General features: G+C 38.9%; 49 protein-coding genes (2 of these 49 cut by a window edge). 42 read left to right on the forward strand and 7 right to left on the reverse strand.

Translation table 11 applies throughout. The features are described from left to right. A protein-coding gene (gene rne / locus PSH54_RS07635; RefSeq protein ID WP_273605845.1) for a ribonuclease E crosses the window boundary here: on the reverse strand, nucleotides 1–1,613 show its 5' portion. Its footprint begins 1,672 nt before the window's first position; the window shows 1,613 of its 3,285 coding nt (coding positions 1–1,613); the start codon lies at nucleotides 1,611–1,613; its stop codon lies off the left edge, out of view. A gap of 756 nt (nucleotides 1,614–2,369) precedes the next feature. On the opposite strand from rne, the gene rluC reads away from it, so the two are divergent. Further along, the gene (rluC, locus tag PSH54_RS07640) at nucleotides 2,370–3,329 is read left to right on the forward strand and encodes a 23S rRNA pseudouridine(955/2504/2580) synthase RluC (protein ID WP_004587682.1); all 960 of its coding nucleotides are present in this window, start codon (nucleotides 2,370–2,372) and stop codon (nucleotides 3,327–3,329) included. Then, nucleotides 3,329–3,988 (forward strand): HAD-IA family hydrolase, encoded by a 660-nt coding sequence (locus PSH54_RS07645; RefSeq protein WP_273605846.1) that lies wholly within the window; start codon nucleotides 3,329–3,331, stop codon nucleotides 3,986–3,988. Before rluC ends, PSH54_RS07645 begins: the two co-directional genes overlap by 1 nt. Here the strand turns inward: PSH54_RS07645 and PSH54_RS07650 are convergent. Continuing rightward, complete coding sequence (locus PSH54_RS07650) at nucleotides 3,985–4,578, reverse strand: Maf family protein (protein WP_273605847.1); 594 nt, start codon at nucleotides 4,576–4,578, stop codon at nucleotides 3,985–3,987. The two genes, PSH54_RS07645 and PSH54_RS07650, sit on opposite strands and share 4 nt — an antisense overlap. Nucleotides 4,579–4,709: 131 nt before the next feature. Here PSH54_RS07650 and yceD point away from each other — a divergent pair, with 131 nt between their 5' ends. The 14 genes from yceD to PSH54_RS07720 all read left to right on the forward strand — a co-directional run bounded on the left by yceD (nucleotide 4,710) and on the right by PSH54_RS07720 (nucleotide 16,957). Further along, nucleotides 4,710–5,234, forward strand: coding sequence for a 23S rRNA accumulation protein YceD (gene yceD / locus PSH54_RS07655; RefSeq protein WP_004587685.1), 525 nt, complete (start codon nucleotides 4,710–4,712; stop codon nucleotides 5,232–5,234). Nucleotides 5,235–5,244: 10 nt separating this feature from the next. Then, nucleotides 5,245–5,415: a 50S ribosomal protein L32 gene (gene rpmF, locus PSH54_RS07660; protein WP_004587686.1), complete on the forward strand. Its 171-nt coding sequence runs from the start codon at nucleotides 5,245–5,247 to the stop codon at nucleotides 5,413–5,415. A gap of 11 nt (nucleotides 5,416–5,426) precedes the next feature. Further along, entirely contained in the window at nucleotides 5,427–6,464 is a 1,038-nt protein-coding gene (gene plsX / locus PSH54_RS07665) for a phosphate acyltransferase PlsX (RefSeq protein WP_004587687.1), read from the forward strand. 53 nt (nucleotides 6,465–6,517) lie between these two features. Further along, nucleotides 6,518–7,444: an ACP S-malonyltransferase gene (gene fabD / locus PSH54_RS07670; protein ID WP_054982359.1), complete on the forward strand. Its 927-nt coding sequence runs from the start codon at nucleotides 6,518–6,520 to the stop codon at nucleotides 7,442–7,444. Nucleotides 7,445–7,455: 11 nt separating this feature from the next. Next, nucleotides 7,456–8,202, forward strand: a complete 747-nt coding sequence (gene fabG, locus PSH54_RS07675; protein WP_004587689.1) for a 3-oxoacyl-ACP reductase FabG — start codon at nucleotides 7,456–7,458, stop codon at nucleotides 8,200–8,202. A 250-nt stretch (nucleotides 8,203–8,452) separates the two neighbouring features. Then, nucleotides 8,453–8,689 carry an acyl carrier protein gene (gene acpP / locus PSH54_RS07680; protein ID WP_004587690.1) on the forward strand — a complete coding sequence of 79 codons (237 nt, stop codon included), beginning with the start codon at nucleotides 8,453–8,455 and terminating at the stop codon, nucleotides 8,687–8,689. Between the two features lie 272 nt (nucleotides 8,690–8,961). Further along, nucleotides 8,962–10,200: a beta-ketoacyl-ACP synthase II gene (gene fabF / locus PSH54_RS07685; protein WP_004587691.1), complete on the forward strand. Its 1,239-nt coding sequence runs from the start codon at nucleotides 8,962–8,964 to the stop codon at nucleotides 10,198–10,200. A gap of 73 nt (nucleotides 10,201–10,273) precedes the next feature. Further along, nucleotides 10,274–11,077 carry an aminodeoxychorismate lyase gene (gene pabC / locus PSH54_RS07690; protein WP_273605848.1) on the forward strand — a complete coding sequence of 268 codons (804 nt, stop codon included), beginning with the start codon at nucleotides 10,274–10,276 and terminating at the stop codon, nucleotides 11,075–11,077. Then, nucleotides 11,071–12,057, forward strand: coding sequence for an endolytic transglycosylase MltG (mltG, locus tag PSH54_RS07695; protein ID WP_273605849.1), 987 nt, complete (start codon nucleotides 11,071–11,073; stop codon nucleotides 12,055–12,057). Before pabC ends, mltG begins: the two co-directional genes overlap by 7 nt. 7 nt (nucleotides 12,058–12,064) lie before the next feature. Beyond that, the gene (gene tmk / locus PSH54_RS07700; protein WP_264389675.1) at nucleotides 12,065–12,691 is read left to right on the forward strand and encodes a dTMP kinase; all 627 of its coding nucleotides are present in this window, start codon (nucleotides 12,065–12,067) and stop codon (nucleotides 12,689–12,691) included. A gap of 1 nt (nucleotide 12,692) precedes the next feature. Further along, nucleotides 12,693–13,607 carry a DNA polymerase III subunit gene (locus tag PSH54_RS07705; protein ID WP_273605850.1) on the forward strand — a complete coding sequence of 305 codons (915 nt, stop codon included), beginning with the start codon at nucleotides 12,693–12,695 and terminating at the stop codon, nucleotides 13,605–13,607. Nucleotides 13,608–13,618: 11 nt separating this feature from the next. Continuing rightward, nucleotides 13,619–13,945: a PilZ domain-containing protein gene (locus PSH54_RS07710; protein WP_004587696.1), complete on the forward strand. Its 327-nt coding sequence runs from the start codon at nucleotides 13,619–13,621 to the stop codon at nucleotides 13,943–13,945. Between the two features lie 369 nt (nucleotides 13,946–14,314). After that, nucleotides 14,315–15,094: a TatD family hydrolase gene (locus tag PSH54_RS07715; RefSeq protein WP_029773701.1), complete on the forward strand. Its 780-nt coding sequence runs from the start codon at nucleotides 14,315–14,317 to the stop codon at nucleotides 15,092–15,094. A gap of 3 nt (nucleotides 15,095–15,097) precedes the next feature. Further along, nucleotides 15,098–16,957, forward strand: a complete 1,860-nt coding sequence (locus tag PSH54_RS07720; RefSeq protein ID WP_273605851.1) for an alkaline phosphatase D family protein — start codon at nucleotides 15,098–15,100, stop codon at nucleotides 16,955–16,957. A 281-nt stretch (nucleotides 16,958–17,238) separates the two neighbouring features. Here PSH54_RS07720 and PSH54_RS07725 read toward each other — a convergent pair whose 3' ends face one another. From PSH54_RS07725 to PSH54_RS07740, 4 genes are all read right to left on the reverse strand, one after another. Next, nucleotides 17,239–18,546, reverse strand: a complete 1,308-nt coding sequence (locus PSH54_RS07725; RefSeq protein WP_273605852.1) for an O-antigen ligase family protein — start codon at nucleotides 18,544–18,546, stop codon at nucleotides 17,239–17,241. 97 nt (nucleotides 18,547–18,643) lie between these two features. Further along, nucleotides 18,644–19,153 (reverse strand): hypothetical protein, encoded by a 510-nt coding sequence (locus tag PSH54_RS07730; protein ID WP_273605853.1) that lies wholly within the window; start codon nucleotides 19,151–19,153, stop codon nucleotides 18,644–18,646. 22 nt (nucleotides 19,154–19,175) lie between these two features. Then, nucleotides 19,176–21,176, reverse strand: coding sequence for a bifunctional diguanylate cyclase/phosphodiesterase (locus PSH54_RS07735; protein ID WP_273605854.1), 2,001 nt, complete (start codon nucleotides 21,174–21,176; stop codon nucleotides 19,176–19,178). Nucleotides 21,177–21,201: 25 nt separating this feature from the next. Then, a complete protein-coding gene (locus tag PSH54_RS07740) occupies nucleotides 21,202–21,858 on the reverse strand; it encodes a transglutaminase-like cysteine peptidase (RefSeq protein ID WP_273605855.1) in 657 nt (218 codons plus the stop codon). A 296-nt stretch (nucleotides 21,859–22,154) separates the two neighbouring features. On the opposite strand from PSH54_RS07740, the gene galU reads away from it, so the two are divergent. The 18 genes from galU (at nucleotide 22,155) to PSH54_RS07830 (ending at nucleotide 42,523) form a co-directional block, all read left to right on the forward strand. Continuing rightward, entirely contained in the window at nucleotides 22,155–23,054 is a 900-nt protein-coding gene (galU, locus tag PSH54_RS07745; protein WP_273605856.1) for a UTP--glucose-1-phosphate uridylyltransferase GalU, read from the forward strand. Between the two features lie 43 nt (nucleotides 23,055–23,097). Further along, nucleotides 23,098–24,009 (forward strand): glycosyltransferase, encoded by a 912-nt coding sequence (locus tag PSH54_RS07750; protein WP_273605857.1) that lies wholly within the window; start codon nucleotides 23,098–23,100, stop codon nucleotides 24,007–24,009. Further along, nucleotides 23,990–25,222 carry an O-antigen ligase family protein gene (locus tag PSH54_RS07755; protein ID WP_273605858.1) on the forward strand — a complete coding sequence of 411 codons (1,233 nt, stop codon included), beginning with the start codon at nucleotides 23,990–23,992 and terminating at the stop codon, nucleotides 25,220–25,222. Before PSH54_RS07750 ends, PSH54_RS07755 begins: the two co-directional genes overlap by 20 nt. Next, nucleotides 25,215–26,273 carry an acyltransferase family protein gene (locus PSH54_RS07760; RefSeq protein WP_273605859.1) on the forward strand — a complete coding sequence of 353 codons (1,059 nt, stop codon included), beginning with the start codon at nucleotides 25,215–25,217 and terminating at the stop codon, nucleotides 26,271–26,273. Before PSH54_RS07755 ends, PSH54_RS07760 begins: the two co-directional genes overlap by 8 nt. Beyond that, nucleotides 26,270–27,382, forward strand: a complete 1,113-nt coding sequence (locus tag PSH54_RS07765; RefSeq protein ID WP_273605860.1) for a glycosyltransferase family 4 protein — start codon at nucleotides 26,270–26,272, stop codon at nucleotides 27,380–27,382. The genes PSH54_RS07760 and PSH54_RS07765 overlap by 4 nt, the downstream gene beginning before the upstream one ends. Next, on the forward strand, nucleotides 27,382–28,545 hold the full coding sequence (locus tag PSH54_RS07770; protein ID WP_273605861.1) for a glycosyltransferase: 1,164 nt from the start codon (nucleotides 27,382–27,384) through the stop codon (nucleotides 28,543–28,545). The genes PSH54_RS07765 and PSH54_RS07770 overlap by 1 nt, the downstream gene beginning before the upstream one ends. Beyond that, on the forward strand, nucleotides 28,542–29,591 hold the full coding sequence (locus PSH54_RS07775) for an acyltransferase family protein (protein ID WP_273605862.1): 1,050 nt from the start codon (nucleotides 28,542–28,544) through the stop codon (nucleotides 29,589–29,591). The genes PSH54_RS07770 and PSH54_RS07775 overlap by 4 nt, the downstream gene beginning before the upstream one ends. 215 nt (nucleotides 29,592–29,806) lie before the next feature. Further along, a complete protein-coding gene (locus PSH54_RS07780; protein WP_273605863.1) occupies nucleotides 29,807–30,802 on the forward strand; it encodes a glycosyltransferase in 996 nt (331 codons plus the stop codon). Nucleotides 30,803–30,805: 3 nt separating this feature from the next. Continuing rightward, nucleotides 30,806–32,263, forward strand: a complete 1,458-nt coding sequence (locus tag PSH54_RS07785; RefSeq protein WP_273605864.1) for an oligosaccharide flippase family protein — start codon at nucleotides 30,806–30,808, stop codon at nucleotides 32,261–32,263. A 1-nt stretch (nucleotide 32,264) separates the two neighbouring features. After that, complete coding sequence (locus PSH54_RS07790; protein ID WP_273605865.1) at nucleotides 32,265–33,668, forward strand: mannose-1-phosphate guanylyltransferase/mannose-6-phosphate isomerase; 1,404 nt, start codon at nucleotides 32,265–32,267, stop codon at nucleotides 33,666–33,668. A 35-nt stretch (nucleotides 33,669–33,703) separates the two neighbouring features. Beyond that, nucleotides 33,704–35,116: a phosphomannomutase gene (locus PSH54_RS07795; protein ID WP_337946981.1), complete on the forward strand. Its 1,413-nt coding sequence runs from the start codon at nucleotides 33,704–33,706 to the stop codon at nucleotides 35,114–35,116. A gap of 26 nt (nucleotides 35,117–35,142) precedes the next feature. Continuing rightward, on the forward strand, nucleotides 35,143–35,541 hold the full coding sequence (locus PSH54_RS07800; RefSeq protein WP_273605866.1) for a 3-phosphoshikimate 1-carboxyvinyltransferase: 399 nt from the start codon (nucleotides 35,143–35,145) through the stop codon (nucleotides 35,539–35,541). A gap of 202 nt (nucleotides 35,542–35,743) precedes the next feature. After that, nucleotides 35,744–37,147: an undecaprenyl-phosphate glucose phosphotransferase gene (locus PSH54_RS07805; RefSeq protein WP_273605867.1), complete on the forward strand. Its 1,404-nt coding sequence runs from the start codon at nucleotides 35,744–35,746 to the stop codon at nucleotides 37,145–37,147. Then, entirely contained in the window at nucleotides 37,131–38,345 is a 1,215-nt protein-coding gene (locus PSH54_RS07810; protein WP_273589702.1) for an outer membrane beta-barrel protein, read from the forward strand. The genes PSH54_RS07805 and PSH54_RS07810 overlap by 17 nt, the downstream gene beginning before the upstream one ends. Continuing rightward, nucleotides 38,345–38,863, forward strand: a complete 519-nt coding sequence (locus tag PSH54_RS07815; RefSeq protein WP_138685184.1) for a polysaccharide biosynthesis/export family protein — start codon at nucleotides 38,345–38,347, stop codon at nucleotides 38,861–38,863. Before PSH54_RS07810 ends, PSH54_RS07815 begins: the two co-directional genes overlap by 1 nt. A gap of 22 nt (nucleotides 38,864–38,885) precedes the next feature. Continuing rightward, nucleotides 38,886–41,093, forward strand: coding sequence for a GumC family protein (locus tag PSH54_RS07820; RefSeq protein WP_273605868.1), 2,208 nt, complete (start codon nucleotides 38,886–38,888; stop codon nucleotides 41,091–41,093). A 13-nt stretch (nucleotides 41,094–41,106) separates the two neighbouring features. Next, complete coding sequence (locus PSH54_RS07825; RefSeq protein WP_273605869.1) at nucleotides 41,107–41,835, forward strand: tyrosine-protein phosphatase; 729 nt, start codon at nucleotides 41,107–41,109, stop codon at nucleotides 41,833–41,835. Next, nucleotides 41,828–42,523 carry a VpsP family polysaccharide biosynthesis protein gene (locus PSH54_RS07830; RefSeq protein WP_273605870.1) on the forward strand — a complete coding sequence of 232 codons (696 nt, stop codon included), beginning with the start codon at nucleotides 41,828–41,830 and terminating at the stop codon, nucleotides 42,521–42,523. Before PSH54_RS07825 ends, PSH54_RS07830 begins: the two co-directional genes overlap by 8 nt. Before the next feature lie 695 nt (nucleotides 42,524–43,218). Here the strand turns inward: PSH54_RS07830 and rsmF are convergent. Beyond that, complete coding sequence (rsmF, locus tag PSH54_RS07835; RefSeq protein ID WP_273605871.1) at nucleotides 43,219–44,670, reverse strand: 16S rRNA (cytosine(1407)-C(5))-methyltransferase RsmF; 1,452 nt, start codon at nucleotides 44,668–44,670, stop codon at nucleotides 43,219–43,221. Nucleotides 44,671–44,935: 265 nt separating this feature from the next. On the opposite strand from rsmF, the gene PSH54_RS07840 reads away from it, so the two are divergent. The 8 genes from PSH54_RS07840 to PSH54_RS07875 form a co-directional block, all read left to right on the forward strand. Further along, the gene (locus PSH54_RS07840) at nucleotides 44,936–45,622 is read left to right on the forward strand and encodes a GntR family transcriptional regulator (protein WP_024032638.1); all 687 of its coding nucleotides are present in this window, start codon (nucleotides 44,936–44,938) and stop codon (nucleotides 45,620–45,622) included. A 269-nt stretch (nucleotides 45,623–45,891) separates the two neighbouring features. After that, the gene (prpB, locus tag PSH54_RS07845; protein WP_055253209.1) at nucleotides 45,892–46,770 is read left to right on the forward strand and encodes a methylisocitrate lyase; all 879 of its coding nucleotides are present in this window, start codon (nucleotides 45,892–45,894) and stop codon (nucleotides 46,768–46,770) included. Nucleotides 46,771–46,817: 47 nt separating this feature from the next. Next, nucleotides 46,818–47,945 (forward strand): bifunctional 2-methylcitrate synthase/citrate synthase, encoded by a 1,128-nt coding sequence (prpC, locus tag PSH54_RS07850; RefSeq protein ID WP_273605872.1) that lies wholly within the window; start codon nucleotides 46,818–46,820, stop codon nucleotides 47,943–47,945. 116 nt (nucleotides 47,946–48,061) lie between these two features. Beyond that, complete coding sequence (gene acnD, locus PSH54_RS07855) at nucleotides 48,062–50,671, forward strand: Fe/S-dependent 2-methylisocitrate dehydratase AcnD (protein ID WP_273605873.1); 2,610 nt, start codon at nucleotides 48,062–48,064, stop codon at nucleotides 50,669–50,671. Nucleotides 50,672–50,683: 12 nt separating this feature from the next. After that, on the forward strand, nucleotides 50,684–51,850 hold the full coding sequence (prpF, locus tag PSH54_RS07860) for a 2-methylaconitate cis-trans isomerase PrpF (RefSeq protein ID WP_273605874.1): 1,167 nt from the start codon (nucleotides 50,684–50,686) through the stop codon (nucleotides 51,848–51,850). Nucleotides 51,851–52,373: 523 nt separating this feature from the next. Then, a complete protein-coding gene (locus PSH54_RS07865) occupies nucleotides 52,374–55,397 on the forward strand; it encodes a hypothetical protein (RefSeq protein WP_273605875.1) in 3,024 nt (1,007 codons plus the stop codon). Nucleotides 55,398–55,461: 64 nt separating this feature from the next. Then, a complete protein-coding gene (locus PSH54_RS07870; RefSeq protein WP_273605876.1) occupies nucleotides 55,462–56,553 on the forward strand; it encodes a hypothetical protein in 1,092 nt (363 codons plus the stop codon). 9 nt (nucleotides 56,554–56,562) lie between these two features. After that, nucleotides 56,563–57,671, forward strand: partial view of a hypothetical protein gene (locus tag PSH54_RS07875; RefSeq protein WP_273605877.1) — the 5' portion only. The gene runs 769 nt beyond the window's last position; 1,109 of the gene's 1,878 nt are visible here — the first part of the coding sequence; the start codon lies at nucleotides 56,563–56,565; its stop codon lies off the right edge, out of view.

Raw genomic sequence — 57,671 nt, forward strand, 5'->3', positions numbered from 1 at the left:
GCTTGTGGCGCTGGCGTTGAAGGCATAACAACACCTTTAAGCATCGGCTCTTCACGAACAGGCGCAGCTGCTGGTTTAGCCATTTCGAACGATTCTGGCTCAGGTGCAACAACTTGCTCGTAACTTACTGTTTCTAGTGTTTCGTCTTTACGTAAACGCATCACTTCGTAGTGTGGTGTTTCCATGTGTTGATTAGGAATAATAACCACATCACATTTATGATGTTTTTCAATACGATGAACGCTTCTGCGCTGCTCGTTTAATAAATAAGCGGCAACCGCTACAGGCACTTGTGCATTTACTTGTGCTGTGTTGTCTTTAATTGCTTCTTCTTCAATTAAACGCAAAATAGACAAGGCGATAGACTCGTTAGAACGAATAGTACCTTGGCCGCTACAACGCGGACATGGGCCTTGGCTTGCTTCACCTAGTGAAGGACGCAAACGCTGGCGCGACATTTCAAGTAAACCAAAGCGCGAAATTTTACCAATTTGTACACGCGCACGATCTGGACGAGCGGCATCTTTTAAGCGGTTTTCTACTTCACGCTGATGGCGTGGCGGTGTCATATCGATAAAGTCGATAACAATTAAGCCACCTAAGTCGCGAAGACGTAATTGACGGGCAATTTCATCAGCCGCTTCTAAGTTAGTATTCAGTGCTGTTTCTTCGATATCTCCGCCTTTTGTTGCTTTAGACGAGTTGATATCAATAGAGGTAAGCGCTTCTGTTGGGTCAATTACAATTGAGCCACCTGAAGGCAAACGTACTTCACGTTGGAACGCAGACTCAATTTGGCTTTCAATTTGGTAATGCGTAAACAATGGCGTGTCGCCTTGATAAAGCTTTACGCGGCTCATAAAGTCAGGGCGAAAACGCTCAATGTGCGCTTTAGCTTCTTCAAATACGCGTGGTTTATCAATTAAGATTTCACCAATATCACGACGTAAATAATCGCGAATAGCGCGGAAAATTACATTGCTTTCTTGGTGAATCAAAAACGGTGCTTTAGCACTGTCGGCTGCTTGTTGAATTGCATCCCAATGTACTAAAAGTGCTTTTAAATCGTAGTTTAATTCTTCAAACGATTTGCCAACACCTGCTGTACGAACAATTAAGCCCATACCTTTAGGAAGTTCTAATCGGCTAAGTGCTTCTTTAAGGTCTGTACGCTCATCGCCTTCAATACGACGAGAAATACCGCCTGCACGAGGGTTGTTTGGCATTAGCACTAAGTAGCTACCCGCTACGCTGATAAAGGTAGTAAGGGCCGCGCCTTTTTGGCCGCGCTCTTCTTTATCAACTTGTACAATTACTTCTTGGCCTTCTTTAATCACGTCGCGAATATTTGGGCGTCCATGAAAAGTGTAACCTTGTGGGAAGTAAGTACGGGCAATTTCTTTTAAAGGAAGGAAACCATGACGATCGGCGCCGTAATCTACGAAAGCCGCTTCTAAAGAGGGTTCAATGCGTGTGATTTTGCCTTTATAAATATTGGCTTTTTTCTGTTCGTGACCTGGGCTTTCTATATCTAAATCATATAGGCGCTGGCCGTCAACCAGTGCTACGCGCATTTCTTCTTGCTGCGTTGCATTGATTAGCATACGTTTCATATTGTTACTCTACTTATTTTTTGTCGCTGACATGACGAAACGTGTTCGCCTGTTCAGTTGTTCCTTTTTTTAGAATGTGCAGCCTCACGACTGGGTCTGTAACGGAACGCTCTGTAATGTGTATGCAGTATTTTTTAAATGCTGGCTAACAATAACGTACGCTTACGTTATTAAATTCTTTATGGTGCTAAAACTGTCGGCTCTTATGCTCTTTACAAGTTTTACCCAGAAGTTGGCCTGTCATATCAATCTTTTTAGTACGTTTATGTTAGGCGCGTAGGGCTCGTTAAGTAACTTAAATACGATGAGTATTTTCTAAGTACTTGCGAGCAAAGTTCGCTGCCGAATGTTAATAAACGCTTATTTGCTAGATTTTTAGTTCTAAATAAGCTGCTATACGGTACTACGTGTGAGCAAATGCTGAACAACGTTTTTACGTCGTCACTATCAAACAAATTATTTGTTCATTGCTTTTATTTTTACATTAAATGTAAATTCATGTTCAAACTTAACCAGTAATATATTACGCGCATTACTGTTAGTTGATCGCACGTGTTAACTGAGTAGGCATAAAAGCTTTGGAAAACTTAACTCGGATCTGTATGATCGGCTACCCAGAATGTGCATCACGAATGTTTTAATGTGTTAAAAAGCACCGTTGTTATTTGCAAATACTAAATATTTGCGCTGCTGATTATCCCACTATTATAACCGTGTTAGCAACTAAATTATTTTACTTAAATCAGTGATTAGGCAATGTCAGAAAAAACCGGCTTACAAGTAACTTTTGTCACAATCAACGAAGACCATTTAGGTCAGCGTATTGATAACTTTCTTATTACCCATTTAAAAGGGGTGCCTAAAAGCGCTGTTTATAAAATTTTACGCAAAGGCGAGGTACGCGTTAATAAAAAGCGTATTAAGCCAGTTTACAAATTACAGCTTGATGATGTAGTGCGTATTCCGCCAATTAAAGTAGCAGAGCGCGAAGAGTTTGTGCCTAAAAAGCTTGATAAAGTGAAGCAATTAGAAGACGCAATACTCTTTGAAGATAAATACCTTATTGTAATTAACAAGCCCTCGGGCATGGCTGTACATGGCGGTAGTGGTTTAAGCTACGGTTTAATAGAAGCACTACGCGTATTACGCCCAGATGAGCGCAGTTTAGAGCTAGTACATAGGCTTGATAGAGACACATCGGGGTGTTTACTAATTTCAAAGCGTCGCTCGGTACTTACCGCATTGCATGAGCAGCTGCGTGAAAAAACAATGGAAAAAAATTACTGGGCGTTGGTAACAGGGCAGTGGGATTCGTCGGTTAAAAATGTAACTGAAGGGCTGCGTAAAAACACCCTTAAGTCGGGCGAGCGCGTGGTGCGTGTAGATAATAACGAAGGTAAACCTTCACATACTCGCTTTAGAGTACTTGAGCGTTTTAACGAGTGCTCGTTAGTACAAGCCTCACCTGTGACTGGGCGTACTCACCAAATTCGTGTTCATACACAGTGTAAAGGCCACCCTATTGCATGCGATGATAAATACGGCGACCAAGGGTTTGATGTATCAATGCGCAAAATAGGCTTAAACCGCTTATTTTTACACGCCCACGATTTAAGTTTTTATCACCCTAAAAACGAAACTACCATGCGCGTAGAGGCGCCGCTTGATAACGCACTTAAAAGTTGTATTTTAAAATTAAGAGATGCTAAAGCGTAATGGCCACCGCTGTATTAAAAAAATATAAACTGGTTATTTTTGATTGGGATGGCACTGTAATGGACTCAATTAGCAAAATTGTTAATTGTATTCGTCACAGTGCGCTGGCGCTTAATATTGAGCCGCCGAGCGACACTGCAATTAAAAATATTATTGGTATGTCGCTTGAACTTGCTATTGAGGTGCTATTTCCTGAGGACGTAGCGCACCATCCCGCATTAATTAACGGCTATAAACAGCAATACCGTGTTGATACGACTGCCACTCCTGTATTTGATAATGTAGAAAATGTACTAAGTGCGTTAAAAGCACAAGGGGTTATTTTAGCGATTGCCACCGGTAAAGGGCGTGATGGTTTAATGCGTTTATTAGAGCAAACTCAGTTAGGGCATTACTTTAGTGCCACGCGCACAAGTAATGAAGCACGCTCTAAACCTTCCCCCGATATGCTTGAACAACTATTAGCTGAATTAGCAATAAATGCCGACGAAGCACTCATGATTGGGGATACCAAAATAGATATGGCCATGGCACAGGCAGCCAACATAGATAGAATTGGCGTTACCATGGGCGTACACAGTGCAGTGCAGTTAAGTGAGTTTAGCCCCATTGCAACCGTTGATAATTATCAGCAGCTGCAACGCATGCTACTTGGCTAAGGTTGAGCGGCGAGTATGTCGAGATTAAACTCAGCCAATAGCTGGCTGAGTTTAATAAGAGGCAAGCCTATTAAGCTATTAGGATCGTCTCCGTTTAATTTTTCAAATAAGCAAATCCCTAACCCTTCACTTTTAAAGCTCCCAGCACAGTTATAAGGCTGCTCTGCATCGCAGTAGGCTTCTATTTGCTCTTTGGTGAGTGTTCTAAATACTACCTCAAAAGGCTCTATTAACGTTTTTGCTTTATCGCTAGCAATATCGTAAACACACAGGCCTGTTAAAAACGTGACAGTTTGGCCGCTAAACAAAGAAAGCTGCTTTATGGCGTTTTCTTTATTATGAGGTTTACCAAGTATTTGCCCATCAAATACGGCCACTTGGTCGGAGCCGATTGCAAGGCCTTTAACAAAATGATCGCAAGCGGCACGCGCTTTGCGCTCGCTTAGGCGCTTAACAAGTTGCTCAGGGAGTTCGTTTGGTATGGCGGTTTCGTCAATATCAGGCGAAAAAGTACTAAATGGCAGATTAAATTTTTGCAATAAAGACTGCCTAAATGGCGAGCTTGACGCTAATATAAGCGGGTGCTTCATAAATTATTATCCTAATTAAAATTAGTTTGAGTTAGGATAAATCAGATCCGTAATGAAAACACGTGAAAAACCATGTAAAAATGCTTTTTTGCTTTGACTAACCAATTAACTATCTATATGATGCAGCCCCTATGCAAAAGGTAAAAATTCCCATCACTCTTCATCCTGGGAAAGCAGCGCAACACCGTTTAACTTACGATGGTATTGTACCGCTTGAAAAACTTGCTCGTTTACGAGGTGTTGTACAGGAAGAAGTAGGTGAAATAGCGGTAAAAATTCAGTGCAAAACCGATGAGCAAGGTTTAGTTGTGATTAGTGGCAATTTGTCTACACACGTAACTGTAACTTGTCAGCGTTGTAATGATGATTTAGGGTTGGATTTGGATCAAGACTTTATGTATTCGCCTGTTGGTTTGGATGCTGAGTCAGATGATCTTCCTGAAGTCTACGATGAAGTAGCGCTTGATGAAAACGGTGAAATTAACGTGTTTGAGTTAATCGAAGACGAGCTAATTTTAGCAGTGCCATTAGTGCCTACACACAACGAAGCTTCGTGCAATTACTCATCAAAGCCTGCTAGCTTTGGTGTACTAAAGGCGGAAGATGATAAACCAAATCCATTTGATATTTTGAAACAACTTAAGAAAGATTCTTAGGAGAAGACTAATGGCTGTACAAAAAAGCAAAAAGTCTCGTGCAAGACGCGGCATGCGCCGTTCACACGATGCGATCAACGGTCCAACTTTAACAGTTGACCAAACTTCAGGTGAGACTCATCGTCGTCACCATGTAACTGCTGACGGTTACTACAAAGGCGTTCAAGTAATTTCTAACTAAGAGATTGCTTTATGCTGACTAATCTAACCATAGCGTTAGATATGATGGGGGGCGATTATGGCCCCCGTTCATCTATCCCCGCTGCCGTTTGCGCAGTAAATGCTCATGCCAATTTAACACTCATTTTATGTGGCAACGAGCAAGTAATTACTAATCAATTAGAATCCCTCGATTCACTTTCACACCCACGTTTAATTATTCGCCATTGCAGCGAAGTTGTCACTAATGCCTGCGAACCCGCTTTAGCTGTGCGTTCTAAAAAAGACTCCTCTATGCGTGTCGCCCTTGATTTAGTTAAATCGGGTGAAGCACAAGCCTGTGTAAGCTCGGGTAACACCGGCGCTTTATTTTTTATGGCTCATTACGTATTAAAAATGCTGCCTGGCGTTAAACGCCCCGCATTAATATCGGCCGTTCCTACAGAGCGAAAAAATCCAGTTTATCTGCTTGATTTAGGCGCTAATGTGCATTGTGATTCAGAAATACTTTATCAATTTGGCATTATGGGCTCGGTAGTAGCAGGCCAAGCTCTTGGCTGCGACAACCCTAAAGTGAGTTTACTTAATATTGGCTCTGAAGACATAAAAGGCCATGAAGGCATAAAGCAAGCAGCGCAGCTTATGCAGCAAAGCCCTTATATTAATTACACGGGTTACAGTGAAGGCAGTGATATTTTTTCGGGGAAAGCCGATGTCATTGTGTGTGAAGGGTTTGTCGGAAACGTTGCATTAAAAACCTGCGAAGGCATTGCTAAACTGATCATGAAAAAGTTTACAAGCGCCCTAGAAAAGCACTTAATTTACAAATGCATGGCGTTTATTTTAAGTCCTATCATAAAAAAACTCTATAATCGGGTGAACCCCGACCAGTATAACGGCGCTTCTCTGGTAGGATTGCGCGGTATTGTCGTTAAAAGCCATGGAAATGCATCAGCAAAAGCATTTCAAGCAGCAATCGATGAAGCGGTAAAAGAGGTTGAACGTCAACTTCCAGATAAAATAGCCGCTATTTTCGAAAAAACACATTCTAAAAACTCGGCGGCCGAATAACGTTTAGGTGCCGTAGTTACACTAAATTTTTGTTTAATTAAAAAGAGCAAAGTATGGCACAAAAAATTGCACTTCTATTTCCTGGTCAGGGCTCACAAAGCGTTGGCATGTTAAGCGAGCTACTAGAGAGCTCTGACATTGTAAAAGCAACCTTTAGCGAAGCGTCAAGCGCACTTGGCTACGATTTAGCAGCGCTTGTACTAAATGGCCCAGAAGAAGAACTTAATCAAACTCACCGCACTCAACCTGCTTTATTAACAGCAAGCGTGGCAATTTACCGCCACTGGTTAGCTGCAAACCCAGATGTGGATGTGGTTATGGCTGGTCACAGCTTAGGTGAATACTCTGCATTGGTATGTAGTGAGGTTATTAGCCTAGGTGAAGCGGTAAAACTTGTTGAAAACCGTGGCTTATACATGCAAGAAGCTGTGCCTGCGGGCGTAGGCTCTATGGCTGCCATTATTGGTTTAGGCGATGAGCAAATAAAAACAGCATGTGAAGAGTCTGCACAAGGCGAGGTTGTTTCACCGGTAAATTATAACTCACCAGGGCAAGTTGTTATTGCAGGGCATAAAGCTGCTGTTGATAGAGCTTCACAAGCGTGTAAAGATGCCGGCGCAAAACGTGCCTTACCACTGAGTGTAAGCGTGCCTTCACATTGTGAACTAATGAAACCAGCTGCGGAAAAACTTGCCAACGATTTAGCCGCTTTAACATTTAATACACCTAAGTGTGATGTAATTAATAATGTTGATGTAAAAGCACAAAGCTCGGCTGATGCAATTAAAGATGCATTGGTACGTCAACTATACAGCCCAGTTCGTTGGACAGAAACAGTACAGGCTTTAGTTGCTCAAGGCATTACGCAAAGCTACGAATTTGGCCCAGGTAAAGTATTAACTGGCCTTGCAAAACGAATTGACAAAGCAATGGTATGTGGCTCAGTAAATGACGCTGCTGCTATCGACGCTGCAAAATAAGAGAATATAAAATGACTAATTTATTTTCATTAGAGGGCAAAGTTGTCCTAATTACTGGCGCAAGCCGTGGTATTGGTAAAGCAATTGCAAACACTTTAGTAGCGCAAGGCGCAAAAGTAGCAGGTACTGCTACGAGTGAGTCAGGCGCGGCTAAAATTAGCGATTACTTAGGTGATAACGGTAAGGGTTATGCTTTAAACGTAACCGATCCTGCATCGATTGAGGCTACATTAGCAGCAATAAAAGCCGACTTAGGCGATGTTGACGTACTTGTAAATAACGCAGGTATTACCCGTGATAATTTATTAATGCGTATGAAAGACGGTGAGTGGGACGATATTATCGACACCAACTTAAGCTCTATCTTCCGTTTATCTAAAGCGGTATTACGCCCAATGATGAAGAAAAAGAACGGCCGTATTATTAATATTGGCTCAGTTGTGGGCACTATGGGTAATGCAGGGCAAGCTAACTACGCGGCGGCTAAAGCGGGTGTCATTGGCTTTTCTAAATCGCTTGCACGCGAAGTTGCATCGCGCGGCATTACAGTAAATGTAGTAGCCCCTGGTTTTATTCAAACTGATATGACCGATGAGCTAACAGAAGATCAAAAAGCGGCCACCCTTGCTAATGTACCAGCAGGTCGGTTAGGTCAGCCTGATGAAATAGCAGCGGCAGTGTGTTATTTAGCATCTGACGCGGCTGCGTATGTATCTGGCGAGACTTTGCATGTAAATGGCGCGATGTACATGGTTTAACCGCCATTGTTAAAAGTAAATGCTAAAAATAACTTAAGTAAGTGACCTCAAAAACATTGAAATTTTTATGTTCTTGCTTTAAACATACTTGAAATCGCTGTGAAAATAAGCGATAAAAGACAAAACAAACACTCAGAGGTTTGACCAGACAATTATTTATGGTCAAATCATTGAATCAGAGAATTATGCGGCGTAAACTACGCCGCAATCTGAAAATAACGCATTGGCGTTTTTAATAAAGGAAAGAAGAATGAGCGATATCCAAGAACGCGTAAAAAAAATTATCATCGAACAGCTAGGTGTTAAAGAAGAAGAAGTTAAAAACGAAGCTTCTTTCGTAGACGACCTAGGTGCAGATTCTCTTGATACTGTTGAACTAGTTATGGCTCTTGAAGAAGAGTTTGATACTGAGATCCCAGATGAAGAAGCTGAAAAGATCACTACAGTACAATCTGCAATCGATTACGTATCAGCTCACGCTGAGTAATTAATCGCATATTAAAGGCAGCATTCGCTGCCTTTAATCTATATATCCAAACCACCTCAAAGTTCATGATTCAAATTCACCCGCTTTTACTCTCTACTGCATTCATTTGTAATAGCACATCTTTAGTTGAATTTGAGACTCGCACTTTGAGGTCGCTTGGGTATGAATTCCCTTTGTAATGCCAATAGATTTAAACTTAGTGAGTTAAACGGCTTACTAAAATAATACTATTTTAATCAATTGGTTTAAATATCCCTTATTGGAGGCAAACCGTGGCTAAACGTCGAGTCGTCGTAACTGGCTTAGGAATGTTGACGCCGCTAGGTAATGATGTGCAATCTACCTGGCAAGGCTTATTAGATGGTAAAAGTGGTATACAAAATATAACCCACTTTGATACATCAAAATTTGGTACTAAATTCGCTGGACTCATAAATGACTTTGATGCAACTGCATACATGTCAGCGAAAGATACTAAAAAAATGGACTTATTTATTCAGTACGGCATTGCAGCGGGTGTTCAAGCCTTTCAAGACTCAGGCCTTGAAGTTACTGAACAAAACGCAACACGTATTGGTGTTGCTGTAGGCTCAGGCATTGGTGGATTGACCCTAATTGAAGAAAACCACATAAAGCTACTTAACAGTGGCCCACGTAAGCTTTCTCCATTTTATGTGCCATCAACCATTATTAATATGATCTCGGGCCATTTATCAATGATGCATGGTTTACGTGGTCCTAATATTTCTATTGTGACGGCATGTACTACAGGTCTGCACAATATTGGCCATGCAGCGCGTATGATTGCTTACGGCGATGCCGATGCGATGGTTGCCGGTGGCGCAGAAAAAGCCTGTACACCTATTGGCATGGGTGGCTTTAATGCTGCACGTGCGCTTTCTACCCGTAACGACGACCCACAAGCTGCGTCGCGTCCGTGGGACAAAGACCGCGATGGTTTTGTACTATCTGATGGTGCAGGTGTTGTTGTAGTAGAAGAGTATGAACACGCTAAAGCCCGTGGCGCTAAAATTTATGCTGAGCTTGTTGGCTTTGGTATGAGCGGTGATGCATATCACATGACCTCGCCACCGGAAGACGGTGCAGGTGCGGCACTTGCTATGCAAAATGCATTAAACGATGCACAAGTAAATGCAGACCAAGTTGGTTACATTAACGCACACGGTACATCTACTAATGCAGGCGACAAAGCCGAAACGCAAGCTGTTAAAACTATTTTTGGCAGTGCAGCGCAAGATGTAATGGTAGGCTCGTCTAAATCGATGATGGGCCACCTATTAGGTGCAGCGGGTTCTGTAGAGTCTATTATTTCTATTTTATCGCTGGCTGATCAAAAAGTATCGCCCACCATTAACCTAGACAACCCAGATGAAGGCTGTGACTTAGATTATATAGCCCACACTGCACGTGATGCAAAACTCGATTTTGCATTGTGTAACTCATTTGGTTTTGGTGGGACTAATGGCTCGTTGCTATTTAAAAAGGTATAATCCTTTTTAACAACGAACCACATTATAAGAGCTCAGTTGTTTAACTGGGCTTTTTTTATGCAAGCCATTCAATATGCAAACAATAATAACAACCGATGATACAAGTGCGATTAATACACGCGATAGAGGCCTTAACTACGGTGATGGTTTTTTTACCACAGCCAAAGTAATTGCAGGGCAAGTAGAGCACTGGCAGTACCATAAAGCACGTTTAGTAGAATGCGCAGAGCGCTTAGCGTTTCCTGCAATTAACTTTACTGAGCTTGAGCAACATATTGCAAAGGCGATTACTGGCTGCCAATTAAATGTGCTTAAAATAGTGATCACCCGCGGAGAAGGTGGGCGGGGCTATGGATTGCCGCAACACACCCATTTAACCATTTTAATTACCGTGTTAGAGTTTCCTCAAAGCTACCCAGCATTAGCAAAAACAGGGGTGAGTTTAGCCCTAAGCCCAATAAAATTAGCAGCCCAACCTTTATTAGCCGGTTTAAAAACACTTAACCGACTAGAACAAGTGCTGATTAAAAATGCCATGGCAAAACAGCAATGTGACGATGTTTTAGTACTCGATCATCAAAACAATGTGATTGAAGCCTCGGCAGCTAATATTTTTGCTATTCGTGATAATAAGGTATATACGCCAAGCCTTGAGCAATGCGGTATTAAAGGGGTTTATCTGCAATCGTTATGTGATAAATTAGCGGTTGAATTTAAGCAAGTAAGCCTAAATGAATTAACCCAAGCTAGTGCCGTATTTATTTGTAATAGCTTAATGGGCGCTGTGCCCGTTAGTCGTATAGAACAACATACATTTAATGTTGAGCAAAGCATGTGTTTATTAAATGAATTATTAGCCAAGGAGGCTAAGTGTTAAAAGTTATTTTATCGGTATTATTGTTAGCTTTAGTTACAACGCTAGTAGGGTATCAGCAATTACAAGCAACAATAACTAGCCCGCTAAATATAACAACGCCTACCCAGTTTGAAGTTAAAAAAGGCATGGGCTTTAACCAGCTATGTAAACAATGGCAAGCTAATAATTGGTTAAAAAGCTGCTGGCTTTACCAAGTAATTGCAAAGCTTGACCCAACACTAACCGACTTAAAAGCAGGTTTGTACGAGCTAACGAATACAAGCGTTATTAATAATATAAAAAAAATAAACAACGGTGAGCAAATCAGTTTTAGCTTTACTATTATTGAAGGGCAAAACTTACGCGAAGTGATAGCAGCCATTAGTAGTGCGCCGCATTTAACTAATAACTTAAATACAGAGCAACTGGCGCAGCAAATAGTAGGTGAAAAAGGCCATTTAGAAGGGTGGCTGTTTCCAGATACGTATCATTATCACAGCGGTGATACTGCCAGTAGTTTATTAAAACGTGCGGCCGTTAAAATGCAGCAAACACTTGAGCAAGCATGGCCACAACGTGCAGAAAACCTACCGTATAAAAACGCATATGATGCACTTATCATGGCCTCTATTATCGAAAAAGAAACAGGCCTTGCCAGTGAGCGCCCGTTAATAGCCGCCGTATTTATAAATAGATTAAACGCAAATATGCGCCTACAAACCGATCCCACCGTAATATATGGCCTAGGAGAGAGTTTTGACGGTGACATTAAACGAAAAGATTTACGCGATTACACACCTTATAATACGTATCGCATTAAAGGGCTGCCGCCAACACCCATTGCCATGCCCTCAAAAGCGGCTATTTTAGCAGCGCTTAATCCGCCTAAAACACAGTATGTTTATTTTGTGGCTAAGGGCGATGGCAGTCATCAATTTTCAACCACGTTAAAGCAACACAACGCGGCAGTTAAAACGTATATATTAAATAAAACGAATTAAACTTTATATGAAACCAAAATTTATTGTTATTGAAGGCCTTGAAGGCGCAGGTAAATCAACGGCTATTTCGTTATGCCAAGACTTTTTAAATAAAAAACAAATAGACTTTATTAACGTACGCGAGCCAGGTGGTACACCGCTTGCCGAGTCTTTACGTACTTTAGTAAAAGCCGAGCATGAAGAAGACATAGCCTTTGAAACCGAACTACTTATTATGTACGCAGCTCGCTCGCAGCTTATGCATAATGTAATTAACCCGGCGCTTGATAAAGGGCAGTGGGTATTAGCAGATCGCCACGATTTATCATCTCAAGCATACCAAGGTGGCGGGCGTGGCATTAGCGCTAATACGTTAGCGTCTTTGTCGTCTATGGTATTAAAAGGGTTAAAACCTGATTTAACTATTTACCTAGATATAGACCCCGTAATAGGCCTTGAGCGTGCTAAAGGGCGTGGAGAGCTTGATAGAATTGAGCAAGAAGCCATTGAGTTTTTTCAGCGCACGCGCATGCGTTATGTTGAGTTGGCAAATGACGATAGCTCAATAAAAACCGTAGATGCCAACCAAAGTATTGATAAAGTACACCGCGATATAACCAATGTACTACGCACCTTTTTTGAAGGGTTAAAATAACATGGCATTGCCATGGCTTAATAACGTAGAGCAACAGCTTGCGCAAAGTTATAAAGCGCAGCGTTTTCATCATGCGCAGTTGTTATGCGGGCCAAAAGGCGTTGGTAAGTTTGAGCTAAGCGAGCAATTAGCTAATAGCTTATTATGTCAAAATATTAATACCCATATGCAAAGTGAAGGTAGCAAGTTAGCCCCGTGCGGGCAGTGCAAAAGTTGCTCATTAACACTTGCGGGTAACCACCCTGATAAACGGCTAACGCAAGTTGAAGGGCAAAGCATTGGTGTTGACGATATTCGTGCGATAAGCGATTTTATGAACCACTCTGCAGCACAAAATGGTAATAAAGTGGCCATTATTGAAAACTGCGAAAAAATGACCACGGCAGCAGCAAACGCGTTATTAAAAACCTTAGAAGAGCCCAGCAATAGCCGCTTTTTAATTTTAACCACAAGCCACACTGCGCAGTTACCTGCCACCATTTTAAGCCGCTGTGCCAAAACAGACATTAAAGTCGCAAACCCAGAAGCGGCTAAAACCTGGTTAGCCGATTTAAATATTAGTGACTATGTGTGGCTGCCTTTATTTTATACGCAACCACTTTTAATTAAACAGTGGCAAGCGCAAGAGCAGCTGCAACACATTGATACTTTATATAAATTTGCAACTGAGTTTAAACAAAGCCATAATTTTAGTCCGCTTGTAAATATTATAAACAAACAACCTGAGCTAATACGCATTTTTACATTATTTTTAAGCGAGCAATTAAAACAGCAGCTTATAATGGGTTTAAGTTTTGACGCGTACCAAAGTGCTCAGCAAGCGTTAAATGAATTTTTACAAAATAGCACAGAGGTACTCGGGCTTAATTTACCTCTAGCAGTGTCGCGTTTAGCGCATGCCCTGCGTAACATTTAATAGGAATACATATGCAAGAGCTTTTAGTTGATGTAGATAACCTTGACGAACTTTATCGCTGCTACATGCCTTATTTAAAAAAAGGCGGCCTATTTGTACGTACCAATATGCGTTACGAAATCGGCTACTCTTTAGCGCTTAGAGTGACTTTACCTGATGCGCTAGAAGATGACGTGGTAACGGGTAAAGTTGCCTGGATCACACCACAAGGCGCACAAAGCTCTAACCCACCAGGTATAGGCATTAGCTTTTTAGATGATAAAACAAATTTAAACGCTAAAATCGAAAAGCTATTAGGCACTATGTTAAACTCTGGTAATCCTACATATACCATGTAGTTTTAAACGCATTTGCTTAATAGTGATATGCATAAAGCAGCCGGTTAGCGAGCGCTTAGCTCTCGTTAACTGCAATACTAACTTGCTTATATCAATTCGTTTAATACCCATTCGCTTACTTAAGTGATTTACTTTGAGGCTGGAAAAACGTGTTGATAGCTAGGTAAAAAATTCGCTATTTATTTATGCTCGGCAATTGCTCCTGCATTGCTCTACTTTCTGCATCCATGCAGTCGTAAATGAGAGTTTTTTAGCGCAGGCAGCGACACGTTTAGCTTCGCAAAATGATTAGGTATTATTGCAAATTGGTATAACTAAGTATTTTGCAGGTTAGTATAATTTAACACCCAAAACCATACAGGCCGTATAGTGATTGTAGATTCTCATTGCCATTTAGATCGTCTTGATTTTGACAAATTAGATTTAAACCTAGATCAAGTACTCGACAACGCCCGTGCAAAGCAAGTAGAGCACTTTTTGTGTGTAAGTGTAACGCTTGATCAATTTCCAAGCATGCTTGAAAAAATTAAACATTACGACGATGTATCGGCATCGTGTGGCGTGCATCCGCTTGATCAAAAAGATGCCCTTAATAAACAGCAACTCATTGATTTAGCATCGCATGAAAAAGTAGTCGCGATTGGCGAAACAGGCCTAGATTACTATTATTCAAAAGACACGCATGCAGTACAACAAGCCAGTTTTGTTGGCCATATTGAAGTAGCAAACGAATTACAAAAGCCACTGATTATTCATACCCGTGATGCCAGAGCTGATACCATTAACTTAATGCGTGAGCACAAAGCAGAAAACTGCGGTGGCGTACTGCATTGTTTTACCGAAGATTGGGATATGGCCAAAAAAGCGATTGATATGGGATTTTATATCTCTATTTCAGGCATTGTTACCTTTAAAAATGCCGTAGAGCTTAAAGAAGTTGTAAAACAAATCCCACTCGATAGATTACTCATCGAAACAGACTCGCCTTATTTAGCACCTGTGCCGTACCGTGGAAAAACAAATCAGCCTGCGTATGTAGAAGATGTTGCCTACTATATTAGTGAGCTTAAAGGCATAAGCTTTAACGAGCTTGCAAAAGCAACGACTGATAACTTTTATTCACTTTTTAAATTAGCAGCAAAAGGCTAACACATGACTACTCAATCGGCGCAACTCCCACTTTTATTAATGGGGCCTATGGTGCGCCGAGCTGAGCAAAGTGGTATATGTATACAGTTTGCTACTTCACGCCCTGGCAATTGCCAAATCACACTTGAAAACCAACAAAGCTACAGCGAGCAGCAAAGGATTGCATTAGGTAAATACCTTTACCTGCATTTTATAATTATAAAACCCGTTGATAGCCAGTTTCCGCTCGACACGTTATTAGCGTATACACTGCATATTAACGAGCAAAAAATTGACTTAACTCCATGGTGCTTTGAAGGGCAAACGGCGCCTTCATTTGCAATTGCCAATAAGCTTACGCATATTTTACATGGCTCGTGTCGCAACGCCCATCACCCAGCAAAAGACAGCTTAGTATCAGCAAGTGAATGGCAAAACAATCAGCGCAGTAATAAGCTGCAGGGCGCACAGCTTTTACTGCTTAGCGGAGACCAAGTTTACGCCGATGATGTAGCCGGCCCTATGCTACTGGCTATTCATCAGCTAATAGATGCATTGGGTATTTATAAAGAGCAACCGCTTGAGCTCAATTTACCAGCAGATATAAATGAGCAGCTTTTTAACCGCCATCATTACTTACCAAAAACGCCATGGCAAAAACGTTCAAAATTGGGCGTTGGGTACTGGCTAAAAAAAGACGAGCCTCATTTTTCTAGCGTAAAAGCGCATAATCACTTAATTCACTTTGAAGAATTTATAGCGCTGTATTTACTTAACTTTAGTGCCGCCGCGTGGCAATGCGTTGATATTAAAAATAGCCATTACACACAAGGCAATGAAAAAAATAACACCATTTTTAACGCCGAAAAAAAGGCGTTAATTGACTACGCAAAAGGCTTAAATAGCGTAGAGCGTTTATTTGCTAATGTATCTACCTTGATGATGTTTGACGATCACGATGTTACCGATGATTGGAACCTAACAGCAGGGTGGGAGCAAGCTATAAATCAAAACCCAAGTAGTAAACGCATCATTAATAATGGGCTGATAAGTTATTGGCTATTTCAAGGGCTGGGCAACGACGCGCTACATAAAACCGGCGCGCTTATAAATGATTTTAAACAAAGCCGTAGCGCCAACAATAGTTGGCAGTTTAAAGCCTTTGATAAGCCTCTGAACGAATTTAACTATTGGCATTATGAACTTACCACCACGCCTAAAGTAGTTGTGCTTGATACCCGTACACACCGCTGGCGTAACGAAAGTAACTTCAATGAACCCTCAGGCTTACTTGATTGGGAGCGCTTAACAGAGCTTGAAGAAAGCCTACTGAGCCACAGCAAAGTAATTATTGTATCGCCAGCGCCTGTGTTTGGCGTTAAATCAATAGAAGCAATACAGGCGGCGTTTAATATGTGCGGCCAGCCGCTTATGGTTGATGTAGAAAACTGGATGGCACACGAAGGCTCGGCCAAAAAACTGCTTGATACCTTTAGGCGTACAGATACACCTAATGAAACGCTTATTTTATCGGGTGATGTGCATTATTCTTTTTGTTTTTCGGTGCAAAAGCGTTTTGGCGATCACCCAAATAGAATATGGCAGCTCACCGCCAGCGGTATTAAAAACGAATTTCCGCGTAAGCTAATTAATGTACTCGATAAGCTCGACTCAATATTGTACGGCCCCAAAAGCCCGCTTAACTTTTTCACCAAACGCTGGCACATGGAAGTAGACAAACACCAAACCAAAGGTGAAGGCCAAAAGTACCTAGTAAGCGACTCAGCTATTAGTTTAATTACGCTTGAGCAAGGAGATTTAGCGCGTTATCAACTAATCCACGGCGACGGCCACACCACCGAGTTTGATTTAGAAGAGCAGTAAAGCCGCGAAAAATTTGTTGAGTGAATTAAAACCTTAATTGCACAAAGAGAAGAAAATGAGGAGTAAATGAGAAGACACAACCAATCCAGACATCTTATTTATCACTACTCTAAAGCTAAGCGTCTCTAGACCTCTTTGTGAAAAAGTAACTTAAGCTAATTGCACAAAGAGAAGTGAATGAGTAGTAAATGAGAAGATATAACCAATCCTGGCATTTTGTTTATCACGAATCTAAAGCGGAGCGTCTCTAAACCTCTTTGTGCAAATATTTTTAAAAATAGCTATTTAAAATCACGCCCTCGCTTAACAACTATTTTATTACTTAAAATCGCCAAACATAATATAGCCATAAACAACATTGAGTTAGCGCCTGCTTGGAGCGAATAATCTACCGAAGAATGCAGCAGCATATCTACAATAGCGATAGCACAGCCAAAAGCCACGCCCTGAAATAACGCTGTTTTGCGCTTTCTCATTGTCTGAATACATAACCATAAGCAATATAAAATAAGCGCCCCTAAAGCTGATGTTACGGGTATGCCTAGCTCTACAGTAAATTGAATATAGTCGTTATGAGCATTATCGTAATAGCCAGAGTACGGCTCAGATTGATACGCAGGGAAGGCTGTATAAAACGTACCGCCACCTGAACCCAATAAAGGCTTGTCGAGTATTAACGGGATTGAATCACGAACTACTTCATCACGTGTTTCAGATTGAATACTGGTTTCGCTTATACGTTGCTTTACTTTTTCTACATCAAATATTGCACCAATAATGATCAAATCAATTATAAAAAAGCTAATAATAAGTAACTTAAACGCTTTAGGTTTTTTATTGTAAACAAACAAAGCCAACAAGCTAACAGCCATTAGTGCTATAAAAAAGGCTGAATTACCCATTCGACTACGCGTTAAAATTAGCGCAATAATTATAATAATTAACGATATACGCAAAATTATTTTTGAGCTTAATAAAATCTCAGTCCAGGCGCGCAAAGTTTGTTTAAATGTAAGGTCACTTGTATGACTACCTCGCTTTAATTCACTCACTAATACACCAATACCCAAACATAAACATAGCGCTAAATAGTTAGCTAAAAAGTTAGAGTAAGTAAACGTACCTATGGCGCGTTGCGTGTGCCTATATCCAAAAATAGGGCTAAGCATGTCAGGCGAAAGATTTAGGTAAGTCGCATACAAAGCCTGAAAAACACCCGCTGCAATAATGGTATAAATAAGCTTTTTTATACGCTCACTATTATTGCAATAAATAAATATAAGCCAACAAAAGCAAACCATAAAGCTCGTTTTCAACAGCATTTGTTTTGTTTGAAAGGGGTCTAAACTCACAGTAAAAAATTGCAAAGTACACATAGCGCATACTAATAATAAAGCAGAAATAATGGGTAAAGAATAGCGAGGAGGGTACAACGCTTGGTTATTTACAGCGCTATTAACTAGGTGAAAAACAAAGGTTATACAAATTAAAATACCCATTGCCATAATGGCCCAGGGTCGGTAGCTACCTAAAGGAAGGGGCAGCAAAAAAACAATTGCACACAGCAAAAAAAATATAAAACGATTCACAGCTTTCTCAAAAAAAACGAGCTAATAGTTAAACAATAGTGTTTAAAGTAAAAACGCAGCCATTAGGCTGCGTTTGTATTATAAAACTAATTATTATTTAGTTGCCAACTTCAGAAATACCAGCGTCACCACCGGTACCGCCAGCGCCTTGAGGAACGGTTGTTGTAGGCAAGGTTACAATTACAGGGCCAGCTGGTGCTGTAGGCTCTGTAGGACCAGCTGCTGTTGCTTCTGACGCAATAGTTGCATCAACTCCAGCCGTTATTGCAGCAAGCGTTACAGCATCGCTATCAACACCTGCAGCAACAAGCGCAGCTAAAAAGTCAGCAATTAGCGGGCTTTCTGCACCAATTGCATCTACAACTACCGTCATCATAGAATCAACTTGTGCGGGGGTACAGACGGTACATACACCGTTTATAGCAGTAACTAAGTCGGCTTTTAATTGTTCAGGCGCTGTTTCCGCAGTGGCATTATTTAAAACGTTAACTAAATTAGCCATGCCTTCAGTTTGAACTACTGCATCTGTGTCCGTTTGTGCATAAGCAGGTAAAACTGTAAGTACTGATGCGCCAGCAAATAAGCTAGCTAAAATAAGTGATTTCATCTCTGATCCCTTGGTTGAATATCTAATTACAAAATTTTAGCGTATCGGTGCAAAAAGTAAACTCTTTATTTGCGCCATTATTACTAGTTTTAATGACTTTAGAAGGCGGCATAATTAAATTGCCTTGTACACCATCGCAGCCCAAGCTTTCAAGTACCTTTAATGTTTCAGGTTTTTCTATTAAACAGGCTAAAACTTTAATACCAAAGCCATGGCAAATATTATTAACTGTTTGAATAAAAAATTGGCTTTGGCTGTTATCTAATAAGTCTTGTATGTAGCTACCGTCTATTTTTACATACTCAATATCTAGCCCTTGTAAATACCTAAAGGAGGTAAGGCTAGTACCAAAATGTTCAATACACACATTAATGCCTATGTCTTTTATTATGTCTATATGTTGCGAGGCAATATGAACATTATAAAGCAAGCTAATCTCGTGTAGTTCAAATAACAAGTTAGTTTTTATAACAGGCTTTGTATGTGAATAAAGCGTTAGCCATTCAATAAAATCAGTTGAATACAAAGACGCCTTACTCAAGTTAAGTGCAAATACATCGTTTGGGTGTTGTTCTTTTACATTTACAAAATTACGTATTATTTTTTTATCAAGCTCTTCAGTTAAGTTGAGTTTTTCAGCCATAGCAAATAAATGCCCATTATTAACTTTTTCTCCTTCAAAAATAAAATGAGCAAACACCTCAAAATAACATTGTTTATTTTGTGAGTTAGCACGCTTCACTGGTTGGACTGAAAAACTCACTTCGCCAGAGGCCAAAATAGACTGAATAAGCGAGCGCCACTGATTAACACTAAATAAAGTGTCTTTGTCTACCTTAGTGTTTGTATCACCAATTGTGCAGCCCGTATCTAACGCTGATAATACGCGCCCTACGGGCATTCCTTTTTGTACACTTACCAACGCAAAGTTAGCAAAGCCATTAACATGCAAACTATTTTTTTGCTGGCTAAATGCATCAGTAATTTCAAGGCGAGTTCTATTCAAAAAGTCACTATCGTAGGGCGCAAGGGCAATAAAAGTACTGCCATTTAACCTAAACACTTTTGCATTAGTAAGCTCGCCAAACCTGGTTTTGAGTATGTTTGCCACTTCGTTTACGTGTTCATCACCGTCTTGATAACTTACCGTTTTATTAATATTTGCAAGCGAGGGCAGGGTAATCATCATTGCGGTAATAGGCGTCTCGTCACTTATAGAATCAACTACCGAGTTAAAATGGTTATCAAACGACTTTCGGTTACCCAAACCAGTCAAAGGGTCTATATATACTTCTTCGGTAAGGGCTTGTGTTTGCTTAGTAAGTGAGTCAAACGTACTTTGCAGGTTCATAACCATATTATTAATTGCTTTTGTAACGGTGCGCAGCTCGCGCGCGACAGGTATTTCATCGTTGAGCGTAAAGCGTTTACGTGTAACTAGGTGGGCTTGGTTTTCTACAGCTCTAAGTGGTTTAAACACCGCGCGTAGTATTAAAAATGCAATAGCCAGTGACGCTATTAATAACAAAAACGACCCATAAAAGCTGCGTTTAGTATGTTCCCAAAGGGTTAGATACGATTGCCCAACATGGCTTGTTACTTCAAGCGTACCTGCCATGATCCAACCATTGTTTAGCTCGGACTGTCTACTTGGTGCGTTTAGTTTAACTGCACTTATAAACCAATTAGGTACCGATTCAACACGCTTAGGGTTTACAAGTTCGAAAATCACCTCAGCTTGGGCATTAGTAAACTTTATTTGCTTATAATAACCGGAGTCAAAAATGGCCGTTGCCATTGTTTGAGCAATCATTATGCTGTCTTCTTCAAGGTAGGGGGAAATAGAAAGCCCTAAACTTGTGGCGGTGTCTTGGGCATGGCTGCCCATTTGCGTTTGTAAATACTGGCGAGTGGTATCTACATCGGTAAGTACCCGAACACAAAATGAAATTAATGAAATGACTATAATTAATCCATAAACTTGCGTTTTTAAGCTCAAGCCATTTTTAAAAAAAGACGACATAACTAATAGTTCCTTTAGCGTTATTCTATATGGGAGCAAGCTCACCTTGTTCAATTCGTTCTAGCATGGTGTTCCAAGCTGATACACCACGGCTGTTTTTTACTTTATTACCCAGGCCTTTCGATTTTGCTAACCACAAACCTTGGCCATTAAAACTATAAATAGGGGTTAAATCGCGGCGTTTGTTGGCGGGCAGTAGTTTAGTATTAAAGTTACCTAAAACATAAGGAATTTGATTTGGGTTTTCAATGTATATAAGCACCATATGAGGTTGATTAACCGTTTTTTGCCTAACATACATTAATCGTATTTTATCCTCAGGCACGCCCAATGCCATTAAAGTAAAATATTTGGCAATTACGTAGTCTTCACAATCGCCCATGCCAATACCCAAACTTTCGAGCGGGGTCGCCCAATAGTCTTTTTGATGCCATAGGTCTTCGTCGCTTTTATACTTAATATGTTTATTAAAAAAATCATTAACTAAATGAATTTTTTGCCATTCACTTTTATCTGCAGATTCATCTATAAAATTTAACCAATTTTTTATACGTGTATGGCCTTCACTGCCATATTGTTTTTGCGCACGAGCAATTATATCGCTGTTGCGTAAATACATAAGCATATCTTGCGCGCATACAAAAAACGAAATCACTAATACTATGCAAAGCCCTAAACGCACACACGTTCCTTTAATCAAGTATTCCCTAATAATAAAACAAGCCTAGTATAGTATTGTTAGCATTAAAAAGGTAGATCACATAAAAGCATGAGAATCACTAAAACAGTGCGCTACAGGCTAACTTGGTGCAACATAAATTTAACAAAAAAACAATATTAAAGGACGCTTTTTTTATTGAGTACATTGTTGTGGTGTGTATAATAATAACCTCACACGGTATGTGAAGTACGCTAGACGGAATTAGGCTTTTGCTTGTTCTTTTTTACGTGTTTTACTAGATAAAAAAAGGATTTAGAGTGAAAGTTTTAAAAGCTGTATTACCTGTTGCTGGCCTTGGTACACGTATGTTGCCGGCTACAAAAGCCATCCCTAAAGAAATGCTACCTCTGGTAGACAAGCCTCTTATCCAATATGTAGTTAACGAAGCCGTTGCGGCAGGTATTAAAGAAATCGTACTGGTTACTCACGCCTCTAAAAATTCAATAGAAAATCACTTTGATACTAGCTTTGAGCTGGAAGCCACGTTAGAAGCACGCGTTAAGCGTAGCTTGTTAGAAGAAGTACGCTCAATAGTACCAAAAGACGTAACTGTTATTTCTGTTCGTCAATCTGCGCCCCTTGGTTTAGGGCATGCAGTACTTGCAGCGCGGCCTATAGTCGGCAATAACCCGTTTGCCGTAATGTTACCCGACGTAATAATCGACAAATATAAGTCAAATCCAAAAACCGACAATTTAAGCCAAATGATCGAACGCTTTGATAAAACAGGTCATAACCAGGTGATGGTAGAGCCCGTGCCGCAAGAGCAGGTGCATCAATATGGTGTAGTAGATTTAGCCGGTAAAAATATAAATGCCGGCGAAAATGCGGCTATTAAAAATATGGTCGAAAAGCCAAATAACGATGAAGCGCCAAGCAACTTAGCCATAACAGGGCGCTATGTTGTGTCTCCAACTATCTGGGATTTGCTCGAATACACGCCTCCAGGTGCGGGCGACGAGATACAGCTTACTGATGCTTTACTTCAGTTACGCCACTTAGAAACACTAGAAGCTTACCATTTGGTGGGTAAATCACATGACTGCGGTTCTAAATTAGGCTATATGATGGCAAACGTCGAATATGCTATGCAGTCAAAACACATGGGCGAAGAGTTTACTAGAAGAGTTAGTGAATTACTCATTAAAGTTAATTGATTTAATAAGTATGTTATCAATAGAGAAATAGGAAGTGTGATTTATGTTGGTTTCTGTTTGTATGTGTACTTATAAGCGTATCCACTTATATAAAACCTTAGAGAGTATTAATGAATTAGTATTGCCAAAAAATATAACACTAGAAGTTATTGTTGTAGATAATGATGCAGAGCGCTCAGCAGAAAAAATTGTTGCCGATAGTAAAAATGGCTTTAAGTATCCAATTAAATATATAAGCCAACCTTATAAAAATATATCTGTAGCAAGAAATGAATATTTAAAAGCTGCAAAGGGTGAGTATATAGCTTCGATAGATGATGATGAAGTCGCAGATAAGTTTTGGTTAATGCATCTATTGGCAGCCGCTGAAAAACATGATGCTAGCGTTGTTTTTGGGCGAATTAATTCTATTTATGTAAAAAGCTGCCCTGAATGGATTTCAGATGGGGGATATTTTGATAGAGCTCAATATGAAACTGGTACTAAAGTAAGCAGTGGTGGTACCGGTTGTACGTTAACACGGCGAAGTGCATTAATTGAAACCGGGTTTACTTTCGATTTAGAGTATGGCTCCACGGGTGGAGAAGACGCTGATTTGTTTTATAGGCTCTACAAACAAAACTATAATCTCATTATATGTAATGAAGCTTTTGTTAGTGAAGAAGTAGAGATTGAACGATTAAATGAAAAGTTTTTAATAAAAAAAGCAATAAGAATAGGTCAAACATTCTCACGATATAGATTTGGGAATAATATAAGCTTAAAAGATAAATCGATATTTATTATAAAATCCATCCTTAAAATAGTAACTTTTTCTACTTTGGTTATTATTAACCTACCTTTTGGTAAGAAAATTTATTTTAAACCACTATTAAAAATGCTTGATAATTTTGGAAAGGTTTCTTATTTCTTTGACCTTAAAAAGGTTGAGCTATATGGAAATAATTGTGAATAGTTGTCTTGATTTTATTAGTAAGTACGGTTTTTTATTAGTCCTTATTTTTTGTTTTGGTGGTTTTTCTCCCGCGCTATACCCTAAAGTAGGAATGATGGACTTAGATTTAACTAATCGTATAGATAGTAAGTCCGGAAGCAATATGTTCAAGCAGCTTTTTTGGATTTCACTATTTTTCTTTTATCTTCTAAATTTTTATTTTGATAAAAGTAGAATATTTATAAAAAGATATTTTAATAATGCTGTAATAGCATTTAGTTTGGTTATATCTATTTCATTTGTTTCAATGCTTTGGTCATCATTTCCAAGTTACGTATTCAAACGTACTTTTTTTCAGCTGATTTTTATAACTGTGTGTATACTTTCTTTTTATTTTAGTTACAAGAAAAAAAATGTTGCTCATTGTATAGAGTTATGCCTCTATTACATGTTATTTCTTATTCTGTTGACTTTAATAATGGGCTGGGGATTAACAGCTGATCTCTCGTTAGCCGGATATGAGAAAGGTAAAAACATATTAGGTATGAACTTAGTAGTTATTTTTATTTTGTACACTTATTTTTGCAATACTAAGTCAGATAAAAATAGATTTGTTATTTTTTCTACTTTATTGGCATTAGTAATTCTAACTCAAAGCAAGACATGTTTATTATTGCTCATTATTTTTTTTATATTTATTCAAATAAAACAAAAATATATAAGAATAATTAATTTTTCACTATTATCTTTAATTGCTTTTATTTTTATAGTTGTTCCATGTGTGACCTATTATGCAAATTCTTATATGCATATAGGGCTTTATGTAGAGCCTGAATTTATTACTGGTAGGGGGTATATATGGGATACTATCTACTATGATTTAAACTTTTATAAAAATATATTTTTAGGTTATGGATATGCAAGTTATTTTGGTACTCCAGAAATTCCATATTTTTTTGATGACTCTCATAGTTTTCTTAGGTATATAACTTCTTCACATAATGGCTACCTGGACTTACTTATTCAATTTGGCTTGCTATCTATTTTGGTCACTTTATTATTTGCTTTTATAGCTAGAAATATTAAGGGACGAGTGGGGAATGCTGCGATAACAATAATTATTTTGCACAATATTACTGAGGCATCATTTTATAGAGACAATACGGTTATTTGGATGCTGTTTTTGATGGTAGTAGCCTTCTCTTTGGTTAAAAAGGTAAAAATAAGTGAATAGAATAACATGGTTAGATACATCCAGAGGTTTAGCAATTGTTTTGTTAATACTTGTTCATTACGTGGGTGCATTGGAAACCCGTGGTTTTATATCTTATGAAGCTATGAATCTAGTAAAAGCTTTTCTGAGAGTTGCAACGCCATACTTTATAATGATTTTTGGGTTTACTTTTGCAGTTGCATATAAAACAAAAATTAATAGCTTCAGAGATGTTTTAGTTATACTAAAGAGGTTAAGAAAAAACTTATTGTTGGTGTTTATAGCAAGAGAAATTATTGCTGTAACTGCTGTGTTTAGATATGGGAACTATAAAACAGATCTAGTTGATGTGCTCTTATACAAAAACTTTTCACAATCAGGAGAAATCTTAACTTTTTATTTTTTTGCTATATTACTTGCTCCGTTAGCAATGCTGCTTATTAATAAAGTAAAGAGTTCTATATTTTTATTCAGTGCATTCTCTTTATATATAATTAGTTATACTATCGGTTATAACTTTAGTAGCTCTGATAATGGTTTATTATTTAGGTTTCTATTTTTCGATGTATATGCATTCTTCCCCTTTTTCTCTTTAGCAATGGTTTCAATGTATTTATATACTTTGTACTCTTCTTTGAATAGCGATTATCAACGTGTGAAAACTTTTTTATTAATTGGTTCTACGTTATTTATAATTAGTCTCATTTTGTTGTTTGGGTTATATGAAGATGTAGTTGTTGCATTAGCTACAGCAAAACTGAAGTCACCACCTCAAATCTTGTATATGGTTTTATACTCAGGTGAAGCAATATTATTAACGATTTTTGTTTGTGTTTTGAAGTATAAAAACCTTCTACCAATTATAAATAATCGTTTATTACCGTTATTAGGCAGAAACTCACTTTTAGCTTACGTAGGGCATTATTTTTTGTTTCTAGCAGGTCCTATCGCTTTTATAGTTTTGGATGAGCGAACAGCTATAGGTGAGCTAATAATTTTCTTATCTCTTGTTACTTTACTTATAACTGTTATAACAACCAGAGATAATTTTAAAACTAAAGGATTAAAATGAAAGTTGCAATAATACATGATTGGTTAGTCGTAAACGGTGGAGCTGAAAAAGTTCTAAAGGAGTTAATAGATATATACCCACAAGCAAACGTGTATACCTTAGTTGACTTTTTACCTGAAGAAGATAGAAATTGGCTTGGCAATACTAATGTAACAACGTCATTTATTCAGCGTCTGCCGTTTGCTCAAAAAAAGTATAGGAACTATTTTCCTTTGTTTCCAATTGCTATTGAGCAGTTTGACTTATCGGGTTATGACTTAGTTATCTCTTCTAGTTACTCTGCTGCAAAAGGTGTTATTACCGGGCCTGAACAGCTACACCTTAGTTATTGCCACTCTCCAGCTCGCTATGCGTGGGATATGCAAGAGCAATATCTAAGAGAAAGTGGTATGAGTAGTGGTGTTAAGTCTATTATTGCACGTTATTTTTTGCATAAATTTAGAATTTGGGATGTGAGAACAGCGAATGGCGTTGATAAATTTGTTGCCAATTCATCCTTTATAAAAAAGCGTATTAATAAATGCTACAGAAGAGAGGCTGATGTTATTTACCCCCCTGTAGATATTAAAAAGTTTACGATAGAAACAAATAAAGAGGATTTTTATTTAGCGGCTTCGCGTTTAGTACCTTATAAGCGCTTAGATTTAATTGCAGAAGCTTTCGTTAAAATGCCATCAAAAAAATTAAAAATAATTGGCGATGGTCCACAAATGCAAAAAATTAAAGAAATTGTAGGCGATGCAGAAAATATCGAATTGCTGGGCTATCAATCTGATGAAGTCATGTTACACAACATGCAAAAAGCAAAGGCTTTTGTATTCGCAGCAGAGGAAGACTTTGGAATTATACCTGTGGAAGCACAAGCTTGTGGTACCCCTGTAATTGCTTTTGGAAAGGGTGGATGCTTGGAAACTGTTAAAAACAACGTGAGTGGTATCCACTTTAAGGAACAGACAGCGAGCTGTATTATTGAGGCTGTAACTCAATTCGAATCACAGATAGAGCAATTTTCAGCAGAAGAAGTCAGGCTAAACGCAGAAAAGTTTTCCTGTTCAGCTTTTAAGATGAATGTAAAAAGCTTGATAGAAAAAGCGATGTTGGATTTGTAATGAAGATATTGCATGTTCATCAAGATTACCCCGATGGAAGAAATTACCCATCTACATTAGCAGTATCAAACTTGCTAGATGGGGTAAAAAAATTCGAGCCAAGTTTAGAGCATTATGTACTTTCTATTAATAGAACCTCAAACCCTTTTAAAGTTTCTATAAAAAAGTTTGATCAGGGTCTATCAGTTATTTATTGGGCATTACCAGTACCATTCGTTTATAGGCCCATAATTTATATTTGGTCTTTAATTCTATTTTACTTTATTAAAAAAAATAAGTTTAGTTTAGTGCATGGCCATAAACTTACCACAGAAGGAATGTTTACCTATTATCTAGCCAATAAATTGAAAGTACCGTATGTTTTATCTGTTAGGGGGGGGTCCGATACACACAATATAAAAAGGTTGCCTGATTGTAAGAGTATATTTTCTAAAATTTATAGAAACTCAAAGGTGATTTTTTATGTAAGCCCTTGGTGTAAAGGATTTGTCGAGAGTGAACTTAGATATAAGCACCCAACTACGTTAGATTTACCTAATATTTGTCAGTTTAGCTTACATACTTCTAATTCTATTGATGTATGCTCTAGGCAGGGCTACGTAACTATTTTAAGCTTTCATCAATATAAAAGAAAAGGGCTTGAGCAACTGCTAACCGCAATAAAAAAATTAAAAGATGGAGGAGTAGCTCTAAATTTAACTGTTATAGGTAGTGGTGATAACGAATATGTTGAAAAAGTAAAGAAGCTCATTAACGGTTTATCTCTAGCGAATGAAGTCAGTTTGACAGGTTCTATAAGTCAAAAAGATGTATTGAAAATACTAAAGCAATCAAGAGCCTTTTTACTACCATCTAAAAATGAAACTTTTGGAATGACTTATGTAGAATCGCTAGCTAGTGGGTGTCCTATTCTGTATTTAGAAAATACTGGAATAGACGGACATTTGGAATGCGTAAATGCGGGGGTTAAAATACCAGATAACGACGTTGATAACATTGAAAAGTCTCTTTTTAAGTTTGAAAACGAATATTCATCGATAAAAAAAGGGGTGGAATTAATATTAGATAGCCACTACCTAAAGAAATTTACAGAAGAAAAAATTTCTGAAAATTATACACACGTTTTAAGAAGCATCACCGAGTTAGAAAAGGAGTTCCTATGAAAGGTAAAATGGAGTTTTTACAAAATTTAAGAGGCTGCGCTGCACTATTAGTGTTAATAGGCCACTTTTTGGATATGTATGTAAAGCATAACAATTCCACTATTTATTTCTCTGGTATAACGGGTTTTGTTAATTCATTTGAATTAGGGCGAGTTGGTGTAATTGTATTTTTTTTAATTACAGGGTTTGTTGTACCTTTTAGCCTACAGAGTAAACAGGGTAATTTTGTCATAAGACAATTTTTAAAACGTATAGCTTTTAGGTTGTACCCAGCATTTTGGTTTTCTATATTTGTTGCTTTAATTGTTGCATATGGGGTTGGTATTAATATTGACTCTTTAGAGCAGGTAGTAGCTAACTTTACCATGATTCCAAAGTATCTAGGGTATGAAAGTGTTCAAGGTGCGTATTGGACGCTTCATTTACTAGTAGTATTTTATATGGGTACTGCAGCATTATATTATCTTGGTTATCTTAAATGCTTAAAGGTAAGGTCCTTTGTTTTATTTGCCTTTTGTTTAGTTGCCGTGCTTTTTGCGTTTTTACGATTTAATTACGGTGTTCGGGTACCTATAGTAATGCCACTAGGCCTTGCTACTATGGTGCTTGGGTCAATTATCCGCTCTCACTTTGAAAGTGAAGGTTTTAATTTAAAAAATTTAGCAATTATATGCTGTGTTTATTTTATATGTTTGTACCTAGCACAAATAATGTATTACAAAGAAGGATGGGTACGTTGGTTTTTTCCATATTTTTTTGGTGTTGTGCTTTTTGTAGCTTTTATTTATAAAATTAGGTTTTCTAACTCTTTTTTAAATTTTTTTGGCAAGATTAGTTACTCTTGTTATCTACTACATATGTTAGCGCTGGCTTTAGTATTTAATTTTATGCGAAATAGTGCTTATAGTTTCACAGGTATTGTTTACTCTTTTATTTTAAGTCTTTTACTTACATTGTTTTTATCTTTTCTTTCTTATTATTTTTTTGAAAAACTCCCAGGGGAACTTCAAAAAAAACTGTATAAGTATAAGCAAGGAGCTTTATAATTATGAAATCTCCCCCCCTCCCTCTAAAGCTTGTTTTTTCTGAGGGTGATAAATTTAAATCTGTAATAATTGATTTATATACTTAATTAGCTCTACCTCAAACTTTTTGTGTGTTTGAGCCTCTATAGGTAACTACTTCGCTTCTGGATCGCACCATTTTCTTCGGGCGTAACAATTATGTGGCTGATTAATAATAGTATGGTTAAAGGATTGTCATGAATAAAAAAGTTTTAGTTATAGCTTCAGCGGGTGGGCACTTAACACAAGCTATGTGTGCTACAAGCCAGTGTGATGAAATAGTACTTGTTTCAAATAAAGTAAATATTAAAAAAGATAATATTTCAAAAATATATAAGATTATAGACACGCAAAAAAATACTTTTATACATATTTTTAATGTTTTTTTTGCTCTGTATGTTTTATTGAAAGAAAGGCCTGCTGCTGTATTTAGTACTGGGGGGCCTATCGCGTTACCTTTTGCATTGGTTTGTAAAGTTTTTTCTTTAAAGTTTATATACTTAGATACTTTATCTCGAGTTGTCGAACTTTCTAATACTGGCAAGTTAATAAAAAAATATAACTTGTATGATGAGTTTTATAGTCAATGGAAGAATGTAGCGTCTAAAAGTAATACTAAGTATATAGGTAAGTGCTTTGATATATTATCTGAAAATAATTATAAACCAGTAACCGAAGCGGTTGAAGGCAGGCCAATTATTTTGGTAACCGTAGGTACAAGTCAGTACGACTTTGATCGTTTGTTCGAAATGCTTTACAAGCAACCTTTGTACAATAATGACCAAGTGCGTTGGGTTATTCAGGCTGGGCACAATAGATTAAAGCACTCACCTGCAAATGGTAAAGTTGTTGATATGATCACTCGTTCTGAGATGGAACAACTAGTAAAAAGCGCCAGCTTGGTGATTAGCCACTGTGGTATTGGTAGTATTAATCAGATGCTTGCGTATCAAAAAAAGGTGCTGTTTGTACCGAGAGTAAGTAAGTTTAATGAATTTTCAGACGACCATCAGTTGCAGATAGCAAATGAAATTAGCAGTAAAATTTTTACAGTACTAATGCCTGAACAAGATATGCCTACAATTACATTGAGTGAATTGCTTGATAGAAAGATTGTTACATCGCCTGTCGATACAACAAACTATAAAATGGCTAATGAATTAAAGAACGTACTTTTTGAGCTTAAGTCATAATTTATGAGTAATTTGAGCAATAAGTTAAATCAGGCGATACTAAAAAGTTTAGCAGGGAAATATAGTTTATATATTTTTCAGATAATTTCTTTAGCTATATTATCAAGGCTTTATACTCCTCAAATGTTTGGTGTTTTAGCGGCTGTAACAGTATTAATCTTATTTTTTCAGTTGATTGCTACTTCAGGCCTAGGCCCTGCGGTAATATATGCCAAGAGCATTTCAATTGACCAGCGCGATGGTATTTTCACTGCTAGCTTTATTATAGGTACTGTTGGAGCTTTACTTTTTTATATTTTTACGCCCTATCTAATGGGCTGGTTAGAAATTGAAAATTTATCCTATATTAATCTAGTTTTGGCGTTTAATATTTTGTTTTCTGCGTTATCAATGCTCCCATTAGCTAGCTTGCAAAAAGATACACAGTTTTTATTAATTGCAAGAGCTGAAATATTAGCTGAATTGCTATCATTAGCTGTGGCTGTGGTTATGTATTACCAAGGATTTGGGGCTTTAGGCTTAGTTAGTAAGCTAATGGTTGTACCTGTTATAAGGTTTGTTTTTTATCATTTTTCTTCTACAAAATCTTCAATTGGCAAAGCTCATTTTGGGAAAGATATAAAAGCGATATGTACATTGTTTGCAGTAGCTAAGTACCAGTTGGCATTTAATATTCTTAACTTTTTTTCTCGTAACTTAGATACCATACTTATAACGAAATATTTTGGTGCGGTTGCCGTAGGGTTTTACGAAAAATCTTATCAGGTAATGCGTTATCCATTGCAGTTATTTACCTTTGCTATTACACCCGCTTTACAGCCCATTTTGACGGAGCACAAGGATAATCCTTTTATTGTAATGAAGGAGTTTTACCGTATAGCTATTAAACTAGCCTGCCTAGGGCTTTTTACCTCTATGGTATTGTATTGGTCTGCTGCAGATATAGTATTAATACTTTTTGGCCCACAGTGGGAAAGTACAGTTTATATCTTAAAAGTTTTGTCTGTTACCATACCATTACAAATGGTATTAAGTGCTACTGGTGGTATATTTCAAGCTTTTGGGGCAACAAAAGAAATGTTTTATTGTGGTCTTTTTTCATCCTCAGCAAATGTTTGCGCTATTGTACTAGGTGTTCTTTCTGGCGATTTGCTTACCCTATGTACATTTTTAGCAGTCTCTTTTACATTAAATTATTTACAATGTTTTTATGTGCTTCATAAGTATTTATTTAAAAGTTACCCTATTAAACAATTTTTAATTCTCACGACTCTAATTATAACTTGCTACTTAAACTTGCTGAACAATGCGACTTTAAGTGATGCATTGGGTAAAGATTACTTTGATGCCTTTTTAAATTGTTTAATTACAAGCCTAATATTTTTTACCATTGTTACTTTACTATTTTTAACTATTTCAAGATTAGGTCTGCTAGAAGTAAGACCGTCAAATAAGGACTAAGATGATTTTACCTATAATAATGGCAGGAGGCTCAGGCACACGTTTATGGCCACTTTCTCGCGGGAACTACCCTAAGCAATTTTTATCATTAAATGGTGATAAAACTATGTTACAAGACACACTTGCCCGTTTAGATGGGATAAGTCATTCTCCTGCAATGCTTATCTGTAACGAAGAGCATAGATTTATTGCTGCAGAGCAAGTTCGTCAGTTAGGCGTAGAACACTCAGGGATTTTTTTAGAGCCAGTAGGGCGCAATACTGCTCCTGCTATAGCTTTGGCTGCTTTTAAAGCAGTTGAAAACAATGAGGACCCTCTATTGCTTGTTTTGGCCGCTGATCACGTTATAGAAGATATTTCAGCTTTTCAAGCAAGTGTAGAGCAGGCATCGATACTTGCTAAGCAAGGTAAGCTAGTTACATTTGGTATTACAGGTAACAAACCTGAAACAGGATATGGTTATATTAAACGAGGTGCTCCCCACCAAACCGGTTTTGTTGTTGATAGTTTTGTTGAAAAACCAGATTTAGCTACTGCTGAAGCTTATATAGAAAGTGGTGAGTATTACTGGAATAGCGGCATGTTTTTATTTAAAGCCAGCCGATATTTAAATGAGTTAAAGGCATTTAGACCGGACATTTATAGCGCATGTGAACAAGCTATGCAGGTACAAAACGATGATATGGACTTCGTTCGTGTAGATAAAAAAGCATTTGAATCGTGCCCTGATGAATCCATTGATTATGCCGTAATGGAGAAAACTAAAGACGCTGTGGTCGTTCCAATGGATGCGGGTTGGAGTGATGTGGGCGGGTTTGCCGCTTTATGGGAAGTTTCTGACCAAGATGAAAATGGCAATGCATTCAATGGCGATGTAAAAGCTGTAGATACAACAAACACTTTAGTATTTGCTGATGAGAAATTAGTAGCTACTGTAGGTGTTGAAGACTTAGTTATTATTAATACTAAAGACGCAGTTTTAGTGGCTCATAAAAATGAATCTCAAAAAGTTAAAGAAATAGTCAATAAGTTAAAAAATGAAAACAGATCTGAGGTTACATTTCATCGTGAAGTTTTTAGACCTTGGGGTAAATACGACTCTGTAGATTGTGGAGAACGTTTTCAGGTTAAACGTATTACGGTAAAGCCTGGCGCTAAATTATCAGTACAAATGCATCATCATAGAGCTGAACACTGGATTGTAGTTTCTGGTACTGCAAAGGTTCACTTGGATGGTACGGAGCAGTACCTAACTGAAAATGAGTCTGTATATATTCCTATTACATCTGTTCATGCATTAGAAAACCCAGGGAAGGTCGATTTAGAATTAATTGAAGTTCAATCCGGCTCTTACTTAGGTGAAGATGATATTGTCCGTTTTGAAGACCGCTATGGTCGTTCTTAACATACAAGAAATAGTATTTAGGTTAAGAGGGTATAATGGATAGTTCTACAATTATTAAACAAAGCGGGATTGAATTTGGTACATCAGGCGCTAGGGGTTTAGTTACAAGCTTTACTAATGAGGTCTGTTTTGCATTCACTCTGGCTTTCATAAATACGCAAGATGACGTTAAACGCATAGCTATTGCTATAGATAATCGCCCTAGTAGTTCAGCAATGGCGGGAGCTTGTATAAGTGCAGCCAAATCAGCAGGTGTTGAGGTAGAATATTATGGGGTTTTGCCAACACCTGCACTAGCTTTTACAGCTCAGTGCGCAAAAATACCTGCAATAATGGTAACAGGTAGTCACATTCCTTTTGATAGGAATGGGCTTAAATTTTATACAAAGCAGGGCGAAATAACCAAACAAGATGAAGTTGCAATAACAACATGTTCAACCCAAGTTGATAAAATTGAATTGCAACCACTGCCCTTAGTTGATAGTTCTGCTTTTGATAGTTATATAGCTCGATACTTACATGTTTTCTCAAGCAATTTATTGAGTAATAAGAGGATTGGCATTTATCAGCATTCAAGCGCCGGCAGAAAGTTATATCCTCAGTTATTTAGTGCGTTAGGCGCTGAGGTGGTTTGCCTTGGTTATAGCGACGAATTTGTGCCAATAGATACAGAAGCTGTAGCTGAATCTGATAGAGAGCAAGCAAAAAAATGGGCAGCAGAATTTAATTTAGATGCTATTTTTTCTACGGATGGTGATGGAGATCGCCCTCTTTTAGCTGATGAAAATGGTGTGTACTTTACAGGTGATATTTTATGTATGTTAGCAGCCAAAAGTCTAGGTGTAGAGGCTTTGGCAGTTCCTGTAAGTTGTACCACTAGTATTGAGCAATCACACTTTTTTAAAAAGGTGGAACGCACTAAAATTGGCTCACCATATGTTATAGCGGCATTTAGTGGGCTCACCACTAAATTTAACGCCGTAGCAGGCTTTGAGGCGAATGGTGGTTTTTTACTTGCTTCATCTATTTATATTGAAGGAAATGAACTATTAGCTTTACCTACACGGGATGCTCTATTACCAGTATTAGCTGTGCTTAAATTAGCTGAGAGCTTACCACTATCTGAATTATATAATGGATTGCCTTCACGAGTTACGTTTAGTGATAGATTGAAGAATATAGAGAGACCAGTAAGTAATTCAATTATTGAAAATGGTAAATTAAACCCTAATAAATTAGTTGAGGAATTAAATCTAGAGTTTTTACATTTAGATTCACACGATGATACAGATGGTTTACGCCTAACTTTTAGCAATGAAGATGTTGTTCACTTAAGGCCATCCGGAAATGCGCCAGAGCTACGTTGCTATACAGAAAGTACAACTTTAGCTAAAGCAAAGAAATTATGTGAACTTACTTTAAAGTCAATTTCTTCACGTATCGCATAATAAACGGATAGTCGGGAGTTGATACTATGGCTAAAATAACAAGTGATCCTGCTGTACGCAGTTTACTGAACAGAATGCCTGAGGAAGTACAAGAAAGCTTTACTGAAGAACAATTAGTTCATCTAAAAATTGCTATAGGAGCTAGGCAATGGGGACGCCATTCCATAGACTCTAGAGGTGTGGTTAAGTTTTTTAAATATAGGTATTACTTTGTTTTTTTAGCCGGTAGAAATAGACGTGAACTTAATGAAAACGAAAAAAAGGTTGCGTGGATCTTTCAAGTAGTTTTCATCAGTATATTAACTCTTATATTTATTATTGTAATGGCTTTAATTTTGTACCTAATTAAATCTGCTTTAGGTATTAATCTATTTGATGATTTCTCTTTAGGAATATGGCATTCATTTAAAAGCTTGTTTGTTTAATTAAACGGTTATGCTTAATAAAGTTTACACGCGTTTGCATTTGTTTATTTGTAGTTATTAACTGGTTAGATAATGTTTTGTTGTTTAAAATTAAAATACAGGTATTGCGAACTAGGTTGAATGAACTTAGAGGCTAAGGTAGAATTACCTTAGTTTAGTGATACTAAATTTATATATAAAGATATCTATAGGGATACATAGTATGACATCTTCACGGACGTTTAAGCCAACAGGCTCGTCTGATGCGAATTTTTATCGATTGTTTGATATTTTTGCGTTGTTTATAGCCTTTCAGTGTTCTGCTTTATTTTACAATTTAAATTTGACCCCAATTTATATGGTCTCTGTTTTAACAGTTGGGCTAAGCTTTTTGTATTGTGCAGAAATATTTTCTGCTTATCGCTCTTGGCGTGCTGGTAAATTTAGAACCATGGTTTTGTGTGCTTGGGGAGCTTTATTTGCTGCCTTCGCTGTTTTATTTTGTGTGTCGTTTGTTTTTAAGTTTACGGGTGAGCTTTCTCGTATTGGTTTAGGTTTATGGTTTTTACTTAGCTTTGCTTTTATGTATAGCTGGAGGCTAGTTACTTATTTATTTAAACGAAATAGAAGAAAGCTTGGAATAAACTTACGAAATGTTGCCATTGTTGGTGCAACAGAGTCTGCTGTTCATTTATACAACGAAATTAATAAAAATGATGAGTTGGGGTTTAAGTTTTTAGGCTTTTATGACGACCGTAAACCAGAACGATTATTCGAAAATTCAACCAAACATGATGTTGCAGGTAAAATTCAGGACGCTGTTAATGCTGCCCGAAAAGGGGAAATTGGCGTTTTATATATTGCCCTACCTATGAAAGCGGATAAGCGCATTGCTGAAATATTATTACAATTGGGTGATACCACAGTAGATGTACATATTATCCCAGACTTTTTAATGTCTAACCTAATACACGCACGAATAGAGCACGTTGGAGAACTTGATACGCTAAGCGTATTTGAATCCCCATTTATTGGTGCACGAGAATTTATAAAGCGCACTGAGGATATAATTGTTGCCTCTTTAATTTTAATATTGATTTCGCCCATTTTAATTGCTATTGCATTTGCTGTTAAATTTACATCTAAAGGGCCGGTTATTTTTAAACAAGACAGGTATGGCCTTGATGGACGTAAAATTAAGGTATGGAAGTTTCGTTCAATGACCGTTACTGAAAACAGTGCGGTTGTGACTCAAGCTAAAAAGAATGATGCACGTATTACTCCTTTAGGCGGTTTTTTGCGACGTACTAGCCTTGATGAATTACCGCAATTTATAAATGTTTTAAAAGGCGATATGTCGATAGTTGGACCAAGGCCTCACGCTGTTGCACATAATGAAGAATACCGTAAAAAAGTAGAGTTTTATATGTTACGCCATAAAGCTAAACCAGGTATTACTGGTTGGGCACAAATTAATGGCTGGCGTGGCGAAACCGATACATTGGACAAAATGGAAAAACGTGTAGAGTTTGACCTGCATTATATTAAACATTGGTCGTTGTGGTTTGATGTTAAAATTATTTTTATGACAATTTTTAAGGGATTTAAAAATGCAAATGCATACTAAAAAACTTGTACCACTTAGCGCTTTACTTAGCGTTGTTATAGCTGCCCCTGCAGCTGCTAATTTAAAGCCTGGTAGTATTATGACTAAAGATGGGGCTGAAATCACCCCCACTTTACAAACTGGTATTAGTAGTAACAATAACTTTTTTAGCACCCCCGATGATGAAGAGTCGCGATTAATTTGGACAATTACTCCTAATGTTAAAGCGGTAATTGATGATGGCCCAGATAGCTATAGTCTAGATTTGGGTACTAGTAGCTCGTTACACAATAAAGATGCTACAGATAACTTTACGCAAGTTAATATAGGTGCGGGTGTTCATAAAGAATTTACAAGCCAACATAGGTTAGATGTTAATGGTGACGCCGATTGGCTATATGAACCACGCGGTAGTGGCATAACTGAAGGCCTTGGGGATGTAGTTAACGAACTTGTAAAGTATCAACAACAAAATGTTTTAGCGCGTTATGAATATGGCGCACAAAGTTCAAAAGCGCAAGTGGCTTTAAGTGCTGGTTTTTTTAGTAAAAAATACCAAAGTTTTAGAGAAGTATCTCAGTACCGAGACTATGATAAATCGTTAATAGGGGTAACAGGTTATTATAATACCCAAGCTGCCACTCGTACCTTTTTGGAAGTTAAACAAGAGAATTATCGTTACGATGTATTAGCTAGTAGTGGTATTTCGCGTGACAGCGATGATGTAAAAGTACTAGCAGGTATGGAGTGGGAGGCAACGGCTGTTACTTCTGGTTCGTTTAAAGTGGGTTATCAAAGCAAAGACTTTGAATCGAGTCAGCGTGAAAATTTTAGTGGTATAAGCTGGGAAGCAGCGATTAATTGGCAGCCGCTTAGTTACTCTACAGTTCAGTTTATGACTAGTCGCGCAGCAAAAGACCCGTTAGTACAGGGCGATTACATTAAAGAAAGTGTTTATGGTGTTAATTGGACTCATAACTGGAGTGAATACTTAAGTTCGCTTGCGAGTGCAAGTTACACAGATGAGCAATATACAGGTGACGTTGGCCGTAAAGATAAAACTAAAAACTTACGTTTGGGGCTTAACTACGTGGCTAGTAATTTCGGTATGGTTTCTACGTATGTAGATTTTATGGATAAAAACTCTACACAAGATGCAATTGAGTTTGACCGCGTAATAGTCGGTGTTAACTTTACTTTTGCGTTAAAGGCTAATTAATGAAGTATATTTTTAGTTTAACGCTGCTTGTATTTAGCAGTATTTGTTTTGCTCAATCTGCGCAAAGTTATGTATTAGGAGCAGGTGATAAGGTTGAAATTAAAGTATTTGGTCAACCAGATTTAGAAGTTACTGCATTACTAGGTAATAGTGGTGAGGTTAATTACCCATTTTTAGGTAAAGTTAAACTTGCAGGTTTAAACACCTCAGAGGTTGAACAGGTCATCACCGAGGGGCTAAAGCCCGATTATTTAGTAAACCCTAATGTTTATGTACAAGTTATAGAATACAGACCTTTTTACATACATGGCGAGGTTGAAAACCCTGGGGCTTATCCTTACCAACCCGCGATGACAGTTAACCAAGCTATAGCTCTTGCTGGCGGTTTAACTGAGCGAGCATCTGTAGATAAAATTTTTATATTTAAAGAGCAAACAAAACAGCAGCAACAAAAAGGTAGTTTAAATAGCCAAATTGCGGCGGGCGATACTATAAAAATTGAACAACGCTTGTTTTAAGCAGTTTACAAGGCAGTATTTAATGAACCAAATGAACGATAACATAAACAATAATGAAGAAATAATAGACTTTAGTGCCTACCTTAATGTGCTTAAACGTTCTAAGTGGCGCATATTAGGTTTTGCAACCGTGGTTACTTTATTAACTATTATGGTTACCCTTACTTTAGTGCCTAAGTATGTTGCAACAGCTACATTACTTATAGAAGCAGAGCAAGCTAAAGCAGTTAGTTTTGAGGAAATATACGGATTAGACTCTAACCAAAAAGAGTATTACTTGACCCAGTTTGAGGTAATTAAGTCTGATAGTATAGCTCGTGAGGTGATCAGAAAACTTGACTTAAGAAGTCATACGGATTTTATTGCTAAACCTTCTCCTGTCAGTGAAGTGAAAACGGCAATTAAATCGTACTTGCCTTTTTTAAATAAAAAAGAAACGGCGGTATATTCTGCTGAAGAAAAAGCTGAGCGTGAAATGCTTGGCTTATTATCTGCTTTTAAATCTCGACTTTCAGTTTCACCCATTCGTAAAACCCAATTAGTTAGGGTGAGCTTTGAATCGAGCGACCCAAAATTAGCTGCACTTGTAGCAAATACAGTAGGCGAAGTTTACATAGAAAGCCAAATGCGTGCAAAAATGGGTATAACGCAACAAGCATCTAGCTGGTTAAATACGCGTTTATCTCAGCTTCGTGTTCAGTTAGATGACTCTGAAGTACGCTTGCAAGCCTACCGTGAACAGCAAAAATTAGTTGATATTGAAGGGATAGCGGGTCTAGCAACACAAGAGCTTGAGCAGATATCACAACAGTTAGTAGTAGCACGTAACGAAAAAAATAACCTTGAAAGCATTAACCGTGTTATCAGTGAGTATGGTAATAACAATTTAGAACTTTTAGGCAGTATGCCAGAAATCACTTCCCATAAAGTGATACAGGATGTAAAGCGTGAGGTAATACTCGTTGAACGTAAATTAAGTGACTTGAGTGAAGTTTATGGTCCTAAACACCCTAAAATAATTTCTGCGAAGGCTGAACTTGCTACTGTAAAAAATAATTTAAATAAGCAAATAAAAGGCCTTATTACCGGCATCGAAAAAGAGTTAAACCGTATAACACGTACTGTGACTGCGCTCGAACGTGATTTGGCTAAAATACGTGCTGAGTATCAAGATATTACGCGTAAAGAAACTAAATATAATCAGCTTAAACGTGAAGTTGAAACTAATCGTAATATATTTAATACGTTCTTATCACGTTCTAAAGAAACCGAAGTAACAAGTGACTTTAGTTCTGCAGCTGCACGCTTTACTGATCGTGCATTTGCTCCTAAAGATCCAGCTAAGCCAAATAAAAAGCTGATAATTGTACTTGCTTTTGTTGTAAGTTTTGGTTTTGCAGTTGTAATGAGCTTTGTATTTGATGCTTTAAACGATACCGTTAAAACTAAAAACGATGTAGAGGGTAAGCTTGCACAGCGCATGCTAGGCTTATTACCTAATGTGCCGATGCCGAAAAAGAGCGTATTTCCTATACATGCTTACCTTGACGATAACTACAGGCGTTTTGCAGAGTCTGTTCGTACATTCCGTACTAGTTTATTATTAACGCAATTAGATCGCGATCATAAAGTTATTGCAGTTACATCAAGCTCTCCAGGTGAAGGTAAAACGACTACTTCAGCTAATTTAGCTATGTCGCTTGCACAAATGGGTAAGGTATTATTAATTGATGCAGATTTGCGTAAACCAAGCATAGCAAAGCGCTTTGATATACCTGTGTTCCACCCTGGGCTAAGTAATTTAATTATAGGTACTGAGCAGTTTAGTGAGTGTGTTCATGTAGATGGGCAGTCTGGTGTTGCTATTATGCCTAGTGGGCAAATTCCTGGTAACCCGTTAGAGCTCTTATCTAGCTCACGCTTTAACGAAGTGCTCGATGTTTTAAAAACGAAGTACGATCATATAATAATTGATACCCCTCCAACTCAGGCTGTGAGTGATGCACTTGTTATTTCACAAGGTGCTGACTCAGTTATTTATGTAGTTAAATCGGACGTTACCCGTATTAAACCAATAAAAGCCGGAATAGAGCGACTCTTTGAGTCTAAGGCGCATGTAGCAGGTATTGTACTTAATAAAGTTGATATGAGTAAAAGTAAGGATGAGCACAGTCACGGATACTATGATTATTACGATTACTCTCAAAAGCCTGAGCAACCAACTTCTTAGTTGCTAATAACCTATGTTTGATATTCATTCACACATTTTGCCTGGTATTGATGATGGCGCTAAAGACTTGTCTGAGTCTTTAGCGTTATTAAAAATGGCGCAAAATGATGGGATAACACACATGGTAGCAACCCCACATATTCATATAGGCCGATTTAATAACTCAGCAAAAGCACTTAATAATGACATAGATGTTTTAAAGCGAGAGGCTTTCAATGTAGGTATTAATTTAAAGCTTGCAGTAGCTGCTGAGGTTAGGCTCGATATTGAATTAATGGCGTTAATCATGTCTGACCAATTGCCCTTTATTGGGGCTTCTGGCTCAACTAATTACTTATTACTAGAGCTACCTCATTCGCATGTACCGCAAGGTTACGACAAGTTTATAAATTGGTTATCTAATCGAAATATAAAAGTGATAGTACCTCATCCTGAACGTAACAGAGATATTCAAGCAAATCCTTTCTACATAGAGCGCTTAAAACAATTAGGTTGTGATTTTCAATTAACAGCCTCAAGTATAGAAGGGGCTTGGGGTGATACTGCAAAAGCAATTAGTATTGATATGTTACAAAAAGGATTGGTTAGTTATGTTGCCTCTGATGCCCATTCAGTTAAACGTAGGCCTCCAATATTAAGCAATGCAAAAAAGTTAGTTGCAGATTTAATTGGTGAGTTTGAGGCAGAAAAATTATTTGTTACCAATCCACAGCGTTTAACAGAGTCTTTGTTTGATGAATGATTTAAAAAAGCTAACTCAAATAACTTTACTAGCAATTATTACATTATTTATTAGTTACGAGAGCATACAAAGTATGCGTGCTAATGCATGGTATTTTAATGCATTAAATACGCTGAAACAGTCTCGTGCTTTAATAACTCCTCAAGAGCTAAACCTGGCAAACGAGGCAATAACACTCGCCACACAACTTGAGCCTCTCCAAGCGCATTATTGGCAGCTAAGTGCGTACATAAAAATGCTTAGCCTAACTAAAAATAATGTAAACGTTGAAAGCGCTCCTAAAGTATATGAGCAAGTAGAGTCTTCTCTTTTAAATTCGTTAAAGTACAGGACATCGTGGGCCGAAACATGGATAGACTTAGCTAAAGTAACAAGTTATCAAGAGGGACCAAGTGATCGTGTAATTGGTTATATTCAGCAGGCTAAAAAAGCAGGCCCTTTTAAAATAGATGTTCATTTAGGTGTTATTGAAATAGCGCTTGTTAACTGGCAGCAACTCCCTCCAAAATATAAAGCTTTGTATGTTAGCGAGCTTAGGCTTGCAGCCAAGCATGGTTATAAGTTTTCACGTGCGTTTGAGATAGCTAAACAAGTAGATGCATTGCCTATTTTATGTTTATCTCTTAAGTTTGGCGCGCAGTTTGAATCTGCCAGAAATAGCTGGATGTTTAAAAAACATTGTAATTAGTTTTTATAAACCTAGTTTTTGTATGTATTTGAACTCTTTTTACTTAATCACTAGTTAACTTCTCTAAAGCGCAGCGCCTCTAAACCTCTTTGTGAATATTTAACTAATTTTTAATAGCTTGCGTGAGCAAGCTTCACGTCTACAAGTAAAACCCATATCTACACCTTCGCAGTAGATGTAGAGCATGCTCACGTGAAAAGCGAAAGCTTTTAATTGCTAAAATAAAACACTGCTCACAAAGAGAAGCAAATGAGGAGTAAATGAGAAGACACAACCAATCGATACATTTTACTTTTTTGTTACTACTCTAAAGCGGAGCGTCTCTAAACCTCTTTGTGATTTAAATAACTAAAATTTCACTGAGAGAAATAAATGAGAATACATAACCAATCTAAACATTTTACTTTGTTGGTCAGTCCTCTAAAGCGCAGTATGTCTAACTATCTTTAAACAAATCACTTAACCTAGTTGCATAAAAAACCCAGAGCCATTGTATAAGCTCTGGGCTACAAATGGCTCTTAGTTGAGCCTTGCGCTAACTAAATACACTTTCGCAATTCTTAGGGAGAAGAAGAAAGTACCTTTAATTGTAGTTAACTAATTTGCAAAACTCTAAATTTTGTTTGTTTATTAACCGTAAATGATAACAAAGACTTAATAATATTGTGCACAGGTTACCCTTTGTGTTGAGTGCTTTATGCCCAGCTTATTAACTGGGTATTTTGCACAAGATCGCGTGGCAAAGAGTTTTTGATCTTATTTTTTTGCCATTTGCCTAGTCCTATCGGGCAGCCACATAAGGTTAGTACTACTTCGCCGCTGGCTTTTGTAACGTCTTCTAGGCGTATATCTTTACCATTAAAGTAGTCGTTTGCTTGCTCGTTTGTTAAAGCATACATATTGCTTTTGCATTCATTACCAAACACGGTAGCAAACTCGTGAGTTAGCCTTACTCCGTTTTTATGAATAATACCTAGTTGAATACCTAAACGTGCGTATTTTATTTTGTTTTGAACGGCTTCAAAACCATCAGGAAATAACCACAGTTCTTTATCGCGCTGCATTAACTTACCTGGCAGCGTTTTTAAGCCAAACTGTTTTTTAAGCTCGCTCATAAAAGAGCTGGTTTGTTTTTTATCAAACTCGTTAAACGGAAACGCACCTTTTTTAACGCTTTGGGTTGGGTTATTGCAGCTTGCGAGTTTTTTAAACTTAGCGATAAAAAAACCTTCACTGTCGAATGTTTGCGGCCACACATGTAAATAGCCCTCGGCGGTTGTGGCTTTTTCTGCCCCTTTAAATAAATCACTTAGCGATTGCGGCTCAATGTAGTCGCCAAATTCATTCAGTAGGTAGTTGCATACTTGTTGGTTTTCGAGCGGGGTAAGCGTACAGGTTGAATACACCAGCGTACCGCCTGGTTTTAATGCGTAAAAAGCGCTTTTTATTAAATCTTTTTGAACTTGAGCAATTTCTATATTTGATTCTATTGACCAGTTTTTAAGTGCATCGGCATCTTTACGTACGGTACCTTCGCCAGAGCAGGGTGCATCAAGTAAAATGCTATCAAAGCATTCAAACATATAGTTACCAAATATGACGCCATCAAAGTGCGAGAGCGCACAGTTACCAACGCCCATACGCTTAAGCGTAGCGCTAAGTACTTTTAAGCGTGATGACGAAAGCTCGTTGGCAACAAGTACGCCTTGGTTATTCATTATTGCGGCAAGTTGCGAAGTTTTAGAGCCAGGCGCTGATGCCATATCAAGTACGTAATTATCTTGTAAATCTGAGTTTTCAATACTTTGTTTTAGTGCCATAGGCGGCAGCATTGAGCTTGCCTCTTGCACGTACATGGCGCCGCTTAAATGTAAGTCGGTATTGCCTAATGTTAAGTTTTGCTCTTCATCGCTTGGGCGTTCTAGCCAAAAACCCTCACTACACCAAGGTATGGGTGTAAGTTGCCAGTTTTTTTGCTCTGCACGGTGTTTAAATTCAGCAACGCTAATTTTTAATGTATTTACACGAATAGATTTTCTGAGAGGGCGACGGCACGCGTTTATAAAGTCGTCTAAATTTAGGTGCGCAGGTAAATAGGTTTTTACGTCGTCAATAAAATGCTCAGGAATAAAAGTGTTGGCGTTCACGCGTTGGCTCGTACATTAAAAAATAAAGCGCGATATTAGCACTTTTAACGCACTATTTCAGTGTTAAATAGCGGCTTTATAATTTATTGGTGTGTCGACACATTGTGTTTTTAGTTTAACTTTAAAGCAATTTTATACGACTTTAGATTAACAGTGTCGACAATGAGTGTGTTTTTTACTCATTTTCACCCTAGGTGGGGTTGACATGTTTTTTTATTAAGCACATAGTTAACCCATCAATTGTCGACAATTTATTTATAAAGCCATGACGCAACCTTTTTTAAACGATACACCTATTACTACAGCATCTGACCAAGTGTTTGTTGATATGCGCCGTGAAATAGTAGAAGGCAGCATACAGCAGGGTAGCAAAATATCGGAGCCTGAGCTTGCAAAGCGCTACGGTGTAAGCCGTGCGACGCTTAGAGAAGCACTTAATCGCTTAGAAAGCTGTTACTTAGTGGAGCGTAAAGCCAATGTAGGTTGCCGAGTAGTGGCGCTAACCGCAGAGCGTTTAATTGAAGTGTACCAAGTACGCAGCTCGCTTGAAGGCTTAGCATGTAGGCTTGCTGCCGACAATATGGCAGCTGACGAAGTTAAAGGCTTAAAGCAATTACTTAATCAGCATTTGCAAACGCAGCGTGTTAAAGAGGGGGAGTCGTACTATCAAGAAGCGGGCGATTTAGACTTTCACTATCGCATTATTAAAGGCAGTAAAAACGCCCATTTAATCCATTTGTTATGTAACGAGCTTTACCAATTAATACGTATGTACCGTGTACAAATGGGCATGGTAGGTCCGCGCGTATCAAAAGCGTTTGACGAGCACTTAGCTATTATTAACGCGATAGAAAACCACGATGGTGAACTTGCCGAAATGCTGATGAAACGACACATCAGCGCATCGCAAGCAAATATTCAAACCAAATTTGATGTATACCAATCAATATGAGTATTCGAACAATTTAACTGATTAAATCGCTCTATAACGTCGTTAAGAATTTTTTATTTAGAACCACTAAACATAAAAATTATTGCCTAGTTACAGAACGATTTTCTTAGCGTTAAATAGACCTCATACACATACAGATTGGTATTTGTCATAAACAAAAACTTTATAAAAGCTAATAGCTAAAAGCTAGTAACAGTTAAACAGTCACAATGTAAGATCAAAAATATAAGTTACTCCATGTAGCAACCGTTCAAAGTGAGGAGAAAATAATGTCAGCAGGATTAAAATTTAAACAGGCCATTGCGAATAACCGCCCATTACAAGTAGTGGGTACTATTAATGCCTACACAGCCATGATGGCTGAAAAAATGGGCCACCAAGCTATTTATCTCTCAGGTGCCGGTGTTGCGAACGCCTCTTACGGTATGCCCGATTTAGGCATGACCAGCCTTGATAATGTACTTGAAGATATTCGCCGTATTACTGGTGCCAGCGATTTACCACTACTGGTAGATGCCGATACAGGCTGGGGCGGGGCGTTTAATATTGCGCGTACCGTTAAAGAAATGACCAAAGCAGGCGCAGCGGGTTTTCATATTGAAGACCAAGTGGCACAAAAGCGTTGCGGTCATCGCCCTAATAAAGAAATTGTAAGCCAAGGTGAAATGGTTGACCGCATTAAAGCCGCGGTTGATGCAAAAACCGATAGTGATTTTTACATTATGGCGCGTACCGATGCGTTTCAAAAAGAAGGTTTAAGCGCCGCGATTGACCGCGCAGCTGCGTGTGTTGAAGCGGGCGCAGACGCTATTTTTGCAGAAGCCGTGCACGACCTTGCCGACTACCAAGCATTTGCAAAGGCGATTAATGTACCAATTTTAGCTAATATTACAGAGTTTGGCCAAACGCCTATTTACACCAAAGAGCAGTTAAGTGAAGTAGGTGTAGAAATGGTGCTTTATCCACTTAGCGCCTTTAGAGCAATGAATAAAGCTGCGCTTAATGTGTACTCTGCCATTTTAAATGAAGGTTCGCAGCAAAGCGAAATTGAGAACATGCAAACACGCGCCGAGCTTTACGAATTTTTAGATTACCACACATACGAAAACACACTCGATAACCTTTTTTCATCAAAATCTGACAAATAATAACTATTAAAATAGATAACACACACAAATTTAGATAGGAGAAGATCATGGTAGATAAAGCATTAGGTGGAGCAGGTTTACGCGGGCAAGTTGCAGGGCAAACCGCATTATGTACAGTAGGGCAAACAGGCTCAGGTTTAACGTATTGTGGGTACGATATTAGCGAACTTGCCGAAAAAGCACAGTTTGAAGAAGTGTCTTTTTTACTTTCACGCGGCGAGCTACCAACAGCCAATGAACTAGCCGAGTATAAAGCTAAATTAAAAAGCTTACGCGGCCTGCCAGATGCACTAAAAACCGTGCTTGAAAATATTCCTAAAGACGCGCATCCAATGGATGTTATGCGTACCGGTTGCTCTATGCTGGGTAACCTAGAAATGGAACTTGATTTTAGCCAAGCAAACGATGCGATTGACCGTATGGTTGCAGTGTTCCCAAGTATTATTTGTTACTGGTATCGCTTTACTCACGATGGCGTGCGTATTGAAACACAAACTGATGACGACTCAGTGGGCGCGCATTTTTTAACCCTATTACACGACAAAGCACCCAGCGAGCTTTTTGCGCAAGTAATGAATGTGTCGCTAATTTTATACGCAGAGCATGAATTTAATGCCTCTACGTTTACGGGGCGTGTATGTGCATCAACGCTTTCTGATATTCATTCTTGTGTAACGGGCGCTATTGGTACGCTACGTGGGCCACTGCATGGTGGTGCAAACGAAGCTGCTATGGATATGATTCAAGGCTTTACAAGTGCAGAGCACGCCGAGCAAGAAATTATGGGTATGCTAGAGCGCAAAGATAAAATAATGGGCTTTGGCCACGCTATTTACCGTGAGTCAGACCCACGTAACGTTATTATTAAAAAGTTCTCTGAAAAACTAGCTAAAGAGGTGGGCGATGATGTGCTTTACACTGTGTCGGTTAGGTGTGAAGAAGTTATGTGGCGCGAGAAAAAACTGTTTTGTAATGCCGATTTTTTCCATGCATCGGCGTATCACTTTATGGGGATCCCAACTAAGTTATTTACGCCAATATTTGTAATGAGCCGTGTTACCGGCTGGACGGCACATGTTAAAGAGCAGCGCGCTAATAACCGTATTATTCGCCCAAGTGCAGATTACACAGGGCCAGAGGCACGTAGCTACACGCCAATTGAATCAAGAGGCTAATTAGTTACACATAATACCAATCCGTAACAATACTTAATTAAGCGGATTGGTATAGGGTGAGCAATACGCTCACCTCTTGCCTTTTATTTCCCGTCACCTATTAGCGAACAGATATTATGACCATAATTAATAACACCCAATACCGAAAACCATTGCCCGGCTCAAATGTGGATTACTACGATTCGCAAGAAGCCGTTGATGCAATAAAGCCTGGTGCTTATGCCACATTGCCTTACACATCACGCGTACTTGCCGAAAACTTAGTGCGCCGCTGTGAGCCTGATATGCTAACCGATGCGCTTAATCAGCTTATTGAGCGTAAGCAAGATTTAGACTTTCCGTGGTATCCGGCGCGCGTAGTGTGCCACGATATTTTAGGCCAAACTGCTTTAGTTGATTTAGCAGGCCTGCGCGACGCCATTGCCGCAAAAGGTGGTGATCCAGCAAAAGTAAACCCGGTTGTGCCTACACAGCTAATTGTTGATCACTCATTAGCGGTTGAGCATGCAGGCTTTGACCCTGAAGCGTTTGAAAAAAACCGTGCAATAGAAGATAGACGCAACGACGACCGTTTTCATTTTATAAACTGGACTAAAACCGCCTTTAAAAATATTGATGTTATTCCGCCTGGTAACGGCATTATGCATCAAATTAACCTTGAAAAAATGTCGCCTGTTATTCAAAACCGCGATGGCATTGCATTCCCCGATACCTTAGTAGGTACCGACAGCCACACCCCGCATGTGGATGCACTTGGCGTAATTGCTGTAGGTGTTGGTGGGCTTGAAGCCGAAAGCGTAATGCTTGGCCGCGCCTCTTACATGCGCTTGCCTGATATAGTAGGAGTTGAGCTTACAGGCACTCGCCAGCCTGGGATTACCGCAACCGATATAGTGCTGGCTATTACCGAATTTTTACGCGCTCAGCGTGTCGTATCGACCTATTTAGAATTTTACGGCGAAGGCGCTGATGCACTAACCCTTGGCGACAGAGCAACGATTTCAAACATGACACCAGAATTTGGTGCCACTGCTGCAATGTTTTATATAGATGATAAAACAATCGATTATTTGCGTTTAACAGGGCGTGATGAAGAGCAAATAGCGCTTGTAGAAAACTACGCTAAAACGGCAGGCCTTTGGAGCGATAGTTTAAAAACCGCAAAATATGAGCGGGTGCTTAAATTTGATTTATCAAGCGTTGGACGCAATATTGCTGGGCCTTCAAACCCACACCGTCGTGTATCCACCAGCGATTTAGCCAAAGAAGGTATATCTGGTGTTGTTGAAAACGAAGAAGGCTTAATGCCAGATGGCGCCTGTATTATTGCTGCTATTACCAGTTGTACTAACACCAGTAATCCGCGCAACGTAATTGCTGCCGGCTTACTTGCGCGTAATGCAAATGCCAAAGGTTTAATGCGTAAACCCTGGGTTAAAACGTCATTAGCACCGGGTTCAAAAGCGGTGCAATCATACCTAGAAGAAGCAAAATTACTCCCTGAACTTGAAAAACTTGGCTTTGGTATTGTTGGTTTTGCTTGTACTACCTGTAACGGCATGAGTGGCGCGCTTGACCCTGTAATTCAACAAGAAGTGATAGATCGCGACTTATACGCAACAGCGGTACTTTCGGGCAACCGTAACTTTGATGGGCGTATACATCCGTATGCTAAGCAAGCCTTTTTAGCGTCACCGCCATTAGTGGTGGCTTACGCTATTGCCGGTACTATTCGTTTTGATATTGAAAAAGGTGTACTAGGGAAAGATCAAAATGGTAACGACATAACGCTAAAAGATTTATGGCCAAGCGATGAAGAAATAGATGAAGTAATCAAACAAAGTGTAAAGCCAGAGCAATTTAAAAAAGTGTACGAACCTATGTTCGATTTAACCGTAGATTACGGTGAAGACAACGACCCGCTATACAATTGGCGCGAGCAAAGTACCTATATTCGCCGCCCGCCATACTGGGAAGGTGCCCTTGCAGGTGAGCGAACCATGACCGGCATGCGCGCACTTGCTGTACTTGGCGATAACATTACAACGGATCATTTATCGCCTTCAAACGCTATTATGGCAAGCAGTGCCGCAGGTGAATACTTAACTAAAATGAATGTTCCTGAAGAGGATTTTAACTCGTACGCAACGCACCGAGGCGATCACTTAACAGCGCAGCGCGCTACATTTGCAAACCCTAAATTGTTAAACGAAATGGTGCGTGATGAAAACGGCGAAGTTAAACAAGGTTCATACGCACGATTAGAGCCACAAGGTACTAACACACGTATGTGGGAAGCAATCGAAGCTTATATGCAGCGTAAACAACCTCTTATTATTGTAGCCGGCGCCGATTATGGTCAAGGCTCATCGCGTGATTGGGCTGCAAAAGGGGTAAGGCTTGCAGGCGTTGAGGTTATAGCTGCAGAGGGCTTTGAGCGTATTCACCGTACTAACTTAATTGGTATGGGTGTTTTACCGCTTGAATTTAAACCGGGCACTACCCGTAAAACGCTTAACATTGATGGCAGCGAAAGCTTTGATGTAAAAGGTGAGCCAACACCAGGTGAAGCGCTTGATTTAGTGATTACACGTAAAAACGGTGAGGTTCTAACAGTACCTATGAAATGCAGATTGGATACCCAAGAAGAACTTTCTATTTATGCCGCTGGTGGTGTATTACAGCGCTTTGCGCAAGACTTTTTAGAAGCTACGCAATCAGCATAAGGGGCGTACATTATGTTTAAACCACAAATTAAAGTGCCAGCAACTTATATGCGCGGCGGCACCAGTAAAGGTGTATTTTTTAAGTTAACCGACTTACCCAAACCTGCCCAAGTGGCAGGTGAGGCACGCGACAATTTACTGTTACGCATAATTGGTAGCCCCGACCCATATGGCAAACAAACCGATGGAATGGGCGGTGCAACATCAAGTACTAGTAAAACGGTTATTTTAAGTAAAAGCGAGCAACCTAACCACGATGTGGATTATTTATTTGGCCAAGTGGCAATAGATAAACCTTTTATAGATTGGAGCGGCAATTGCGGTAATTTAACCAGCGCAGTAGGTGCGTTTGCTATAACGAACGGCTTAGTTGATAAAAGCAAAGTCCCCTATAACGGTGTAGCCGTGGTGCGTGTATGGCAGGCCAATATTAAAAAAAGCATTTTAGTTCATGTGCCTATCACCAATGGCGAAGTACAAGAAACTGGCGATTTTGAACTTGATGGCGTGACCTTTGCTGCTGCTGAGGTAAAGCTAGAGTTTTTAAACCCCGCCGATGGTGAAGGGGCGTTATTCCCAACAGGCAATGTAGTAGATGACTTAGAAGTACCAGGTGTTGGTACTCTAAAAGCCACTATGATAAACGCGGGTATTCCTACTGTATTTATTAATGCCGCGGATATTGGCTATAGTGGCACTGAGCTGCAAAGCGATATTAATAACGATACTGACGCACTTAAAAAGCTTGAAACTATTCGTGCCTATGGCGCAGTCAAAATGGGGTTAATAGCTAATATTAACGAGGCGCAAACACGCCAACATACACCTAAAGTAGCCTTTGTGGCAGCGCCATTAGATTATAACGCGTCAAGTGGTAAGTTTATTGAAGCTACAACAATTGATTTATTAGTACGTGCTATGTCTATGGGCAAGCTTCATCACGCTATGATGGGCACAGCTGCAGTCGCTATTGGCGCAGCCGCCGCTATTGAAGGTACGCTTGTTAATGTGGCCGCAGGTGGCGGGACATTAAACGAAGTTAACTTTGGCCACCCCTCTGGCACGCTAAAAGTAGGCGCAGAAGCTAAAAAAATAGCTGGAGATTGGCAAGTAACAAAAGCAAGTATGAGCCGCAGTGCTCGTGTGCTTATGGAGGGCGTAGTTAGGGCTTTGCAGTAAGCTGATTTTAACGTTTTATATTGAGTCATTAACGCTACCCCTAGTGTTATTGACTCTTAAAATGTTTAGTTTTAAAACTAAACAAAGTAAACATTGTGTTTAAGAATTCCCCTTCCAAAAAGCCTACAAAACTAATTCTTTTTCATTATATCAGCACTTAGATGGTTTTTTTTTAACGTATCTGACGCATTTACTTGAAGAATATTATTAACAAACTAAATTAAATGTAATATTCACTTAATATAGTGGATATATGGTACGCCAGAGCGATGCTTCTTAATGGTTTTAACATATGTTATTGAAAAATAGTAAAGCCTATGAAGAAGCGTCGTTTAAATTTAGGTAAAAAATTGTACTTAAAAAGTATAAAAATGTAGCAAAAACTCATTGCTTAATGTTACTTTAATCAATAAGTAACAAAGGTTGTTATTGTGTGTCTGTTTATGTTTTTTTGTAAACTTTCACACGTATATTTAATAAAATAATTTTCTGATACTCATTGCAGGCTATCAAGGAGAAATAAATGGCACAGCGTATGACTAAAATTACCCCAATTGCAGCATCTGTTGCACTTACACTAGGTTTAGCGGGTTGTGGTTCAGACAACGACAGAAACACTTACGTTCCTCCAGTTGAATCTGTTACTTCATCTGATGACGCTCAATTTAACGTAGAAATAACAGGTAAAGCTGTTAAAGGTGCAATGAAAGGTGCCGTTGTTAGCGTGATGACACTTGATGGAACAGGGCAAAGTGTTCCAGTTGCATTTAGATTAGAAGCATCAGCAGAAGCTGAAACGTTTACCGGCGAAGCAACTTCTCAAGATGCGGCAGATGCTGCAGTAGAAGCTAGCAAAATAGCAGGTAACCCAGATGCGCTAGTAACCGGCGATAATGGTAGCTACAGCATTTACCTTGAAGATGACTTTACAGGCCCTGTATATATTACAGTGACTACTGCTGAAGAAGGCGATGATAGCTTCTTACGTTGTGATGCTTACGTTGGTTGTGGAACTTACGATGATGCGCCAGAAGCAGATGATGTAAATGATGGCGATACTAACATTGAGTTTGGTGAATGGTACAAAGCCGACTTAGAGCTTTCTGTTGTTAAATATGTAGCTGCAGCAGAAGCCGACTCATCTGATACGAGCGGCGCAGCAGGCGATGCAAACGTAGCACGTTCGTTTAAAGCGAATGTAACCTTTTTAACTACGCTGGTTGCTCAAGCTCTACTTGAAGCCGAAGGTGAAGTTGACGCTGATGCTATTGCATCAACAAGCTTAAATACAGTGATCCAAGTTTTTGGACCAGATGCAGCGGTATTATTGTCAGCGCTTATTGGTGACTTATCAAACGGTGGTGCAGTAGATTTAAGTGATGTAGACGGTGAAGAAAGCCTTTCACAAGGCGTGTTGATGATTGCGCAGCTGTCGTCTTCGGTTCAAGGTTTACCATCGATTTCTGATACTATAGCGAGCATTAAAGCTGGTATTGCAGCAGGTACATTAAGTACAACTGATATTGCAGCAACCTTACAAACAGCCGTTTCTAGTACTGCAAGCGTGTTTGTAGCTATTGCAACGGGTGATGAAGATGCAATTAAAGCGGCATTAGAAGCAGCCTACTTAGCAAATAACCCTAATGCATCAGCTGCTGAGATTAATGCATTTGCAGAAAACTCTGCTGGTATTGCTGCTAAAGCAAAAGAAGCAAAAGACAACGCAGTTAAAAATGGCGCAGCAACCGATGCAGAGCTGGCAGAACTTGCAGGTACTGTGCAAGAAGCTCTAGAAGAGCTGGGTTGTACTGGCGATGAGTGTGTTGCAGGCGATGACTTTTTTGCAGATTTAGCAGTTGCGTTATCAGCGCAAATTGATGCATCTTCTACTGAACTTTCTGCTCTTCAAACATCTATAGATACTGCTGAAGAAATGCTTGCTGATGTTGAAGAAATGGGTGATGCCGTAACTGACGCAGCTACTGCAATTGAATTTGTTGCGGCTGTAGCTGCACTTGAAAATGAAGCTGAAGCAGCGGATTTATCAACGGCAACAAATAAGGTTTATGTGCAAGCACAAGGCTATGTTAGCACTGCGACTTTATTAGTAGCTCAAAGCTCTGACTACCAAGGCATACTAGATACTGCAATTGATTTAAAAGACGCTGCTTTAGAAGAAGTAGAAAACGTAAGCACATACGATTTAGCACTTGCGCAGTTAGTACTTGATGCAGAAGCCGCTATTACTGAGTATGAGATTGAAGTAGAAGCCGCTAAAGAAATTGCTTTGAATACTGCAGATGTTGCAGATGAAAAGAAAGCCGCTGCTGATACAGCAGAAGCCGCTTCAACAAGTGCACTTGCTGATGCGCAAGCTGCTGTTGACTCGGGTGACGATGCACAAGCAACTGTTGAATTAGTTGATGCTGCGGTAATTGCGGCGTCAGATTTTTCTGCTGCTGTAGATGCACTAGAGCTTGCGATTGAACAAGCACTAGAAGCAGCAACTGAATATGAAGCTGTAGCAGTAACTGAAGCTGATATGGCTGAAGCTGCAGATTTAGTTGAAAGTGCAGAAATGATGGCCGAAGCTGCTGAAACTCAGGCTGAACTTGCAAACGAGCAACTTGTAACTGCGCTTAGCCTTCAAGCAGAAGCAGAGCTGGCGGTTGCAACGGCATCTGTTAAAGAAACATCAGAATCTCTTTCTACAATGACAGTATTAACAAGTACCGGTGGAGATGCACTTTACGACACAGCTGAAGTGTTATTTGATGTATTTGAAGAGCTTGCCGATATGGGTAACTCTGGTGAAGGTACTTCAACAACGCATACTGAATGGGAATACGACTACAGCTTAGACGATTTAACGCTAATGCTTACAAACTCGACTACAGATAGCATGATCACAGCGTCTGCAGCGTATCAAGATAACCAATTGGTTGTTGCTTGGGGCGGTATGCTAAATACCGAAACCGATGCAACTGTTGAGCTTGTTACAGGTGATGTAGCCGCAGATGCACTTGAAGAGTGTCAAGCATTTGCTGATGGTACAATTACTGACTCTACGCAAATTGATTCGTGTTTAGTATTTACGTTTGACGGTGATGTGAGTGCAGATACCGTTGATGACGCTGAGCTTACGATGACGCAAGCGTGGAACCGTGTTGAAATTATGGACGGTGACTCAGACTTTATGGGGACACTTAACTTAAGCGGCATGGAAGAGACAGACATGGCTATGCTAGAACTAGCAGGTATGTCTGGCGACTTAGACTTTAGCGTTATGTCTGAAGTGGATAGCAGTGGTGATGAAGACATGACCATGCTTGAAATTAAAGTAAATGGCGACGCTGCAATGGGTTACACGCTGTCTATGTCGGGTACTGAATCAGCTGGTTACATGGGCGATGTTAAAGCTATGTACGATGGCATGATGATGACCTTTGGTACAGCAACTAAGGTAACAAATGGTGTTTCAATTACTTACATTGATGATGAAGTAATTGATTACACAGATGTGACTTTAATTGACTCATCTAACTAATACTTAAACTATAAAAGGGAAAAGCTGTGTGCTTTTCCCTTTTTTTATAGAAAGCGATTAAATTATGAAAAAAAAAATTCTCTTGTTAGGATTTTCAACTGCAATACTTTCACCTCTAGCTTCTGCAAATAATCAATTTCAAATATTCACTCACTTTGACGCCGAAATTTACACTGAGGCACAGCCAGTACAAGCATTTGTAGATGATTTTGACGAGCCTATTAAGTCTGGCGACAGTGCATTTACTTATAATATTTTTGAGATTGGCGTGGGTTACAACAATTTTAAAGTTGGTTTGCAGAGCCGTTATGACTACGTACTTAATTTTGATCCCGATACTGCACTTTATACTTATTTAGAAAAAAACGATTTACCCTTTGAAGAACGTTTTTACACGTATCAGCTAAATGCTAAGCAAGTGACCTCTAATGGGGTGTTTGTTTCATACGATTTTAAATTTTTAGATAAAAACGCGCTAACTATTACACCAAAAGTGTCTGTTTTTGCCAGTACACATTTTCAAGATGCCTCTGTAGATGGGCGAGTGTTTAGTGACGATGTAGAAGGCAGCATTACTGCTGATTATAATTTTTCGAAAGATATTTTATTTAAAAAATTTACTCCCTCGCAAAACCCTGAAGGCCTAGGCTATAGCTTAGATATTTTTGCTGATTGGCAAGTAAATGACGATTTAAAAGTAGGGCTAAGTGTAAAAGATCTGCTTTATAAAACTGACTTTGATGATACCGGCGCGGTAAAAGGGCAAACAACAGAAATCCCTTTCAGTGAAGATGAGAGTGGTAATGTTACCTCTACGCCGACTGTTTCTCTTCAAACATCTGCTTTTGGTAATACCCAGTCACACACACTTGATATGGAAATGCGTATTACCGCCTTTGCCGATTATCGAATCAACCGCCGGTATTCAACGGCGCTTACAATCAAGCAGTACGACGAAGATACATTTAGTCAGCTAAAAGGGCGTATTCATTTTTGGGATCATTGGAAGGTACAAGCTGGTTATGAAACAAAAAGTGAGGCGTTTTTAGTCGGTATTGAAAACGAGTACTTTGGTCTTAATTTACAAACCGACAGCTTAGATTTAGATAAAGCTTATTATGCGAATGTAAATTGGTACATGAACATTAAGTTTTAAGGAATGAAGATGTTAAAAAAACTTTTACCTTTGTCAGTTGCTCTAGCGCTTAGTGGCTGCGGTGGCTCTTCAAATGACAGTAGTGACCAAGCGGTTGAAATAAGCGTAGCATCTACCTCTACCGTAAACTTTTATGTACCTCAGTGGCAATCAGCCAAAGGTACGCTTAATCAATTAGACAGCCAAGGCAATGTGGTTGAGTCTGTCGCGGTCGAAAACATAAATACCGCCAGCGTGAGTGTATCGCCTCTTAATTTTTATACATTTGAATTTATACCTGACGATAGCGCCTTGCCGTGTCCACGCTTTACAGGCTGTGGCAGAACGCTTCGCGGCGACGTAAACGATATAAACGAAAACCGTTTAATTGATTTTGAAGAGATAACTGGCGTTAATTTAAACTATGCCGCCCGTGCCTATGTTGCGCCAGGCGTTAATGAGGTGTTTTTCTCGCCATTGAGCACCGCAATTACGAATGCAAATGTTGACGCGACCCTTGCAAGTTTATCTGCGAGTCCTTTTTATCAGCTTACACATAGTAGCTTGAGTAATACACTAGAGGCAGAAATCGTTGCTAATGCATTTACGTATAGCGCTATCGTCGCTGGTGTGTCTGTTGAAGGATTTGATTTAGCCACTGCATTTGATGATTTTATCACCCAGCAGGATGATACAAGTGCTTGGCAAACTTACAGCAGTTTAGCTGATCAATACATCGCAGATAACCTTTACAGTGAACAAGGTAATGGTTTAATTCAAAGTGTAGCCGGGGAGGTTAAGCAAACTATTGCGAGTGTGGCTAGTTATACCAATTGGCAACAAAAAGTTGAAACTGAGCAAGCACTAGAGTCACGCGAATTACTCGAAAATATAAGAGATGCGCTAGGTGTTATTCGTTTACAGGACACAACCTACGCTGATGATTTAGACGCGAAGCTTGAACAACTAGAAAGCGCACTTGATGATGATACGCAGCAAACTATTACTGTGCTTGCTGAGGTGATTAATGAGGTACTCATAAATTACTCTCCACTTGCAGAAGTATCTGCGAGCGAAGGGCAGTACACGTTACGTAATCTTGATATTAGCTATTCAACCTCACCCTACGAATGGCTAAT

The sequence above is a fragment of the Pseudoalteromonas sp. Angola-30 genome, assembly GCF_028599215.1.
Taxonomy (GTDB): Bacteria; Pseudomonadota; Gammaproteobacteria; order Enterobacterales; family Alteromonadaceae; genus Pseudoalteromonas; species Pseudoalteromonas atlantica.

Coding starts and splice junctions, on each gene's coding strand:
- rluC (WP_004587682.1), top strand. CDS start 2,370: ATGTCAGAAAAAACCGGCTTACAAGTAACTTTTGTCACAATCAACGAA.
- PSH54_RS07645 (WP_273605846.1), top strand. CDS start 3,329: ATGGCCACCGCTGTATTAAAAAAATATAAACTGGTTATTTTTGATTGG.
- PSH54_RS07650 (WP_273605847.1), bottom strand. CDS start 4,578: ATGAAGCACCCGCTTATATTAGCGTCAAGCTCGCCATTTAGGCAGTCT.
- yceD (WP_004587685.1), top strand. CDS start 4,710: ATGCAAAAGGTAAAAATTCCCATCACTCTTCATCCTGGGAAAGCAGCG.
- rpmF (WP_004587686.1), top strand. CDS start 5,245: ATGGCTGTACAAAAAAGCAAAAAGTCTCGTGCAAGACGCGGCATGCGC.
- plsX (WP_004587687.1), top strand. CDS start 5,427: ATGCTGACTAATCTAACCATAGCGTTAGATATGATGGGGGGCGATTAT.
- fabD (WP_054982359.1), top strand. CDS start 6,518: ATGGCACAAAAAATTGCACTTCTATTTCCTGGTCAGGGCTCACAAAGC.
- fabG (WP_004587689.1), top strand. CDS start 7,456: ATGACTAATTTATTTTCATTAGAGGGCAAAGTTGTCCTAATTACTGGC.
- acpP (WP_004587690.1), top strand. CDS start 8,453: ATGAGCGATATCCAAGAACGCGTAAAAAAAATTATCATCGAACAGCTA.
- pabC (WP_273605848.1), top strand. CDS start 10,274: ATGCAAACAATAATAACAACCGATGATACAAGTGCGATTAATACACGC.
- tmk (WP_264389675.1), top strand. CDS start 12,065: ATGAAACCAAAATTTATTGTTATTGAAGGCCTTGAAGGCGCAGGTAAA.
- PSH54_RS07705 (WP_273605850.1), top strand. CDS start 12,693: ATGGCATTGCCATGGCTTAATAACGTAGAGCAACAGCTTGCGCAAAGT.
- PSH54_RS07710 (WP_004587696.1), top strand. CDS start 13,619: ATGCAAGAGCTTTTAGTTGATGTAGATAACCTTGACGAACTTTATCGC.
- PSH54_RS07720 (WP_273605851.1), top strand. CDS start 15,098: ATGACTACTCAATCGGCGCAACTCCCACTTTTATTAATGGGGCCTATG.
- PSH54_RS07730 (WP_273605853.1), bottom strand. CDS start 19,153: ATGAAATCACTTATTTTAGCTAGCTTATTTGCTGGCGCATCAGTACTT.
- PSH54_RS07735 (WP_273605854.1), bottom strand. CDS start 21,176: ATGTCGTCTTTTTTTAAAAATGGCTTGAGCTTAAAAACGCAAGTTTAT.
- PSH54_RS07750 (WP_273605857.1), top strand. CDS start 23,098: ATGTTGGTTTCTGTTTGTATGTGTACTTATAAGCGTATCCACTTATAT.
- PSH54_RS07755 (WP_273605858.1), top strand. CDS start 23,990: ATGGAAATAATTGTGAATAGTTGTCTTGATTTTATTAGTAAGTACGGT.
- PSH54_RS07765 (WP_273605860.1), top strand. CDS start 26,270: ATGAAAGTTGCAATAATACATGATTGGTTAGTCGTAAACGGTGGAGCT.
- PSH54_RS07770 (WP_273605861.1), top strand. CDS start 27,382: ATGAAGATATTGCATGTTCATCAAGATTACCCCGATGGAAGAAATTAC.
- PSH54_RS07775 (WP_273605862.1), top strand. CDS start 28,542: ATGAAAGGTAAAATGGAGTTTTTACAAAATTTAAGAGGCTGCGCTGCA.
- PSH54_RS07780 (WP_273605863.1), top strand. CDS start 29,807: ATGAATAAAAAAGTTTTAGTTATAGCTTCAGCGGGTGGGCACTTAACA.
- PSH54_RS07785 (WP_273605864.1), top strand. CDS start 30,806: ATGAGTAATTTGAGCAATAAGTTAAATCAGGCGATACTAAAAAGTTTA.
- PSH54_RS07790 (WP_273605865.1), top strand. CDS start 32,265: ATGATTTTACCTATAATAATGGCAGGAGGCTCAGGCACACGTTTATGG.
- PSH54_RS07795 (WP_337946981.1), top strand. CDS start 33,704: ATGGATAGTTCTACAATTATTAAACAAAGCGGGATTGAATTTGGTACA.
- PSH54_RS07800 (WP_273605866.1), top strand. CDS start 35,143: ATGGCTAAAATAACAAGTGATCCTGCTGTACGCAGTTTACTGAACAGA.
- PSH54_RS07805 (WP_273605867.1), top strand. CDS start 35,744: ATGACATCTTCACGGACGTTTAAGCCAACAGGCTCGTCTGATGCGAAT.
- PSH54_RS07810 (WP_273589702.1), top strand. CDS start 37,131: ATGCAAATGCATACTAAAAAACTTGTACCACTTAGCGCTTTACTTAGC.
- PSH54_RS07815 (WP_138685184.1), top strand. CDS start 38,345: ATGAAGTATATTTTTAGTTTAACGCTGCTTGTATTTAGCAGTATTTGT.
- PSH54_RS07820 (WP_273605868.1), top strand. CDS start 38,886: ATGAACCAAATGAACGATAACATAAACAATAATGAAGAAATAATAGAC.
- PSH54_RS07825 (WP_273605869.1), top strand. CDS start 41,107: ATGTTTGATATTCATTCACACATTTTGCCTGGTATTGATGATGGCGCT.
- PSH54_RS07830 (WP_273605870.1), top strand. CDS start 41,828: ATGAATGATTTAAAAAAGCTAACTCAAATAACTTTACTAGCAATTATT.
- PSH54_RS07840 (WP_024032638.1), top strand. CDS start 44,936: ATGACGCAACCTTTTTTAAACGATACACCTATTACTACAGCATCTGAC.
- prpB (WP_055253209.1), top strand. CDS start 45,892: ATGTCAGCAGGATTAAAATTTAAACAGGCCATTGCGAATAACCGCCCA.
- prpC (WP_273605872.1), top strand. CDS start 46,818: ATGGTAGATAAAGCATTAGGTGGAGCAGGTTTACGCGGGCAAGTTGCA.
- acnD (WP_273605873.1), top strand. CDS start 48,062: ATGACCATAATTAATAACACCCAATACCGAAAACCATTGCCCGGCTCA.
- prpF (WP_273605874.1), top strand. CDS start 50,684: ATGTTTAAACCACAAATTAAAGTGCCAGCAACTTATATGCGCGGCGGC.
- PSH54_RS07865 (WP_273605875.1), top strand. CDS start 52,374: ATGGCACAGCGTATGACTAAAATTACCCCAATTGCAGCATCTGTTGCA.
- PSH54_RS07870 (WP_273605876.1), top strand. CDS start 55,462: ATGAAAAAAAAAATTCTCTTGTTAGGATTTTCAACTGCAATACTTTCA.